Origin of the sequence: Rahnella sp. PAMC25617 (assembly GCF_050606005.1) — a bacterium.
Classification (GTDB): Bacteria; Pseudomonadota; Gammaproteobacteria; order Enterobacterales; family Enterobacteriaceae; genus Rahnella; species Rahnella variigena.
Genome location: NZ_JBOCUM010000009.1, coordinates 56,478 through 114,148, shown reverse-complemented (window position 1 = coordinate 114,148; position 57,671 = coordinate 56,478). Strand labels below are relative to the sequence as shown.

The 57,671-nt window shown below is 52.2% G+C and carries 52 protein-coding genes (1 of these 52 only partly in view); 36 read left to right on the top strand and 16 right to left on the bottom strand.

Annotation, left to right across the window (positions count from 1 at the left end; translation table 11 throughout):
- From ACM615_RS13120 to ACM615_RS13110, 3 genes are all read left to right on the top strand, one after another.
- Nucleotides 1–1,676 carry the 3' portion of a hypothetical protein gene (locus ACM615_RS13120; RefSeq protein WP_431012015.1) on the top strand. Its footprint begins 985 nt before the window's first position, so 1,676 of the gene's 2,661 nt are visible here — the last part of the coding sequence; the start codon falls outside the window, past its left edge; the stop codon is at nucleotides 1,674–1,676.
- A 487-nt stretch (nucleotides 1,677–2,163) separates the two neighbouring features.
- A complete protein-coding gene (locus tag ACM615_RS13115; RefSeq protein WP_431012014.1) occupies nucleotides 2,164–2,781 on the top strand; it encodes a response regulator in 618 nt (205 codons plus the stop codon).
- 51 nt (nucleotides 2,782–2,832) lie between these two features.
- The gene (locus ACM615_RS13110) at nucleotides 2,833–6,384 is read left to right on the top strand and encodes an ATP-binding protein (protein WP_431012013.1); all 3,552 of its coding nucleotides are present in this window, start codon (nucleotides 2,833–2,835) and stop codon (nucleotides 6,382–6,384) included.
- A gap of 16 nt (nucleotides 6,385–6,400) precedes the next feature.
- Here ACM615_RS13110 and ACM615_RS13105 read toward each other — a convergent pair whose 3' ends face one another.
- The 6 genes from ACM615_RS13105 to flgA all read right to left on the bottom strand — a co-directional run bounded on the left by ACM615_RS13105 (nucleotide 6,401) and on the right by flgA (nucleotide 14,769).
- Nucleotides 6,401–8,536 (bottom strand): virulence factor SrfC family protein, encoded by a 2,136-nt coding sequence (locus ACM615_RS13105; RefSeq protein ID WP_431012012.1) that lies wholly within the window; start codon nucleotides 8,534–8,536, stop codon nucleotides 6,401–6,403.
- Complete coding sequence (locus tag ACM615_RS13100; RefSeq protein ID WP_431012011.1) at nucleotides 8,533–11,505, bottom strand: virulence factor SrfB; 2,973 nt, start codon at nucleotides 11,503–11,505, stop codon at nucleotides 8,533–8,535. The genes ACM615_RS13105 and ACM615_RS13100 overlap by 4 nt, the downstream gene beginning before the upstream one ends.
- Nucleotides 11,506–11,508: 3 nt before the next feature.
- Complete coding sequence (locus ACM615_RS13095; RefSeq protein ID WP_431012010.1) at nucleotides 11,509–12,969, bottom strand: SrfA family protein; 1,461 nt, start codon at nucleotides 12,967–12,969, stop codon at nucleotides 11,509–11,511.
- Between the two features lie 240 nt (nucleotides 12,970–13,209).
- Nucleotides 13,210–13,659: a flagella synthesis protein FlgN gene (locus tag ACM615_RS13090; protein ID WP_431012009.1), complete on the bottom strand. Its 450-nt coding sequence runs from the start codon at nucleotides 13,657–13,659 to the stop codon at nucleotides 13,210–13,212.
- A gap of 17 nt (nucleotides 13,660–13,676) precedes the next feature.
- Complete coding sequence (flgM, locus tag ACM615_RS13085; RefSeq protein WP_113877427.1) at nucleotides 13,677–13,976, bottom strand: flagellar biosynthesis anti-sigma factor FlgM; 300 nt, start codon at nucleotides 13,974–13,976, stop codon at nucleotides 13,677–13,679.
- A 76-nt stretch (nucleotides 13,977–14,052) separates the two neighbouring features.
- On the bottom strand, nucleotides 14,053–14,769 hold the full coding sequence (flgA, locus tag ACM615_RS13080; protein WP_113877428.1) for a flagellar basal body P-ring formation chaperone FlgA: 717 nt from the start codon (nucleotides 14,767–14,769) through the stop codon (nucleotides 14,053–14,055).
- Nucleotides 14,770–15,041: 272 nt separating this feature from the next.
- On the opposite strand from flgA, the gene flgB reads away from it, so the two are divergent.
- The 20 genes from flgB (at nucleotide 15,042) to ACM615_RS12980 (ending at nucleotide 35,461) form a co-directional block, all read left to right on the top strand.
- Nucleotides 15,042–15,455, top strand: a complete 414-nt coding sequence (gene flgB / locus ACM615_RS13075) for a flagellar basal body rod protein FlgB (RefSeq protein WP_431012008.1) — start codon at nucleotides 15,042–15,044, stop codon at nucleotides 15,453–15,455.
- 8 nt (nucleotides 15,456–15,463) lie between these two features.
- On the top strand, nucleotides 15,464–15,868 hold the full coding sequence (gene flgC, locus ACM615_RS13070) for a flagellar basal body rod protein FlgC (RefSeq protein WP_112287700.1): 405 nt from the start codon (nucleotides 15,464–15,466) through the stop codon (nucleotides 15,866–15,868).
- 11 nt (nucleotides 15,869–15,879) lie between these two features.
- Nucleotides 15,880–16,554 (top strand): flagellar hook assembly protein FlgD, encoded by a 675-nt coding sequence (locus ACM615_RS13065; protein ID WP_113877430.1) that lies wholly within the window; start codon nucleotides 15,880–15,882, stop codon nucleotides 16,552–16,554.
- 44 nt (nucleotides 16,555–16,598) lie between these two features.
- The gene (gene flgE, locus ACM615_RS13060) at nucleotides 16,599–17,825 is read left to right on the top strand and encodes a flagellar hook protein FlgE (RefSeq protein ID WP_129639239.1); all 1,227 of its coding nucleotides are present in this window, start codon (nucleotides 16,599–16,601) and stop codon (nucleotides 17,823–17,825) included.
- Nucleotides 17,826–17,836: 11 nt separating this feature from the next.
- Nucleotides 17,837–18,592 (top strand): flagellar basal body rod protein FlgF, encoded by a 756-nt coding sequence (locus ACM615_RS13055; protein ID WP_120163766.1) that lies wholly within the window; start codon nucleotides 17,837–17,839, stop codon nucleotides 18,590–18,592.
- Between the two features lie 13 nt (nucleotides 18,593–18,605).
- The gene (gene flgG, locus ACM615_RS13050) at nucleotides 18,606–19,388 is read left to right on the top strand and encodes a flagellar basal-body rod protein FlgG (protein WP_129639238.1); all 783 of its coding nucleotides are present in this window, start codon (nucleotides 18,606–18,608) and stop codon (nucleotides 19,386–19,388) included.
- 177 nt (nucleotides 19,389–19,565) lie between these two features.
- Entirely contained in the window at nucleotides 19,566–20,306 is a 741-nt protein-coding gene (locus ACM615_RS13045) for a flagellar basal body L-ring protein FlgH (RefSeq protein WP_112287751.1), read from the top strand.
- A 76-nt stretch (nucleotides 20,307–20,382) separates the two neighbouring features.
- A complete protein-coding gene (locus ACM615_RS13040) occupies nucleotides 20,383–21,444 on the top strand; it encodes a flagellar basal body P-ring protein FlgI (RefSeq protein ID WP_238484712.1) in 1,062 nt (353 codons plus the stop codon).
- Nucleotides 21,444–22,391, top strand: a complete 948-nt coding sequence (gene flgJ, locus ACM615_RS13035) for a flagellar assembly peptidoglycan hydrolase FlgJ (RefSeq protein ID WP_113877434.1) — start codon at nucleotides 21,444–21,446, stop codon at nucleotides 22,389–22,391. The genes ACM615_RS13040 and flgJ overlap by 1 nt, the downstream gene beginning before the upstream one ends.
- 121 nt (nucleotides 22,392–22,512) lie before the next feature.
- A complete protein-coding gene (gene flgK / locus ACM615_RS13030) occupies nucleotides 22,513–24,150 on the top strand; it encodes a flagellar hook-associated protein FlgK (RefSeq protein WP_431012007.1) in 1,638 nt (545 codons plus the stop codon).
- A gap of 49 nt (nucleotides 24,151–24,199) precedes the next feature.
- Nucleotides 24,200–25,117 carry a flagellar hook-associated protein FlgL gene (gene flgL / locus ACM615_RS13025; protein ID WP_120163770.1) on the top strand — a complete coding sequence of 306 codons (918 nt, stop codon included), beginning with the start codon at nucleotides 24,200–24,202 and terminating at the stop codon, nucleotides 25,115–25,117.
- A 71-nt stretch (nucleotides 25,118–25,188) separates the two neighbouring features.
- Nucleotides 25,189–26,853: a methyl-accepting chemotaxis protein gene (locus ACM615_RS13020; protein ID WP_431012006.1), complete on the top strand. Its 1,665-nt coding sequence runs from the start codon at nucleotides 25,189–25,191 to the stop codon at nucleotides 26,851–26,853.
- Nucleotides 26,854–27,045: 192 nt separating this feature from the next.
- Nucleotides 27,046–27,768, top strand: coding sequence for an RNA polymerase sigma factor FliA (locus ACM615_RS13015; protein ID WP_113877438.1), 723 nt, complete (start codon nucleotides 27,046–27,048; stop codon nucleotides 27,766–27,768).
- Nucleotides 27,769–28,213: 445 nt separating this feature from the next.
- On the top strand, nucleotides 28,214–28,561 hold the full coding sequence (gene flhD, locus ACM615_RS13010; protein ID WP_369920668.1) for a flagellar transcriptional regulator FlhD: 348 nt from the start codon (nucleotides 28,214–28,216) through the stop codon (nucleotides 28,559–28,561).
- A 30-nt stretch (nucleotides 28,562–28,591) separates the two neighbouring features.
- Complete coding sequence (flhC, locus tag ACM615_RS13005; RefSeq protein ID WP_112287689.1) at nucleotides 28,592–29,155, top strand: flagellar transcriptional regulator FlhC; 564 nt, start codon at nucleotides 28,592–28,594, stop codon at nucleotides 29,153–29,155.
- 128 nt (nucleotides 29,156–29,283) lie between these two features.
- Complete coding sequence (gene motA / locus ACM615_RS13000) at nucleotides 29,284–30,168, top strand: flagellar motor stator protein MotA (RefSeq protein WP_112287688.1); 885 nt, start codon at nucleotides 29,284–29,286, stop codon at nucleotides 30,166–30,168.
- Nucleotides 30,165–31,139, top strand: a complete 975-nt coding sequence (motB, locus tag ACM615_RS12995) for a flagellar motor protein MotB (protein WP_113877441.1) — start codon at nucleotides 30,165–30,167, stop codon at nucleotides 31,137–31,139. Before motA ends, motB begins: the two co-directional genes overlap by 4 nt.
- 2 nt (nucleotides 31,140–31,141) lie before the next feature.
- Complete coding sequence (gene cheA / locus ACM615_RS12990; protein WP_113877442.1) at nucleotides 31,142–33,208, top strand: chemotaxis protein CheA; 2,067 nt, start codon at nucleotides 31,142–31,144, stop codon at nucleotides 33,206–33,208.
- A 9-nt stretch (nucleotides 33,209–33,217) separates the two neighbouring features.
- Complete coding sequence (cheW, locus tag ACM615_RS12985) at nucleotides 33,218–33,724, top strand: chemotaxis protein CheW (RefSeq protein WP_112287685.1); 507 nt, start codon at nucleotides 33,218–33,220, stop codon at nucleotides 33,722–33,724.
- Between the two features lie 411 nt (nucleotides 33,725–34,135).
- Entirely contained in the window at nucleotides 34,136–35,461 is a 1,326-nt protein-coding gene (locus tag ACM615_RS12980) for a methyl-accepting chemotaxis protein (RefSeq protein WP_431012005.1), read from the top strand.
- Between the two features lie 214 nt (nucleotides 35,462–35,675).
- Here ACM615_RS12980 and ACM615_RS12975 read toward each other — a convergent pair whose 3' ends face one another.
- Nucleotides 35,676–36,788, bottom strand: a complete 1,113-nt coding sequence (locus tag ACM615_RS12975) for a FliC/FljB family flagellin (RefSeq protein ID WP_159282329.1) — start codon at nucleotides 36,786–36,788, stop codon at nucleotides 35,676–35,678.
- Nucleotides 36,789–37,128: 340 nt separating this feature from the next.
- The gene (locus ACM615_RS12970; protein WP_159282328.1) at nucleotides 37,129–38,241 is read right to left on the bottom strand and encodes a FliC/FljB family flagellin; all 1,113 of its coding nucleotides are present in this window, start codon (nucleotides 38,239–38,241) and stop codon (nucleotides 37,129–37,131) included.
- A gap of 450 nt (nucleotides 38,242–38,691) precedes the next feature.
- Between ACM615_RS12970 and fliD the strand changes: the two genes are divergently transcribed.
- The 3 genes from fliD to ACM615_RS12955 all read left to right on the top strand — a co-directional run bounded on the left by fliD (nucleotide 38,692) and on the right by ACM615_RS12955 (nucleotide 40,963).
- Nucleotides 38,692–40,155, top strand: coding sequence for a flagellar filament capping protein FliD (fliD, locus tag ACM615_RS12965; RefSeq protein WP_129639232.1), 1,464 nt, complete (start codon nucleotides 38,692–38,694; stop codon nucleotides 40,153–40,155).
- A gap of 69 nt (nucleotides 40,156–40,224) precedes the next feature.
- Nucleotides 40,225–40,632, top strand: a complete 408-nt coding sequence (gene fliS, locus ACM615_RS12960) for a flagellar export chaperone FliS (protein WP_112287681.1) — start codon at nucleotides 40,225–40,227, stop codon at nucleotides 40,630–40,632.
- Entirely contained in the window at nucleotides 40,625–40,963 is a 339-nt protein-coding gene (locus tag ACM615_RS12955) for a flagellar protein FliT (RefSeq protein ID WP_232829827.1), read from the top strand. The genes fliS and ACM615_RS12955 overlap by 8 nt, the downstream gene beginning before the upstream one ends.
- A 139-nt stretch (nucleotides 40,964–41,102) precedes the next feature.
- On the opposite strand, the gene ACM615_RS12950 is transcribed toward ACM615_RS12955, so the two are convergent.
- From ACM615_RS12950 to fliE, 8 genes are all read right to left on the bottom strand, one after another.
- On the bottom strand, nucleotides 41,103–41,504 hold the full coding sequence (locus ACM615_RS12950) for a flagellar protein FlhE (RefSeq protein ID WP_113878040.1): 402 nt from the start codon (nucleotides 41,502–41,504) through the stop codon (nucleotides 41,103–41,105).
- Entirely contained in the window at nucleotides 41,501–43,609 is a 2,109-nt protein-coding gene (gene flhA, locus ACM615_RS12945) for a flagellar biosynthesis protein FlhA (RefSeq protein ID WP_113878041.1), read from the bottom strand. Before flhA ends, ACM615_RS12950 begins: the two co-directional genes overlap by 4 nt.
- On the bottom strand, nucleotides 43,609–44,754 hold the full coding sequence (flhB, locus tag ACM615_RS12940; RefSeq protein ID WP_112287678.1) for a flagellar biosynthesis protein FlhB: 1,146 nt from the start codon (nucleotides 44,752–44,754) through the stop codon (nucleotides 43,609–43,611). The genes flhA and flhB overlap by 1 nt, the downstream gene beginning before the upstream one ends.
- Before the next feature lie 75 nt (nucleotides 44,755–44,829).
- A complete protein-coding gene (gene cheZ, locus ACM615_RS12935; protein WP_112287677.1) occupies nucleotides 44,830–45,474 on the bottom strand; it encodes a protein phosphatase CheZ in 645 nt (214 codons plus the stop codon).
- A gap of 7 nt (nucleotides 45,475–45,481) precedes the next feature.
- A complete protein-coding gene (gene cheY, locus ACM615_RS12930) occupies nucleotides 45,482–45,871 on the bottom strand; it encodes a chemotaxis response regulator CheY (RefSeq protein WP_112287676.1) in 390 nt (129 codons plus the stop codon).
- 86 nt (nucleotides 45,872–45,957) lie between these two features.
- Nucleotides 45,958–47,004: a protein-glutamate methylesterase/protein-glutamine glutaminase gene (locus tag ACM615_RS12925; protein ID WP_120163528.1), complete on the bottom strand. Its 1,047-nt coding sequence runs from the start codon at nucleotides 47,002–47,004 to the stop codon at nucleotides 45,958–45,960.
- Nucleotides 47,004–47,819 carry a CheR family methyltransferase gene (locus tag ACM615_RS12920; protein ID WP_120163529.1) on the bottom strand — a complete coding sequence of 272 codons (816 nt, stop codon included), beginning with the start codon at nucleotides 47,817–47,819 and terminating at the stop codon, nucleotides 47,004–47,006. Before ACM615_RS12920 ends, ACM615_RS12925 begins: the two co-directional genes overlap by 1 nt.
- A gap of 227 nt (nucleotides 47,820–48,046) precedes the next feature.
- Nucleotides 48,047–48,382, bottom strand: coding sequence for a flagellar hook-basal body complex protein FliE (gene fliE / locus ACM615_RS12915; protein ID WP_129639230.1), 336 nt, complete (start codon nucleotides 48,380–48,382; stop codon nucleotides 48,047–48,049).
- A 278-nt stretch (nucleotides 48,383–48,660) separates the two neighbouring features.
- On the opposite strand from fliE, the gene fliF reads away from it, so the two are divergent.
- The 10 genes from fliF to fliO all read left to right on the top strand — a co-directional run bounded on the left by fliF (nucleotide 48,661) and on the right by fliO (nucleotide 57,590).
- Nucleotides 48,661–50,367: a flagellar basal-body MS-ring/collar protein FliF gene (fliF, locus tag ACM615_RS12910; protein ID WP_129639229.1), complete on the top strand. Its 1,707-nt coding sequence runs from the start codon at nucleotides 48,661–48,663 to the stop codon at nucleotides 50,365–50,367.
- Nucleotides 50,367–51,353, top strand: coding sequence for a flagellar motor switch protein FliG (gene fliG, locus ACM615_RS12905; RefSeq protein ID WP_112287671.1), 987 nt, complete (start codon nucleotides 50,367–50,369; stop codon nucleotides 51,351–51,353). The genes fliF and fliG overlap by 1 nt, the downstream gene beginning before the upstream one ends.
- Nucleotides 51,340–52,053 carry a flagellar assembly protein FliH gene (locus tag ACM615_RS12900; protein WP_279919453.1) on the top strand — a complete coding sequence of 238 codons (714 nt, stop codon included), beginning with the start codon at nucleotides 51,340–51,342 and terminating at the stop codon, nucleotides 52,051–52,053. Before fliG ends, ACM615_RS12900 begins: the two co-directional genes overlap by 14 nt.
- A complete protein-coding gene (fliI, locus tag ACM615_RS12895) occupies nucleotides 52,050–53,426 on the top strand; it encodes a flagellar protein export ATPase FliI (RefSeq protein ID WP_113878046.1) in 1,377 nt (458 codons plus the stop codon). Before ACM615_RS12900 ends, fliI begins: the two co-directional genes overlap by 4 nt.
- Nucleotides 53,427–53,441: 15 nt before the next feature.
- A complete protein-coding gene (fliJ, locus tag ACM615_RS12890) occupies nucleotides 53,442–53,891 on the top strand; it encodes a flagellar export protein FliJ (protein ID WP_431012004.1) in 450 nt (149 codons plus the stop codon).
- The gene (locus ACM615_RS12885; protein ID WP_431012003.1) at nucleotides 53,888–55,123 is read left to right on the top strand and encodes a flagellar hook-length control protein FliK; all 1,236 of its coding nucleotides are present in this window, start codon (nucleotides 53,888–53,890) and stop codon (nucleotides 55,121–55,123) included. The genes fliJ and ACM615_RS12885 overlap by 4 nt, the downstream gene beginning before the upstream one ends.
- Nucleotides 55,124–55,272: 149 nt before the next feature.
- The gene (fliL, locus tag ACM615_RS12880) at nucleotides 55,273–55,773 is read left to right on the top strand and encodes a flagellar basal body-associated protein FliL (RefSeq protein WP_129639226.1); all 501 of its coding nucleotides are present in this window, start codon (nucleotides 55,273–55,275) and stop codon (nucleotides 55,771–55,773) included.
- Between the two features lie 5 nt (nucleotides 55,774–55,778).
- Nucleotides 55,779–56,777: a flagellar motor switch protein FliM gene (gene fliM, locus ACM615_RS12875; RefSeq protein WP_112291433.1), complete on the top strand. Its 999-nt coding sequence runs from the start codon at nucleotides 55,779–55,781 to the stop codon at nucleotides 56,775–56,777.
- A 7-nt stretch (nucleotides 56,778–56,784) separates the two neighbouring features.
- Nucleotides 56,785–57,174, top strand: a complete 390-nt coding sequence (gene fliN / locus ACM615_RS12870) for a flagellar motor switch protein FliN (RefSeq protein ID WP_112291435.1) — start codon at nucleotides 56,785–56,787, stop codon at nucleotides 57,172–57,174.
- The gene (fliO, locus tag ACM615_RS12865) at nucleotides 57,174–57,590 is read left to right on the top strand and encodes a FliO/MopB family protein (RefSeq protein ID WP_431012002.1); all 417 of its coding nucleotides are present in this window, start codon (nucleotides 57,174–57,176) and stop codon (nucleotides 57,588–57,590) included. The genes fliN and fliO overlap by 1 nt, the downstream gene beginning before the upstream one ends.
- Nucleotides 57,591–57,671: the final 81 nt, after the last annotated feature.

The window sequence follows — 57,671 nt, the reverse complement described above, 5'->3', positions numbered from 1 at the left end:
GTGTGAAGGCAGATGCTGCGGTCAGTAAATCCCTGACCCTGCGACTGACGGACAATTCCGTTCCGCCACGTCAGTATCGCTTTGATGCGATTGCTGCGCAAAATGGCAACATTGAGCAGGCGGTTCTGGTTGCGCCGGGTGCTTATACCGTGGTTTCCGACACATTTATTCTCGATGGCGTCGTGCATTACGTGGATGTCAGCCCTCAGCCTTTACTGGTCAGCGCAAATGCACCGGCACAGCTGTATGTGGCGGTAGTGAAAGGGGCGAATCTGCGCGTGAAAGGTTTCCCTGAGTACCTCACCTTTGGTGCCTGCGCCAATATGGTACCGACTAACGTGGATGATTTTGCCGCGGCGCGCGTCTCTTCAATTTTCAAATATTCCGGTGATGACGGTATGGGCGATGCGGGCGATTATCTGTCGCCGTCTAAAGAACCGACGCTGCAAATTATTAAAATGGCGCGGGACGTCTCCGCCAAACTGAATGAACCCGTGCTGCCGCTGATGGTGTCTTATACCTGTAACTTATCACTGGGCGATGTCACGAATATTATTGCCGATCCGGTTCGCCATAAATTCAGTTTCGCCAACTTTATTCAGTCGCTGCAAATGTCGCAGTCCCAGAAGGATGCCGAACATCCGGTGCCAGCCGGATATATTGTCAATCCGGATTATCTCGGCGAATGCCAGAAATACGGTTTCCTGCCGACGTATGAAATTCCGGTGCGTCAGCCTCTGACCGAAGCACTGGCCCATCACAACGTCAATGTGCAGGTTCCTGCGGGCATTACTAATACCCTGAAAGGTTATATCCGTGCGGTGAACTGGCTGACGCGCGTGGTTGCGCCAGACGTTGTACTCGGCTGGCAGGTTAACCTGTGGGGCGTGGCGGGTTCGCAGTGGGTTTACAAAGATTTCGTCTATGACGATGTGTTTGATGCCGCTGACCTGCAACATAAAAAAATGACGGTTGATCCGTTCACTGCGGGCAGACTGACGGCGCAATATGCCTTACTGGTCGGCGTGTTTGATGACATCGAGTATATCCGTGCCGACGGTTCGCCTGATGTGGCGAAGGGCGCTGATTTTATGGCGGCAGACCGTTACGAAGCCGATGACTTCACTATCCGTTCGTATGCCAATGGTTATTGTTATTCTCCATACGAATGGGAACGCACTTTTGATTTCTGCGCTTCATTAAGCCGTCACCTGCGTCAACCGGTTCTGCCATGGCAGGTTCCGGCCAGCCATCTGCCGACGTCTGCTGATGATGTTAATGCCGATTTCAACACCCAGAACTGGGGCAGCGGCGGCAGCTACCTGATGGGGCATTCTGAAATCGGGACCTCGGTGGATGCGATCCATGAACGCCTGCTGGCGCTGAAATTCGATGCGGCTTATGCATCAATGATGGGTAACGACACCCGTGAACTGTTCTCACGTCATTCATGGGATCTGTCCACGCCGAAGTATCTGGATTTCCCGTCACGCGGTATTTTCCATGTCCACTTAGGTGGCGGTGCGACGACCGGTGTGATCAGCGGTGTGGGCGATGCCAGCAGCTGGATGCGCAACAAACTGAAAGCCTATCGTGATAATCCGGTGAAATTTGAGGAAAGCAGTGCGCTGAAATCAGGCAGCCAGTGGCGTTCCAAAACGCCGACGGTGAAGTAACCACGCAGTACTTTTAACGCGGGCGGGTCCGGTACAGCGGGCCCGCCACTTCCGGTACCGGTGACAGTTTTTTGCTGTTGAACCGGTTTTTTTTTACCACAAAGCCAGCGCCTGCGGGCCATCCGCTGTCACCGTTAATCCTTCGGAATATTGCACCGAGTGAAAATGTAACTAAGCCGTTAAGCTACATGAACAGAAATGTACACAGAATCCTCCCCGAAGCGTAAAATGACGCGGCTGCACGGGTTTTTTATCGGATTAAAGGTGTGCATTGGCAGCAGTAACTCTTCAGTGGTTCCCGTTTTCGGTTTCGGAATGAAGGGTTGAGATTTGATGAGTTTACAGGTACTTCCGCTGTTTTCTTTTTCCCCGGATCCGCCTCCTTCCTGACATGAAAAGCCCTGCTAAAATTCAATGAGTAATCTCTCTGATCCTTTGGGATTTTGCCGTGTTGATCATTTTCCAAACCCGTTGGCGAGGCTACCAAGTGCGTAAAGCAATTATTGTTGATGACCATCCTTTCATTCTGGCAACGGTCAGGATGCTGGTCATCAATGCCGGATTTGAGGTTGTCGCTGAGTGTGACAACGGTATTGAGGCCTTACAGCAATGCGAGTCACTGCAACCTGATTTGCTGGTGCTGGATTTAGGCATTCCCGGACTGGGCGGACTGGAGGTGATCCGCCATTTACGCGAGCGTAAAAATGCCTGCAAAATCGTCGTGCTGACCTCCCAAAACAGCGAGCAGTTCACCTTGCCCTGCATCCAGGCGGGAGCGTCCGGTTATGTGTCGAAGAACGATAACCTTTCGATGCTGACGGACGTCATCAATGCCGTGATGTCGGGGTATTCATTATTTCCGCAAGTCTCTGCCGCCACCGGCGAAACGACGGCAGCGGGGACTGAGAAACTGGCCCGTCTGTCGCACCGCGAAATGCTGGTGATGAGATACCTCATCAACGGCCTGAGCAACAAAGAAATTGCTGAAACATTGTCACTGAGCGAGAAGACCATCAGCACCTATAAAACCCGGTTATACACCAAGTTAAATGTCAGCAATTTACTCGAACTGGCTGACATCGCCAGCCATTATGAGAATACGTAAATGCGCCTTTTGGGCTGGTTAATCTTAAGCGTATTGCTCTGCACACAGGCAATGGCTGCCGCAGTTTATACCGCCACGCTCCACGGGCAATATAAAGGCCCTGCCCCGGTTGTTTCACTCAGCAGCGCACAGCAGAAGTGGTTGCAGCAGAAAGGGCAGCTCACGATGGGGATTACCGAACCGGGCTACCCGCCTTTCGATATCATCAATTTTGAAAATGATTATATTGGTATCACCGCCGACTATGCTTCACTGATCTCCACCGCGCTGCACATCCCGGTGACGGTGAAAGTTTTTGGCTCACGTCAGGAGGCGATGGCGGCGCTGGCGCGCAATGAACTCGACTTTCTCGGCACCTCGAATGGCTTCGATCAGATAGACAAAAACCTCGTGTTATCTGAGGCTTATGCTGAAGACAATCCGGTCTTCGCCAGACGTTCTGACATTTCTGTCCGGCACAGTGAAAATCTGAACGGCGTCTCAGTGGCGATGGTGTACAACTATTTGCCTTCTCAGTGGATACTTGAAGCCTATCCCGATATTAAGCTGAAAATGTATCCCTCCAACTTCAGTGCGATGGGGTCAGTCTCCTTCGGGCAAAACGATCTCTTTCTTGGCGATAACATCAGTGCTGAATTTCTTTCGGGGCGACGTGTGTTCAATAACATCACCATTGAACGCAGGGCCACCCTGCCAAAGACCCAGTTCGCTTTTGCGCTAAACCACGAGAATAAAACTCTTTTATCGCTATTGAATGCGGTCATTCAGGCCGTCACTGCCGAACAGCGGCAGAAGATCTTTAATCACTGGGGGGTTAAGCCGCAGATGATTGATAAAGACAATACGGTTCTTTTCGATGATAAAGAGCTGGCGTGGCGCGATAAACATCGGGTTTTACGGGTCGCCCTTGAAGATACCAATGAGCCTTACTCATTTTTTGCCGCAGGCGGCGAACCCTATGGAATCAATGCGGATGTACTGAAAGAAGTGGCGAAAATCAGCGGGTTCCGGCTGGTCTGGCATAAGGTCGGGAACGGTGCTCAGGCAAGAGAATTACTGGAGCACGGTGATGTCGATCTTGCGGTGACGGTCACCGATAACCTGCAACCGCCGCCGCCGGGCATCCGTTATTCCCCCACTTTTTATCGTGACAGCTACGTTGTTTCCAGCCGCTTAGACAGCAATATCAATATTGACGACATCGGGGATAAACCTTTACGGGTCGCGGTAGTAGACAAAGATCCCATCCTGAACGTGATTAAAAATGAGTATCCGCAAATGATGCCGGTGATCAGTGAAGACGCCATAGCCGCTTTTCGTATGCTCAGGGCGAAAAAGGTCGACATCGTGGTGGTTTCACTGGCGGAGTCGGTGTTCATGATTGATAACTTCTACAAAAACCGGTTCAAAATCGACTCCGTGTTTACCAATCAGTCACTGCGCCTGAGCATTGCCATGGCTGATAACCGGCCAGAATTGCTGGCAATTATCACTAAGGCACTGTCCTCTATCCCGCCGGCAAGAATGAGCGAACTGGGTAATCACTGGCGCGGGCAGACGGTCATCGAGCGAAACTTCTGGAACAAAGAACGCCAGCAACTTCTGTACGGACTCCTGCTCCTGGTTGTTTTCCTCATCATCCTGCTGGGTTGGGTTTACTGGCTGCGTAATCTGATAAAGCAGCGGGATAAGGCCGAATCAAAGCTTAACGATCAGCTGAGGTTCATGCGGGACCTGATTGATGGAACGCCATTGCCTATCTATGTGCGTGACTGCAACGGTAAATTGCTCTTGTGCAATACCAGTTACTATCAGCAACTGAATATTCCAGAGAATACCGTGCTGGGTAAAACGGTCTTTGATATGCAGAATTTGCAGGATATGAACGGAGGATGGGCCGAGGAACTCGAAGAAACGTATCTGCAGGTGATTGAAACGGGAGAAAGCATTATCAGTGACCGGATCCTGCGGCTCGCCCAAAATGACTATCGTATTATTCACCACTGGATCATGCCCTACCGGACCGGAAAGGGTGAGATTATTGGCGTCATCGGCGGCTGGTATGACATCAGCGAACGTCAGAAACGTATGGAGCGTTTGCAGACTGATAAAGATCAGGCCGTGCAGGCCAGCGAAGCAAAATCAACCTTCCTGACCACCATGAGCCACGAAATCCGCACGCCGATGAACGTCATTATCGGGATGCTGGAACTGGCGGTGAAAAAAGCCGATGCAGGCATTGTTGATAAATACTCTCTGAATATTGCGTCGGGTGAAGCGCAGGGTTTACTGGCGCTGATCGGGGATGTTCTCGATATTGAACGTGCCGAAAGCGGCTACCTTTCGCTGAACCTGCAACCGGAAAATATCGGTCAGCTCATCTCCTCCCTGTGCCGGTTATTCGAAGCGCTGGCGCGACGTAAGGGACTGGAATTCAGTACAGACATCGCGGGAACGCTGGATTATGGCGTACTGATAGATCCTCTGAGATTTAAACAGATCATCTCCAACCTGCTCAGCAATGCGCTGAAATTCACCGAACAGGGCAAAATCACCGTCCGTGCGGCAGCCCATGTGGAAAGCGCAGAGCGCCTGCAACTGACGATAACGATTACCGACACCGGTATCGGCGTTTCAAAAGAAGACTGCACGAAACTGTTCTCCCGCTTCTCACGTGCATCCAATAATAAACTGTCGTCTCAGCAAAGCTCGGGGCTGGGTTTGCTGATTTGCAAAACGTTGAGCGAAATGATGGGCGGTACGCTGACGCTGGAAAGCCAGCCAGGGCAGGGCACTTCTGCGGTTGTGATATTGCCATTACAGCGCAGTTCGCTGCCACAATCAGAAAGCCTGCCAGCGACCGCCACAGAAATTCAGGCATTGCGGCGGGTGCTGATTGTCGATGATTACGCGGCCAACCGGGAAGTGCTGACGTTCCAGCTGAACTCACTAGGGCATCACGTGACGGCAGCCGCTGACGGCAGCGAAGGGCTGGCGGCGTGGCGGCGCGCAGATTTCGACTTCGTGATCACCGATTGCAGTATGCCGGTGATGGATGGCTATGAACTGACCCGCCAGATCCGCCGGGAAGAAAGCACACAGAATAGATTGCCGGTAAAAATAATCGGGTTAACGGCAAACGCCGTCAATGACGAACGGCAGAAATGCCTCGATGCCGGTATGGATAAGTGTCTGTTTAAACCCGTGACACTGGCGATGCTGGCCGCGCTTTTTGAGACTCAAATTGAACCGGAAGACGTACCGTCTGATGATGAAAATGAGGTGGATTTAAGCGGGCTGGTCGCGCTGACAAATAACGATCCCGGTAAACTTCATCCTCTTTTACAGACGTTTATTTCCGGTATTCATCAGGACACACAGCAACTTCAGACCGCGTCGGCCTCCGGCGATAGTCAGGCGCTGGCGGCCATTGCTCACCGCATCCGCGGTGGTGCTGAGATGATCAACGCGCAGGCCGTCATTGATGCCTGCGATACGTTGGAAATTGTGAGTGAGAATGAGGAAAACGGCGACGATGCCGTCAGTGAGTTGCTCGCCGCCCTTGAAACCTTGTCTGCCAGACTGAAAAGGCACATGAGTTAAAACGGCGGCTGCGGATTTATGCCGTCAGCAACCGGCGCAGTGAACTTCTGTGTTTTTCATCCAGCCCGTCAGCCATTTCCCACTGCGTGTTTTCTGCTGCGCGGGTCAGCAGGGCGACCAGCCAGTCGAAAATGTAGCGGGCATTACCCTGTATCACGTCATCGCCGAGGCTATCCGGACGCATTCCGGCACTGGCCTGCGGGGCAGGCGCAAAAATCGGTGCGCCCTTGTTAATGCGGCTCTGCGGACGCTGCCCGGCATCCGCCAGGTCGTAACCCAGCCAGCTGACAAAATCATTGACGACATTCCCCGCCTGAGTGACAGCCAGTGCGGCATCGCCATGTTGCTGTGCCAGCGTCGTTTCCAGTGTATCAGCCAGTCCGAGGCGATAAGCCGTGGTGATCAGCGTGTCGCATAGCATCTGAAGCTGAGCGGCGTCCAGCCCGGCGGCACCGGCAGTGGCCTGATTATGGCCAAGCTGAGTCACATGATTCACCCACAGGGCGAAAACGTCTGCCGCAAAGCTGTCCTGCTGATGCACTGTATCGGGAGCGGTATCAGCGTCGTCAAACAAATCGACACTCATCATCAGCGCAGAAGGCTGCCCGGTATTTTTCTGCTGCTGTTGCTGCCAGCACTGATAAAGCGCGTCGCGTGGCAACATCAGCCGGTCAATCAGATCACCTTGTTTTGCCGCCTGAGATTGCAGGGCGCGGATCATCATTTCAGTACGCTGACCCGGTTGTTCATTTTCTGGTGAGATAAAGCGGCGGAACTGCGCGGCAATCCGCTGATGCAGATCCCCCTGCAAGGCGCGAAGCCGGTCCTCTCTTGATACGCCGTTGACTGCCGCCGACAGCCATTCGATCAGACAAGCGATATCGCGCTGATCGAGTGCCTGTAATGTGCCCCAGCGTTTTCCCGATTGCGTGATGTAACGCTGCACGGCGGCGTCGGTGTGATTGCCACGGGTAAAGCGCAGGTCAAAAGGCGTGATCGCCCAGACCAGACGCGGAAGCGTGCTCTGTGTCTGTGGCTGAGTCTCCTCCACCCAACTTTCCAGCATACGTGCCACCGGGCGCAGACTCTGGCTTTCGGCGACGGCGTTGCAGATAAGCACCGTATCGGGTTGCAGGCATTCCTGATAGCGGGGGAGCTGCCCGGCGGGGATGTCCAGAATATCGACGCCGGTCAGTGAAGAGGGCTGGCTCAGCGTGAAAGTGATTTCGGCACACAGGCTGACCAAATCCTGCTGCGGAATGCTCAGCCGTGTCAGCGTGTTTTCATCACGCAGCGGACAGACAATCACGTCGTTATTCAGCTCTGCGGTATTTTCCGCTGCGGGAACCAGGAAACCGGGGTTTGGCAACAGCATGTTATCGACGACCAGACTGAGCGGGGCCAGAACCTGTGTCACTCCGCCCAGATTCTGCAACCTGCGCGCCTGCTGCTGCCACTGCGAACTCAGTGCCGGGTGTTCTCCCCACAGGGTGGAAAGCAATATTGCCCGGTCGGCCAGATCCAGCCAGGGAACCAGTTCAGCCATCTGCCAGACCAGCGCATCATCCAGATGATACGTGCTTCGAACCGACTGATGATAACAGCGGACGACCGATGAAAATTGTCCGCAGGTCATGCCCGGAATTTCACGCGGCTGGCGGCGCAGTTTCAGCTCATTCAGTCTGGCAGTGATGGCGCTGCGGGACAGAATGCGCGGCTGGCGGGAAGCCTGATACTGACGTATCAGCCGCTTTGCCAGTTCGCTTTCGCAAAACAGCGTCAGCAGCAGCGGAAAGTTTTCCACTCCGGATGTCACGCCATCGGTGAAACGAACGGCCATCGAAGGCGGGAGATTATCGGGATTAATATGGCGCAGATAATCGAGCGTGTTTTCACCCAGCTGCACATAAACCTCGTCACTCCCTCCGGCGGCAATCATTTTTAGCATGTGGTGTTTACCGGCAACGGAGCTGCCGTAAAACCCCAGCGTCAGCGGTGCATCGTTCAGAGAAACGATTTGTTGCTGGCGCTGCTGCAATTGCATTAACCGCGCCAGCAGGCCGTCCGCTTCCCGATCCAGACGCGGGGAATGCGCGCGGGTGTCGTTTACCCATTCAGTGAGTTGATTAAGCATGGCGTCTGACTGGCTCATTTTAGGTATACGTTCCCGCTGTCGATCCAATAGTGATTGTCGCCGTTATAACTGCTGGCGAGCGTGTTCAGTTTCAGGCTTACCGCCCCTTCCGGCAGCGGACTGCCGTCCTGCATTGTGGCGTGCGCCAGAGAGAAGCCACCGTTTTGCTGATCGTATTGCAGCTGCACCTGCAAAATGCCGTCTCCCGCAATACGTTTTGCCAGCGCCGGCGTGTTGATTTTCAGCTGATACAGCGGTGTCGCCGGCCAGCGTGTATCAGCCAGCTGGCGGAACCCCAGACAAATATCGCCACGCACCGGGAAAGTCAGGTTGTCATCCAGCCGGGCTGTCGGGCAGTCAAGATCCACCTGCGCATACCAGACGTTTTCTGCATTCAGGGTCTGATTACCCTCTAACACGCCCAGATAGCGGATGGTGGAATAAGCCTGTATATCGGCGGTTTTAAAGTTGAAACCCGGCAGGCGTAAATCCATCGCCAGACTGCAAAGCATCGCACCCAGCGCCGCGGTGGATTTGGGATTCACCACCCGTCCCTGCTGGCCGAAAGGGAAACGTTCGTGGATCTGATAACTGTCCAGCCAGACAATACGGTTGACCGGCACCGGCTGCTGATAACGCAGTAACGCCTGAACACCCGGAAAACAGGAAGGGCGACCGGTAACCAGCAGGACATCACAGCAGTAATGGTTAATCACTTCGCACAACGACTGAAGCGGCGCCGTCAGGCTGAAGCGCCCGGTGAGCAGGGCTTCTTTGAGCGATGCCAGTTCCACCAGCAGCGGGATGTCCAGCACATCGAAAGGCTGCGCATCTGCGGGCAGCAGCGGCTGGATGGTCTGATGGATATAGTTGATGACGTTCTGCGTCGGCTGCCGGGGGATCAGCTCACCGAACCGGCCTTCAAACAGCGCGCCGTTATCATGCGGATCGCTGTTTTCCCAGCTGGCGAGAATGGCGTGACCGAGAGGAATAAACAGCTGCAATGTCACCTGCTGGCGCAGCGTGGCGCGACTTCCGTCGAGGGCGGCATCGCCGAACAGCTTATTCATGACGCGCGCGGCATCAGTCACTCCGGCTTTTTGCAGGGTATTTTCCAGTGCCGGAAGAATACAGTGGCGGATCACGTCCAGCAGAATGTCGTCCCCGGCAATTTTGAACCCTTCACGGAACAGCAGATTTGGCGTGATTTTGACATTGCTTCCCGCGCCGTCGTCGAGCTGATACTGGGTGATCGCCATATCCGTGGTGCCGCCGCCGATATCCACAGACGCCACGCGCAGGGTGCGTCCCTGCGGTTCATCACTGGCAAGCTGCCGGTCAGGGCGCGCAAGGCTTTGGAAAAACACCTCCGCCTGACCAGCATAATTATTGATGACTTCGTTATACAACCAGACCAGCTGGCCGCAGGTGGCTTCGTCCCATTCCATTTGTACTTTTGGTAAAGGAACCACGGTGGCGCGGCTGCCGGAACCGGGCAGCAAATCGTCATCTTTGGGCTGCCAGCCGAGGGATTTCCAGACCAGTTTTACCGCTTCCTGCACCCGCTGGCGGAAAATCTCCCGCTCCTGTTTGGGCATGGCGGAAGGCAGCGTCAGGACGATATCGCGCAGCTGGCGCGGGGCGTGAGTCAGCCCCATGCTCTGACGGTGGCCGACGCTGTTGATTTGCGCCAGTGCCTGAGCCAGCAGCTCACACAGCATGATCGTCATCAGCGAACTGCGGCTGTAGTTGGGCGAAAACACCGGCAGACGTTCATCCGGTGGCAGGCTGTACAAGGGCTGCCCGTCATCATTCATCAGATTCATCAGCGGTAACGCGATGGCACGAGGCTCACGCGGCGTTTTACCCGTCAGCTGACTGAAGCGCCACGCCTGATCCGAGGGGGCATCATCCCACAGATAACGGCGCGGGCTGGAAATCCCGCTGGCACCTTCGGTTCCCAGACGGCGCGTTGCCAGCAGGCGCGCTTCATCGCCCACGCGGGCAAAAGACGGCCAGACGAACGCCTCATCGCGGCCACTTTCCATTGAAAAATGGTGTTTGCCAAATTTAGCTTCGTTGAATTCCAGACGGCTGGTAAACAGCGGTTCGCTGATGAGCTGCGGCTCCGTCAGTGAGCGGATTTGCAGCTCGGCGCTTTGCTGTAATCCGGCATTTTTCGGGCCATGATCTTCAAGGATCACGCCGCAGGTATGCGTGTTACCCACATCAAGGATCAAGTCCACCGGAACCGGCGCATTGCTCAGGGTTTCCGTGACGATCTGAACTTCCGGGATCTCAAGCTGAGTACCGAGCATTTCAAGAATATTGAGGAAGTGTGCCTGATACTCGAAGGCTTTCATGGCGTTACTGATATCGCCCGCGCTGCGCTTTTCCTGATTGGTGGCATAGTGAACAAACACTTCACGCAACCAGCCATCGACCCAGGTTTCATCCAGAAACTCACTGATTTCATGATTGTGCCACGCCAGTGCAAAGCGGCTGCCGTCGCGTACATCACGGGTGGTGAGAGCCAGCTTTGCGGTGGCGCTGTCATCGGCGTGAACTTTGGTGTCGAACGCAATACACAAACGCAGGGTGTTACCGGCTTCATCCGGCGCGGGCAGGCGTTTAATCTGCACGCGCGCCCAGTTCGCAGGGCTGTTAGTGAATACGCGCGGCGGACTAAAACGCATAAAAGGCAGCGGCAGCCAGACGTTGTCCATCACCTCCAAAGAATGTTCCAGAGAAACCGTCATCTCCGGGCGGACAAGTTCCGGCTCGCCGCCGTTTTCAGCGGGCAGGGTGAATCGCTCAGACAGCGTATCGTAGCTGAGACGCAGCAGCGGGCCATTGACGCTGTGGCGCACAAAGCGACCCGCGTGCGGGCTTGCGCCCACCGGATTCAGACCGAAATCCAGAAACTGCACGCTGCTGTTCTGGATGAGCGTAACGGCCGGTTTGAAGTCGATAAGAGTTGCCAGCATGAATTATTTACCCACTCTCAAAAGCGTCATCGGAACGACGGTGTTGTCTTCATAGCGGCCGGTACATTGGGCCGCGCCGCTGAGCGGTTGTCTGCAGGTGATTTCCGGCACCTGATAACGGGTGTCATCGCTGCATTTCGCTTTGGTGCGGCTCTTAATCAGCAAATTGCCTGACTGCATCAGCCCGAGATAAACGTCGGCTTTACAGACGATATTGTTGTTGCGGGTAATGCTGATGGTGCCTTCACTATTTTTGATCTGATAACGCAGACCCGGCGGGGTGCTGGTCAGCGGATTATTGACGTTGATGCTCGCCTTCCAGCGACCATTCATAAAGGCTGTGGATCCCGCTTTAACCTCATCAGCGGGCAGCACCAGTGCATTTTTATCGATGACCGGTTCCTCTACTTTTTCCACGACAGGCTCTTTCACTGACTCTTCTTTCACCGCTGGCGCAGGCGGCGCAACCACGACGGCAGGCTGAACCGGAAGGTGAGCAGACAGCAGGATTTTTGGCGTTTCGGCCATCGGTTCTGGCGCTGTTTCGGCGATAGTTGCAGGCACGTTGTTTTCCGTGGATCCGGCGCGGTAAGGCGTCACCACCAGCGACGGCATCATGGCGGCGATGTACGGCCAGGCGACTGGCAGGCCGATAAACAGGATGCCCACAAAGGCAATTTTCAGCATCAGTCTGCGCCACAGCGGTCTGGTTTTTTGGGGCAGTGCGGCGGGCTCAGCCTGCACGGTGGCAGCAGGCTCTGACGGCGGTGCAGAAGGCGATGAGAGCGTGACGACGACCGGCTGCGGATCAGCAAATTTTTCTTCTTCAGGCTCAGGCTCAGGCAGCGGATCGGAAGCCTCAATAACCAGCGGCTTATTGATCACAGAGGTACTGATTTCAGGCTTTTCAGCGTCCTGTTTTTCAGCCACCGGCGCAACAACCGGTTCGTGTTCCGTGGCGATTTCTGCCACCACAGGTGGCGCGATTTCACGCAGGCAATCGAGGGGATCATCCTGTTGCGGGTGGTTGAGACGGGTAAATCCCCAGAAAGTGATCACCGGTTTATCATTGACCAGATAGACATGCTGACTGGCGGGAAACTGCACCACCCGGGCCAGCAGTGAGCCAAATAACCGGACGGCGGTTTTTTCAGCCAGCAGGCAGCTTTTGCTCAGCGCACTGGCGCTGGTCAGGCAATTTTCCAGATACCGCAGGGCCTGTTCGCGTTGCTTATCGCTGGCGTAAGCCCACTGAGTGACGGTGCCTTCGTGCGGCGCGTACCAGTCCACTTTGTCTTCGGCTTCATTGTGCTGGGGGATCGCCAGGCAATCGAGGAGGATCTGTTGTTTACGCAGACGTAATGTTTCGCGAATTTGTATCGCGCTTTCAAATATTGTCTGGCCGTTTTCACCGAGCGCATTGTAATCGTCCAGATATCCACTGCGCAGTATTAGATTTGCCACTTCACACCCTGTTTAAAATTCCGCATATTTTTACGCTGGCTATTTTAACGGCTTTCGGGATGAAATAATGATAAACAGATTGGCCGAAGAACGAACAGAAGTGACGCTTATTAAGGAGATGGAAAATACAAAAAAAAGCTTCCCGCGACAGGAAGCTAAAATAGACAACAGAGTGGTTTTTTTAGATTTTTTATTTAGGGGACATAAGTTGTTAGTTTGTTAATGCTATTAATAATCCCGTTACACGCTGATATTATAAACCTTTCCTGATACAGGCGTCGCAGACTGACCTTCCTGACCATAAAGTGAGGTTGGCGTGCCAGCGTCATTCACCAGTTTTTTAATGCTTTCAGTTTTCTGAATATGCATTTCAAGCAAGTCATAAATCTTTTTATTGAGCTCGTTAGAGGTAGTGACTTTCCTGGTGATACTTTTCCACAGCAATGCAAATCTTGCGTTCTGATGATAAGGCGCAGAAAGATGTAACGGCTTTTCAATTTGCTTACGCAGGTCATCATAATGACTGATCGTCGCCAGCAACTGACTTTTGCTGTCAGATACAATTTGCAGGGAAACAGGATTAATCTGCGTCCGCCTTAATTGGTTTGCTTCTTCGACAAGAATAGCCTCCAGTTCACCCAGAGAATCTTGAATTTTTAGCAGAACCGAACGTAAGTTTTCCATTTTCATTAATGACTTATCAGAACTTATGAGAGTTGAAAGATGTCTTCGACCAGCGCATTGGCAATCTGGTCAGTATCAAGTTGTAATTCACCGGCATCCATGGCTGCGCGAATTTTTGCAAGACGGTCGTAGTCAACATCCTGTGAGCTGTCTGTCTGAATAGCCTGCGTCACTTTACTCAGCTTAATTTGCGTACCTGAGGTTTCGCTGGCTGCAACCGGTGCCGCGCTGATATCCGCGGCTTTCGGACGCATTTTTAAATCCTGCTGTTGCACATTCACAGCGGGTACTGAAAGAGGTTGAATTGTCCGGTCGATGCTCATGGTGTTCCTCTACATTCGTTGTTCTGGTGACCTCACGGTATATCTAAAATATCGGTGGCTGCCAAAATAACTAAAGCTATTCTTTTAAATTAATATGCACTTTTCCGTCCGGGGTCACCGTACCGGTCACAATTTGCCCTGAACGTGTGCTCAGTCTCACCGGCTGGCCTGCTGCGGCACTGTCCAGCGCCTTGGCTTTTATGCGGATCTGAAACCCTTCACCGGTGGCTAACACGTCCACTTCCTGGCCGGAAACCACAGACCAGCCTTTGCGGAGCTGATTTTCCACCACCGGCTGGCCTTTATTGATAGTGCGCGTGGCGGTCTGGCCGACAATGCTCTCCCGGTCGAAAATCAGCCCGGCGGGGAGTCTGTCCAGCGATCCGCTGCGCGGCTCAATATCATTCGCATCAATCACGCTGCCGGGTTTAATCCCGTGACGAGCCGTCCACCAGGTTCCCTGCGCCTGCACTGAAATCTGAATAAATTTACGTTTGTTTCCGCACTGCGCAATGATGCTTTTATTCCCGGTCAGACGCCGGTTGTTGCCTGCTACGGATAATTCCGGCGTAGCGCAAAGGGATGACAGTTGTTCAGCGGGCGTCAGAATCTTTATGGTGCGGGTAATGGCGCTGTCCGACGGTCTTTCATTATGGCTATTCACGAGCGCAGTAATGTGTGTTTTAAGCGTCTCAACAGACGGCGTAGCGGCAATGGCATCAAAAGCGGGTAAATAAAATATAAGGCTTAATAATGAAATTGCCGCAGTATAAAGAGGGCGGGGAAAAAACATGATGTGTACTGACCTTATATTATATAACGCAGGGCGGATCCCTTTTCCAACAACTTTTGACGGCTCAAAGTATAAGCCAGAAATTGCGTTTATTAACGTGTTAAATGCGCGAATTTGTGATGCCAATTTAATGGATTGCTTTGTGAAAATAAGCACGAAAAATCCATCCCGCTAAATGCGCTTATTTTTGTCATATCATCACAGTATAAAATTGAATCATTCGCCAATAGAATGTATGAGTTAATTTTCATAAGGCAGAGGGTTGTTTCTTCATGCTTGATAAACTCGATAATGCGCTACGTTTCCAGCAGGAAGCGCTGGGCTTACTGACTCAACGTCAGAATATATTGGCTTCAAACATTGCTAATGCCGATACGCCGGGATATTTAGCCCGGGATATTGATTTCTCTGAACAGTTAAAAAGTGCGGTGGAAAGAAATACGCCAGTACAGGGTCCTCTGACCTTGTCATTAACGTCAGGATCGCATATTCCCGCTGTGGCACCGGCAATAGATAACGGACAGCTGCTTTATCGTATTCCCGATCAGCCAAGTGCTGATGGAAATACTGTTGATATGGATCGTGAGCGTATCAGTTTTGCTGATAACAACATGAAATATCAGACCAGCCTGACCGTTTTGGGTGGGCAAATTAAAGGCATGATGAGTGTCATTGGCCAGGGTTAATTATTGTCATGTCTACGATGAGTATTTTTGATATTTCAGGTTCCGCCATGGCGGCCCAGTCTAAACGTCTGAACGTCAGCGCCAGCAATATGGCCAACGCCGACAGCGTTGTCGGGCCGGATGGTCAGCCTTACCGCGCCCGTCAGGTGGTATTTCAGGTGAACAGTGCGCCGGGTCAGGAAATTGGCGGCGTTCGCGTCAGCGATGTGGTGGAAAGTAATGAGCCGGATCGTCTGGTGTATGAGCCGTCAAATCCGCTGGCAGATGCTAAGGGTTATGTCCGTATGCCCAATGTGAATGTGGTGAACGAAATGGTGAACACGATTTCAGCCTCCCGCAGTTATCAGGCCAACGTTGAAGTGATGAACACGGCCAAATCGATGATGTTGAAAACATTAACGCTGGGTCAATAAGGGACAACGCCATGGCTGTTTCACCGGTAATGAATAATGGTTCATCTTCCCCGACGTCGACAGGCACGGGCAGCAGCGCGGCTGACCTGTCGCAGAGTTTCATGGAACTTCTGGTCGCGCAGATGCAGAACCAGGATCCCACTAATCCGATGGATAACAACCAGCTGACCTCTCAGCTGGCGCAATTTAACACCGCCGCGGGCGTCGAGAAGCTTAACAGCACCCTGGGTGACGTGGGTCTGATCGTCAACAGCATGCAGCAGATGAACGCCGCGCAATGGGTCGGACGCACCGTGTATATCGAAGGCGATTCCACCGTTTCCAACAAAGAAGGCGGGAATAAAGATTTCGGCTTCAGCCTCGATTCGGATGCCGACAAGGTGACCGTCACCCTGACGGATGAGCAGGGCAACGCCTATACCGCGGATGTGAAAGGGGCAAAAGCCGGTCCCAATAAATATTCACTGGACGATCTGGAGAACTTTAAGCCCTCCGATCCGACCGTTGATGAGACCAGCATCTTTAAGGTGACTTTCACCGCCTCCAACGAAAACGGCAGTGTGCCAAAAGTCACGTCACTGAAAAAAGGCACCGTTGAAAGCGTGTCCTTCACCAATGGCGGCGCTCAGCTCCAGCTGGGGCTGGACGGAACCGCGCCGATTGGCAAAGTGTATTTGATTGAGTGATCAGGTCTTCATATTTCATTTATTAGTGTTCAGGAAGAATAACAATGAGTTTTTCACAAGGTCTCAGCGGGTTAACCGCAGCTTCTCAGGCCCTCGATGTGGTCGGTAATAACATTGCGAACTCCCAGACTGTGGGCTTCAAATCCGGCTCCATTGCGTTTGCTGATGTCTTTGCCGGTTCTCAAATCGGGATGGGTGTACAGGTTTCCTCAGTAAACCAGAACTTCAGCGATGGCGTACTCGGGATGGGTAACAGTGATCTGGATATGGGTATCCAGGGCAACGGTTTCTTCCGTCTGGCCAGTGAATCCGGCAGCATTTTCTACAGCCGTAACGGACAGTTCAAACAGGACGAAAACGGTTATATCGTCAACAACCAGGGCATGTTCCTGACCGGTTATCAGGCCACCGGAAACCCGCCAGCCATTCAGCCGGGTGCGGCTGTCGGCCCGATTCAGATCCCAAATGGTCAGATGCCCGCGCGCGCTTCTGACGCCGGTACCCTGAAAGGCAACCTGGATTCGGGCAGCAAGGTCATCGATCAGACCGCGAACCCGTTCGATCCTGCGGATAATAAAAGCTACAACTCTGTGACTCAGCTGGACGCCTACGACAGCCTCGGTAACAAGCACACCATTAACGTGTATTACGTCAAAACCGGTGACAACGAATGGAAAGCCTATTCCAGTGATACCACCTCGCCAAATCTGAATGATCAGGGTGAGCCGGTCTATCAGGAACTCGGTTTATCTTTCGATACCGCAGGTCAGCTGACCACCAATCCGGCGAAATTAAGCATTCAGGGTGCTGGTTATAACGGCGGCGCACCGCTGAATTTCGATCTGGATATGGACGGAATGACCCAGCAGGCGTCGGATACGGACATGGGCAGCCCGACCACCACCGGTTACGCGCCGGGTATGATGAACGGCTATATGGTTGGTGATAACGGTCAGGTGATTGCAAGCTACAGCAACGGTCAGTCACAGCTGATCGGTCAGGTGGTGCTGTCAAACTTCACCAACCCGGGCGGTCTGACGTCCAAAGGTGACAACACCTGGGCAGAAACGCCGGAATCTGGTCAGCCTTCTACCGGCGTGGCCGGCACCGGGAATCTGGGGAACCTGCTGGGCAACAAGCTTGAGTCTTCCAACGTGGATCTGAGCAAAGAGATGGTCAACATGATCGTCTATCAGCGCAACTATCAGTCCAACTCGCAGACCATCAAAACCCAGTCTGAACTCCTTCAGATCCTGGCTAATCTGGGCTAAAGGCTGCTGCTATGGATCGCGCAATATATACCGCCATGGGCGCGGCAAATGCCGCCCTCAACCGTCAGGCCGTCACGTCAAATAACCTGGCGAATGCCACCACGACCGGATTTCGGGCACAGCTCGCGGCTTTCCGCGCCGTGCCGGTCAATGGTCCGTCCGTCGCCACCCGTACGCTGGTGACGGAATCCACGCCTTACCACGACGATTCGATGGGCGCCATCAACCAGACCGGACGCAATCTCGACGTTGCCCTGCCACAAAATGGCTGGCTGGCGGTCGCCTTGCCGGACGGTACTGAGGCTTACACCCGCGCGGGCAATATTGCCGTCGACAGCGAAGGTCTGCTGAGCATCAGAGGAATGCCGGTTCTCGGCGACGGTGGCCAGATTAACGTGCCACCGCAGTCTGAACTGACCATTGCGCCGGACGGGACGATCACCGCACTCGGTGCCGGTGATGAACCGACCGCACTGGCGCAGGTGGGCAGACTGAAGATGGTGAATTCACCCCTTCAGGATCTGACGCACGGCGATGACGGGTTGTTCCATATCTCTCCACAATCGCCAAACGCCGGGCTGGCTCAGCTTCCTGCGGATCCTGATTTACAGCTGATCCCGGGCGCGCTGGAAAGCAGCAACGTCAATCCCGCTAAATCGATGGTGGACATGATTGCGACCGCACGCGGCTTTGATATGAACATGAAAGTCATCAGTGCAGTGGATGACAACGAAAAGAAAGCTAACCAGCTACTGAGCATGGGCTAAGAGGAAATTCAGCATGATCCGTTCTTTATGGATTGCCAAAACAGGTCTTGAAGCACAACAGACCAACATGGATGTCATCTCCAATAACCTGGCAAACGTGAGCACCAACGGTTTCAAACGCCAGCGTGCGGTGTTTGAAGATTTGCTTTATCAGACCCTGCGCCAGCCCGGTGCTCAGTCTTCCGAGCAGACCACCATTCCTTCCGGTTTGCAGCTGGGTACCGGTGTTCGTCCCGTGGCAACCGAGCGTATTCACAGCCAGGGTAGCCTGACGCAAACCAATAACAGTAAGGATCTGGCGATCGAAGGTCACGGGTTCTTCCAGGTGTTGCTGCCCGATGGCACCACCGGTTACAGCCGCGACGGGTCATTCCAGTTTGATCAGAACGGTCAGCTGGTCACCGCCAGCGGGTATCAGGTTCAGCCTGCGATCACCATTCCGCAAGATGCTGACACCCTGACCGTCGGCAACGACGGCATCGTGAGCGTCACCGTACCGGGACAGACGGCGCCGCAACAGGTCGGGCAGCTGACGTTAAGCACGTTCATCAATGATTCCGGTCTGGAAAGTATCGGTGAAAACCTTTACCGCGAAACCCAGGCTTCCGGCGCGCCGAACGAAACAACGCCCGGTCTGAACGGGGGCGGCACCCTGAAACAGGGCTATGTCGAAACCTCAAACGTTAACGTGGCGGAAGAGCTGGTCAACATGATCCAGACTCAGCGAGCCTACGAAATTAACAGTAAAGCCGTTTCAACGTCCGACCAGATGTTGCAACGCCTCACACAACTTTAATTCTGTTTAAACTTTAATTCTGTTTAAACCTGAATCCTGTTTAAACCTGACTCCTGTTTAAGCCCGAATCGTTTTTAAACCTTAATCGTATTTAGAAGCCTCAAAGCACCCATACGCCCGGCCTCTGTCCTGCAGACGGGGGCCGCTTTATGGCTGCTTAAGCCTGTAGTGGATGAAATGAAAAACCAGCTTTCTTCTCTGTATCCCGTCCTGTTGCCGAACCGCACACGTGCCGCCAGCCAGCTGATCGCGGCCGGTGCGCTGACGTTGCTTCTGACGGGATGCGCTTATCTTCCTCACAAACCTTTAGTCGATGGCGTCACGACAGCCAGTCCGGCGGCGGCAGCCACCACTACCGCTAACGGGTCTGTATTTCAAACCGGGCAGGCGATGAGCTACGGCTATCAGCCGATGTTTGAAGACCGCAGACCCCGCAACGTGGGCGACACGCTGACCATTGTGCTGCAGGAAAATGTCAGCGCGAGCAAAAGTTCTTCGGCCAATGCCAACCGTGGCGGATCCACCGACCTTTCTGTTGATGCGGTGCCCGGTATGCTGGCCGGTTTACTGGGCGGTGACCGCGCAGCGACCTCGATCAGTGGCAAAAATGATTTCTCCGGCAAAGGCGGCGCTGCGGCGAAAAACACCTTCAGCGGCACGATCACCGTCACCGTTCAGCAACTGCTGGAAAACGGCAACCTGAAAGTCGTGGGCGAGAAGCAAATCGCCATCAATCAGGGAACGGAGTTCATCCGTTTCTCCGGTGTGGTTAACCCGCGGACCATCAGCAGCAGTAACACGGTTATCTCCACTCAGGTGGCGGACGCCCGCATCGAATACGTCGGTAACGGCTACATCAACGAAGCGCAACAGATGGGCTGGTTACAGCGTCTGTTCCTGAATTTATCTCCTTATTAATGGTTAACAGACGACAGTTATGAAAACTTCATTTCTCTCGCTGTGCCTGACGCTGTTCTGTGGCCTGATTTTCATCATGCCGCAGAATGTACAGGCAGAGCGTATTCGCGATTTAACGTCGATTCAGGGTATTCGCAGCAATTCCCTGATGGGTTACGGGCTGGTGGTCGGCCTTGACGGCACCGGCGACCAGACCATGCAAACGCCTTTCACTACCCAAAGCCTGAGCAATATGTTGTCCCAGCTGGGGATCACCGTGCCCGCAGGCACCAACATGCAGCTGAAAAATGTGGCGGCGGTCATGGTGACCACTGATTTGCCTCCTTTCGCACGTCCGGGCGAGAAAATCGACGTGGTGGTGTCTTCGCTGGGTAACGCGAAAAGCCTGCGTGGCGGCACATTATTAATGACGCCACTCAAGGGTGTGGATAACCAAATTTATGCGCTGGCGCAGGGGAATTTACTGGTCTCCGGTGCGGGGGCGCAAAGCGGCGGCAGCCGTGTGCAGACCAATCAGCTTAACGGCGCGCGCATCAGCGGCGGCGCCACGGTAGAACGTGAAGTGCCGGCCAGTTTTGCTCAGGAAAATACGCTGCGCCTGCAACTTAACGATGATGATTTCACCGTCGCCCAGCAGATCAGTGATGAGATTAACCGCCGCTTCGGGGGTTCAACCGCCGTAGCGGAAGACTCGCGCACCGTGAAGTTGTTTGCCCCGTCCGGCAGTGCCGCCAAAGTGCGCTTCCTGGCCGATGTGCAGAACATCCCGATCCGTATCGGCATTATGGATGCCAAAGTGATCGTCAACTCCCGCACCGGTTCGGTGGTGATGAACCGCCATGTGACGCTGGACGCTTGTGCGGTGGCGCAGGGTGATCTGACCGTCGAAGTCTCGCGCAGCAATCAGGTCAGTCAGCCGGATACACCTTTCGGCGGCGGTCAGACGGTGGTGACACCGAATACGCAGATCTCCGTACGTGAGCAAAATGGTTCGCTGCAACGGGTGAATACCAGTGCTGATCTCAATAATGTAGTCCGTGCGCTGAACAGCCTGGGCGCGACGCCGAATGATCTGATGTCGATTTTGCAGTCGATGAAAAGTGCCGGTTGTCTGCGCGCCAAACTGGAGACCAACTGATGAGCAGCTCACCGCTGACTTCCGGTGCGGCGTTTGATGTCCGCGGCCTTGATGCCCTGAAGCGCGAAGTTAAAAGTAATTCGCAGGAAGGGATCAAAGCGGCGGCTAAGCAGATGGAAGGCATGTTTATCCAGATGATGCTTAAAAGTATGCGCGACGCCTCTTTTAAGGATGGCCTGCTGAACAGCCAGCAGTCGGATATGTTCACCTCCATGTATGACCAGCAGATCTCTCAGGACATTGCCTCGCAAAGCAAAATGGGGTTTGCCGACCTGATGGTCAGACAAATGGGGGGAGAAGTGACGCCGGTGACGAATACACCCGGTGTTGCTCCGGCACCTTATGTGCTCAACGGCGGCGGGTATGCGTCCCGCGTCCCGCTGAGCCGGTCTGAGCAGATGACATCTGAAAGCCTGAGCGCGGCGCAATATTCCCGGGGAACAGAGAAAAACAGCCACTTTATTTCCCGGATGCTTGAACCGGCAATAGCGGCGGCAAAGAAAAGTGGTATTCCGCATCAGCTGATTATTGCCCAGGCGGCGCTGGAGTCAGGCTGGGGAAATAAAGAAATTACCACAACAAATGGTAAACCAAGTCATAACTTATTCGGAATAAAAGCCACGCCGGACTGGAAAGGTGAATCGACAGAAATAACCACCACCGAGTTTGTCAACGGCACGGCGCAAAAGGTCAAAGCCGCGTTTCGCGTATATCCGTCTTATTCTGAAGCGCTGGCCGATTACACGTCTCTTCTGACGAATAATCCACGTTATCAAAATGTTGCGCGTTCCGGCTCACCGGAAAGGGCGGCGCACGCCCTGCAGTCAGGCGGATATGCCACCGATCCGGCGTATGCGAAAAAATTGATCAACATCATTAATCAGGTGAAAGGAAATATCAGTCAGGGCGTGAATGCCTATAAAACCGATCTTTCTTCAATTTTTTAGCTTTCGGCGTTTTAGTTTATTTTCGAAGTACCGATAGATTAAACAGGTGCGAATTTTCCTAGAGAATAATTCTGGACAAAGGCGCTAACAACTTTAGCCAAGAACACAATGTTGGTGATTTATGAATCTTTTTAATCTGGCTCAGAGCGGGCTCAGCTCAGCACAGGCAGCGATGAATGTCGTGGGCAACAATATGAACAATGCCTTAACGTCAGGCTACAGCCGACAGAGTATTATTCTGGGCGAAGCGGGCGGCAGAACCACCGGTTCCGGCTACTTCGGTTACGGGGTTCAGGTGAATGGCGTTCAGCGCGCTTATAACGGATTTGTGAATAACCAGCTGCGCGGCGCGTACACAGAATCATCAAGCCAGGTCGGGCGTTATCAGCAGCTGACCCAGATTGATAATATGCTGGGTGATAACACCAGCAACATCTCCACCTCGCTGAACAGCATCTTTAAATCGCTTGAGGAAATGAGCGCCGATCCGGTCAGTCAGGCTGCGCGTCAGGGAGCTTTATCCCAGTTCAAGGCGATTTCTTACCAGTTCAATACCAAGAGCAATACCCTCAACGGGCTGGAAAAAAGCACCAACACCCAAATTTCTCAGAGTGTTTCTGACATCAACGCCGATGCCAAACAGCTCGCAAAACTCAATGACGAAATCGCCAAGATCCACGGACGCACCGGCGATCTTCCGGCTGATCTGCTCGATCAGCGCGATGCATTGTTAGAACGCCTGAGCACGCAGGTGGGCATCAAGGTCAACGAAAACACCACCACGGGTCGTGTGGACGTGACGCTGTCCAACGGTATGCCGCTGGTGAACGGCAACCGCTCTTATGCGCTTGAAGCGTCGGTTTCCGCTGAAGATCCTTCCAAAACGGTTGTGGCTTACGTCGATGCCTCAGGCAACAAAATGCTGCTTGATGAAGACAAAATGAGCGGCGGCAAGCTGGGCGGATTATTTAAATTCCGCAATGAAGATCTGGTCGAAGCCCGTAACCAGCTGAACCAGCTGGCTTTGCAAATGGCTAACCGCTTCAACGAGGTCAATGCCGCAGGGTTCGATCTCGACGGCAATCCGGGCGGTAACATCTTCAATATTGCTGACCCGACCGCACTGGCAAACCGTGGAAATACCGGCGACAGCTCGCTGGACGTGTCCTTCTCCGATATCAGCAAAGTGAAGTCAGAGGATTACACCTTAACCTTCAAAGGCCCGAACGATACTGACTGGGAAGTGACCACGGCAGATGGCAGAACCATCAACCCGACTGTCGGCACTAACGGCGAACTGGAGTTTGAAGGGGTATCCATCAAACCGCAGGGAACGCCTCAGCCGGGTGACAGTTTCGTGATGAACCCGACAGCGGGCGCGGCCGGAAAGCTCAGCGTGGCTATTACCAAAGGCGACCAGATCGCAGCATCGAGTAAAAGCGGCGAAGAGAGCAATAACGAAAACATCAAGGATATGCTGGCGATCAAGACCGAAACGTTGATTGGCAATGGCACGCTCACCGAAGCCTATTCCAGTCTGGTCAGCTCCGTCGGTTCTTCCATGACCGCGCTTAAGGCAGATAACGAAACAACGTCCAAAGCCACCGCCGCTATCGAATTGGAAAAGCAGTCGGTTTCCGGCGTGGATCTGATGGAAGAGTCGGTCAAGATCCAGATGTACACCCAGTATTATCAGGCCAATGCACAAGTGTTGCAGGCCGCGAACACACTTTTTGACACTCTGTTGAGTCTCCGCTAACCCGTGAATGTGTCACGGGCAGCGTGGCACGCTATTAAGGATGATTGTGATGCGCCTTAGCACTCAGTATATGTTTCAAAACAATATCAACAGCCTCTCCAGTTCGATGAATACCGCTAACGGTATCAGTATGCGTTTATCCGCAGGTCAGCGGTTGCTGAACCCTTCTGATGACCCGTCAGGTGCGGCGCAGGCCATCATGTACCAGAACTCTCTGGCGAATATGAAGCAGTTTGATTCGGCCCGTGGTTTTGCGAAAGACGCTCTGAACTTTGAAGATAATACCCTCAACTCGCTGGGTAATATTCTGACCAAGAACCTGAGTGAAAAAATCGTAGCGGCAGGCAAAGGTACGATGTCTGATGCTGACCGTCAGGCGGTGGCGACGGAACTGCAGGGGATCCGCGACAACATGCTGGATCTGGGCAATGCCAAAAACAGCAATGGCCGCTACGTTTTCGCCGGTTATAACACCGGAACCGCGCCGTTCGAAAAAGACGGCACCTACATTGGCGGCAATACGGCCATGACGCAGATTGTGGCTGACAGCACGGAAATGCAGGTCGGACACACCGGCAGTGACGTGTTCATGAGCGGAACGCCGGACGACCTGCTTGCCCAGCTCGACAGCGCCATTGCTGCACTCAATACCCCGATTACCGATGACGCGGGACGCGAAGCCCTGCAAAAGACGCTGGATGGCGTGAACGTGTCCATCAAAAAAGGCATCGATAATTTAGGGCGGATTCAGGCAGAAGTCGGGACCAATCTTCAGCAAATTGACGCCCTGAACGCCACGTCAATGGTTCAGCAAATCAACGTGGAAAGCAGCCTGCAAGAGACTGTCGGGTCTGATTATTCCACGTTTATCACGCTGGTGAGTCAGTCAAAAATGGCCGAATTTAGCCTGAATGCCTCAATGATGGTTTTCCAGACCATGCAGAAGATGAATATTTTTAACATGTAAATCCGTGCATGACTGAGAACGGCAGCATCCGCGCGATCACTGCGTTATTACGATGTCGTATGAGGGGCAGTATGTTTAAAGGATTAAAGATCTCGACAGGCATTACCGGCATTATCGCGACGCTGGCGTTATTTATCGTGGTGATTGCCGGACTGAGTCTGATGAATGCGATGTCAGCGAAAAGCAACTTCGCCCGCATGGCCACCTCTGTGGACAACACCACTGAGATGCAACATGCCGTCTTTAATCTCAACGGCGGCCTGGCGCATGTGAACGCCCTGATGCTGGAAACCAGTCTGCATCGTCAGGTAAATCCTGAGGCAGTCACTACCGTTCAGGGGATTTTCGCGCAGGCGGAAACCAATATTAAAGCTTTTATGGCGACGCCGTTTAATTCGGAAGAGGAAAAACAGGCTGCCGGTGATCTGAGCAAACAATTTGAAAAAGTGCTCAGCCTGTCGCGGGACAAACTCCGTTACATCGCTGACCCGGCTCAGCTACCTGACGCGCTGGATCAGGAATGGAATGAGCGCATGTCGCTGCGGGATAAAATCGACACTTATGCCGCGATTTCAGCCCGGCAGAATCAGGGATATATCGATCAGGCGGATCGCGATTATCACAACATGATCATCATGGCTGTCATTGTCCTGCTGATATCAGTTGCCGTGACGGTGACCAACCGTATCTGGGTGCGCCACGCGCTGGTGCTGCGGATGGAACAAACTTCCCGTTCGATCAGGATGATTTCCAGCGGTGATCTGCGTCAGAAAATTGAAACCGGTAATCCGAATGAACTGGGGCTGATGCTGGCAGAACTGGAAAGTATGCGTCTTTCCCTGACGGAAACCGTGTCCGGCGTGCAGCAGGGCGTTAAACAGATTTACCTGAATGCTCAGGAAATTGCGCAGGGTAATAACAATCTCTCTGCCCGCACTGAGGAACAGGCGTCGGCGTTGCAGGAAACGGCGGCCAGCATGGAAGAGCTGAAAACCACCGTGCGTCATAATGCCGACAATGCACATACCGCGCGTCAGCTGGCCGAAGGCGCGAGCAGTAACGCGCACAAAGGTGGCAATGTGGTGTCTGACCTTGATGGGATCATGCAGGAGATCACCAAAAGCTCCCGGCAGATTGCTGACATCAACCATGTCATCGACAGCATTGCCAGCCAGACCAATATACTGGCGCTGAATGCCGCGGTTGAGGCGGCCAGAGCCGGAGAGCAGGGGCGTGGTTTTGCCGTTGTGGCCAGTGAAGTGCGCAATCTGGCAAAACGCAGTGCGGATGCGGCAAAAGAGATCAGCCAGCTGATCACTACCTGTGTCAATAATATGAGCACCGGTTCTCAGCAGGTGGAGCAGGCCGGAAGGGTAATGAAGGAGATTGTTAATTCCGTCACCCAGGTCACCGATATTATGGGTGAAATAGCGTCAGCCTCTGATGAGCAAAGTGCCGGGATTAATCAGATTGCCCAGGCCGTCAATGAAATGGATCATGTCACGCAGCAGAACGCGTCGATGGTAGAAGAAGCCGCGCTGGCATCCAGTAATCTGGAAGCACAAACTGAATCTCTGGAAAAAATCGTCGGGAAATTTTCTCTCAATGAGAAGGACGTTACCGCTGACGGAGAACAAAAAATAAAGACAGCCTCTTATACGGCCAGTACCACCGGTAACAAAGTGATACCCAAAATTATCCCGGCGTTACAGGGAGAAGAATGGGAGACGTTTTAAATCAATCTCAGCGATTATAATTTTAATTAATTTACAAATATCGGTAGTGATAATTCAGAGCGTGATGATTTCGGGCGGATGATCGAAATTTAACAGCCGGATTGCGCAATATAATTCGGTCTTATCAGGCTATATGATTTCAGATTATTCCTTAATAATTGTTATCCCTTTTATACGCCGGATATCGTAATTGTGAATGGTATTTACACCCATGATGGAGTGGTGCAAAAGGACGAGTTGTGGTTGAAATACCGTTATTTAGTTCGTCACGAAGCACTACGGTTACAGGCCAGATTACCCGCATGCGTAGAGCTGGATGACCTCATTCAGGCTGGTGCAATTGGGATGCTGACGGCCATTGACCAGTTCGACCCCAAGAAAGGGATCGGCATGAGTACCTATGTCACTCAACGTGTGCGCTGGGCGATGATAGATGAATTACGCGATCGCGACTGGGTTCCCCGGCGGGTCCGCACTAATGCCAGAGAAATTTCTGCCGCCATTCGGGAGATTGAGCAGCAGACCGGCGGTATCGCTTCAGAGGCGGAAGTGGCTGCCTTTATGGGGATTTCGCTGGAAGAATACCAGCAGATGTTAGTGGATACTAACAGCAGCCAGTTCTATTCCCTGGAAGAGTTACAGGAAGAATCCGTCAGTGATGTTGAGCAGCCGGGCGCACAGCATGAGATGCTCAATCCATTACATGAATTAATGAAAGGCAAGCTGGCGAAACAAGTGAGCCAGCTGATTAAAGAACTTCCGGAACGTGAGCAGGTGTTGTTGAATTTGTATTATCAGCAGGAACTGAACATGAAGGAAGTGGGCATTATTTTGGGTGTCACGGAAACAAGGGTTAGCCAGTTACACAGCCAGGCGATCAAACGAATTCGCGCCAGAATGGATGCGCTTAAATAAAGTGTGTAGGAATTTTCCTACTCGGTTTAAATATTATGTAGGACGTTTGTAAATTTTTATAGTATAGCGATTAAATAGGGGTTTATATCAAGGATAAAGTAATTCTTAGTGAGGTTTTCGCTCTGAAGCGTTGAGCTTTTAGGTCATTACCGTTATTATTCAAATAATGATTTCCAGCGCCATTTTTACTTTGAAATATGAGGTAAGATGGGGAGTCCCTATTTGTCAGCGACAACACTTATGTTGCCGGTTGAATGCGGAGTCTGACCGGGGAAATGTCATTATTTGTCATCATGACAAAGCCGTCGTAATGACAAAAATAATCAATAGTTTACTACTTCTTTTGTGGTAGTTATTGCTGAACCTATAGCTTCAATTATTTATTTTCAACGAATTAATTAACGTCCTTTCACCGACAATCCGTAAAGGATCGAGTAACGAAAAAATGAATATAGACAACGTTGACGAACAGCTTCAAAGAATTCATGACATTAACCTTTCTTACCTGCTGCTGGCTCAGCAATTGATCAGAGAAGATAAGTTTGCTGCAGGATTTCGCCTCGGGCTGACTGAAGCAACGATAGATGCACTGAAAGAACTTTCTCTGCCGCAACTGATAAAACTGGCCTCCACCAACCAGTTAATTTGTCGCCTGCGCGTAGATAACGAAATTGTGATCGATAACCTGACGAAAGATTCACGTATCGAAGCCTTACAGCAAATTCATACAGGGATCATTTTATCCACCAATCTGCTTAACTCACTCTCGGAGAACAGCCCTACACCAGGTTAACGGATTAATGGATTAATGGAGAATGTGGTTATGAGCGAAAAAAGTATTTTACAAGAAATCAAAGAAGTCCAGATTGCCATGCAGCTGATTTCCTTTGGTGCCCGTATGCAGATGCTGGAGAGTGAAACCAGTTTAAGTCGCAGAAGATTATTACGTCTTTACAAAGAGTTAAGAGGATGTCCGCCCCCGAAAGGCATGTTACCGTTTTCCGAAGACTGGTTTATGGCGTGGGAGCAAAATATTCATTCATCTATGTTCTATAACATCCATCTTTATATACAGAAAACCGAACCTTGTCGCCCGATTGAAGCCACGGTGAAAGCCTATCGCTTATATCTGGAACAATGTCCGACGCCTCCGGGTGAAAAGCCTGTACTGGGTTTAACACGCGCATGGACGTTATTACGGTTTATCGATTGTGGAATTATAGAGCATACAGAATGTTGTATTTGCGGTGGCGGTTTCGTTGTCACGAGTGAACACTCGAAGAATCCTTTTACCTGTAGCTTATGCAGTCCGCCTTCGCGCGCCATTAAAAAGTGCAAAGTGGCCGATTCCTCAACGGATCACGCGGCCAGTTCTGCGGCAAATTAAAATAAGCCGTTAAAAATGTTGTTGAAACCTGGTGTCGCCACGATGTGATACGGCCTCCCCGTATGTCAATTTTATGGCTACTGAACACATGGGTAAGATCTGGATATTGAATTATTTAAGGAGCACATGTGCTAGTCATTATTGGATACGTGGTTGTTATTCTCACTGTTTTTGGCGGGTTCGTGATAACCGGCGGACAGCTCGGCGCACTCTATCAGCCGGCTGAACTGTTAATTATCGGGGGGGCAGGTGTGGGGGCATTTATTGTCGGGAATAACGGCAAATCCATTAAAGCCACGCTGAAAGCCTTTCCTCATTTATTACAAAGTTCACGTTACACCAAAGCGCTTTATATGGACCTGATGGCCATGATGTTTCTGCTGCTGACCAAAGCCAGACAGAACGGCATGATGAACCTGGAAAGCGATATTGAAGATCCACAGAACAGCCCCATTTTTTCCGCTTATCCCCGTTTGCTGGCTGATGCCTCACTGATGAACTTCGTTGTCGATTATCTGCGCCTGATGATAAGCGGCAGCATGAATTCGTATGAAATCGAAGCGCTGATGGATGAGGAAATCGAAACCTGTGAACACGAACATGAAGTCCCGGCTAACAGCCTGAACGTGATTGGTGATGCATTCCCGGCTTTTGGGATCGTCGCCGCGGTGATGGGCGTGGTGAATGCGCTGGCAGCCGCTGACCGTCCGGCGGCCGAGCTGGGTGAGCTTATCGCTCACGCGATGGTGGGGACATTCCTCGGTATTTTACTGGCGTATGGATTTGTCTTGCCGCTGGCCTCTGTGCTGCGTCAAAAGAGCGCCGAGCAAATCAAAATGCTGCAATGCATCAAGGTGACATTGCTCTCCAGCATGAATGGTTACGCGCCGCAGATTGCGGTGGAATTTGGGCGTAAAACGCTGTTCTCCAGTGAGCGTCCAACCTTTATTGAGCTTGAAGAACATGTGCGCGAAGCGAAGTCCTCGGCCAGCTCGGAAAGCACGCCATCATGAACAAAAGTCCCGGTCCGGTAATCATTGTCCGTAAGCGCAAAAAGCATAAACACGGCCATCACGGTGGCTCGTGGAAAATTGCGTACGCAGACTTTATGACGGCCATGATGGCCTTCTTTTTGGTCATGTGGCTGCTGTCATCCTCAACTCCTTTGCAACGTGAACAAATCGCGGATTACTTCAAGATGCCGCTGAAAATGGCGATGGGCAAAGGGGATAAAGCCAGTCTGAGCAGCAGCGTGATACCCGGCGGCGGGGATGATTTCATGAAGCAGGACGGCGAGGTATTCAAACAAACGCTCACCCGGCTCGACAGGCAAAAGAATGCGCAAAATTTACGACGCGCCCATGAAAAACTGGAAAGCCTGATCCACAACGATCCTCGTCTGAGCGATTTCCAGTCTAACCTGCGCCTTTCCCTGACCGATGACGGATTGCTTATCCAGATCATCGACACGCAGGAACGGCCTATGTTCAAAGTCGGCAGTAAAACGCCTGAGCCTTATATGCGCGGCATTCTTCAGGCGCTGGTGCCGGTGCTCAATGAACTGCCCAACCGTATCAGCCTGACCGGGCATACGGATTCACTGCCTTATGCCAACGGCGAAGCCGGTTATGGCAACTGGGAGCTTTCCTCCGATCGTGCCAATGCCTCTCGCCGTGCCTTAGTCTCCGGTGGCCTGGCCGATAATAAATTCCTGCGCGTCATTGGTACTGCCGACAGGATGAGCCTGGAAAATCTGCGTCCCGATGATCCGGTAAACCGCCGTATCAGTATTCTGGTTCTCAGCATGAATAAAGAAAAATCGATTCTGGAAGAGGATACGGTTTTGCAGCAGGTCACCGACAACCAGGGCAGTGAGAAAATTAAAGCTGAACTGAAAAAAATGTCAGGCGGCGTTGAGACTGAGCCTGCCGGTTCGGTTGTCGTCAATCCTTTACAGCAATCTTCTCAGGGACAAGGTCATTAAAAATGGATATCAGCGATTTTTACCAAACCTTCTTTGATGAGGCAGATGAGCTCCTGGCCGATATGGAAAGGCACCTTCTGGAGCTGGATTTCATGTCGCCCGACAAGGAAATGCTGAATGCCATCTTTCGTGCCGCTCACTCGATAAAAGGAGGAGCAGGAACCTTTGGATTTACGGTTCTGCAGGAAACGACGCACATCATGGAAAACTTACTGGATGACGCCAGACGGGGAGAGCTGACGCTCACTGACGCCATCATAAATCTGTTTCTGGAGAGCAAAGATATTATGCAAGATCAGCTTGATGCGTATAAATCCTCGCAAGAGCCTGACCAGGAAAGTTTCCGCTATATCTGTGAAGCGCTCCGCCAAATTGCACTGGAAGATAAACAGTCCGCCACGTCAGCAGCGTCTGCCGCAGAAGCACCTGCTGAACAAACAGCTGAACAACCGGCAGCGCAGCCGGTTCCGGTCAGTGCTGAAACCCGCGGTGAGATGCTGAACGTCAGACTGAGCGGGATTTCAGCGTCAGATAAAACCGTGCTTCTGGAAGAACTGGCTAATCTGGGCGACGTGCTGAGTCATCAGCAGGGGGAAGACTCGCTCGAGGTTGCGTTGCAGACCGGCGTCTGTGCCGACGATATTCTCGCGGTACTCTGTTTTGTGCTGGAACCCGGACAAATTACGATTACCGCAGGCAACGCAAAACCGGCAACCTCCGTGGCGCCTGTGCAAGACGTTCCCGCGCAGGAAATGCCTCAGAAAGACACGCAGCCGGAAGAAAAACCGCTGGCAGAAAAAGCAGTCGCCGCGCCGCCGGCTCCCGCGACAAAGCCTAAAGCCACACCACGCGCACAGCCTGCCGAGTCCAACAGTCTGCGTGTGGCAGTAGAAAAGGTAGATCAAATCATTAATCAGGTCGGCGAGCTGATCATCACGCAGGCCATGTTGTCACAGCTTTCCGGTGTGCTGGATCCGACCCTTCACGACACCCTCATCAGCAGCATCGGGCAAATGGAACGCAATGCGCGTGATTTGCAGGAATCGGTGATGTCGATCCGCATGATGCCGATGGAATATGTGTTCAGCCGCTTCCCGCGTCTGGTTCATGATCTGGGCAGCAAACTGAACAAAGACATCGAACTGACGCTGCGCGGCGGATCGGCAGAGCTGGATAAAAGCCTGATCGAACGCATTATTGATCCGCTGACGCATCTGGTGCGCAACAGTCTGGATCACGGCATTGAACCTGCGCAGGTGCGGCTGGAGAAAGGCAAACCGGCAAAAGGTAATCTGATCCTGTCCGCTGAACACCACGGCGGCAGTATTGTGATTGAAGTGATCGATGATGGCGCGGGGCTGAACCGCGAGAAGATCCTCGCACGCGCGCACTCGCAGGGGCTGGCGGTCAGTGAAAACTGGAGCGACAAAGAAATCTGGATGCTTATTTTTGCGGCCGGGTTCTCTACCGCAGAAAAAGTCACCGATGTTTCAGGTCGTGGCGTCGGGATGGACGTGGTGCGCCGGAATATTCTGGCAATGGGCGGTCATGTCGAAATCCATTCTGAGCAGGATAAAGGCACCACTATCCGCATCATTCTGCCGCTGACGCTGGCGATCCTCGACGGCATGTCTGTCCGGGTGGGTGAGGAAATCTATGTCCTGCCGCTCGGCACGGTGATGGAATCCCTGAAACCGTCTGAAAGCGCGCTTTACAATATGGCCGGTGATGAACAGATGCTGTTAGTGCGCGGCGAATATCTGCCGCTGATTGAGCTGCATCAGGTCTTTAATATTGAAAGTGAAATCCGCCAGGCCAGCGACGGTATTGCGGTCATTCTGGAAAGTGCGGGTTGCCGCTATGCCTTGCTGGTTGATCAGCTTATTGGTCAGCATCAGGTAGTGGTGAAAAACCTTGAGCTTAATTACCGTAAAGTGCCGGGTATTTCCGCCGCCACTATATTAGGCGATGGCAGCGTCGCATTGATCCTCGACGTGGTTGCTCTTTTAACGCTGAGTAAAAATAAAAAGATCGCCGCCAAAAAAAATCAACTTGTCCCTACTGCGTAAGGTAATTTCATGCATTTTTCCGGAACAGAAAAACAATTTAGCGAAAAGAATGTGGATCAGGAATATCTGGTCTTCACATTAGGTAATGAAGAATACGGGATCGAGATCCTCAAAGTTCAGGAGATCCGCGGTTGCGATCGTGCGACACGTATTGCCAACTCACCTGATTTTATTGTCGGGATCACTAATCTTCGCGGCGTTATTGTGCCGATCATTGATCTGCGGGTGAAATTCCAGCTTGAGTCTGCGGAAATTAACGATAATACCGTCACCATTGTGTTGAATCTGTGTAACCGCGTGGTGGGCATTGTCGTTGATGGCGTGTCTGACGTGCTTTCCCTGAAAGCGGATCAGATCAAACCCGCACCGGACTTCACCGTCACGCTGTCCACAGAGTATCTGCTGGGCCTCGGGTCGCTCGATGACCGTATGCTGATCCTGGTCGATATCGAAAAACTGCTGAACAGTGACGAAATGGAAATTGTCGAAAAAATGGCGGACGCCACCTACGAATAATGCCCGGTTCTGAATGACAGGTTCTTAATCACAAACTAATAACCGTCTGCCAGTAGCTGCTGCGAACCCAAAAATCATTATTTATATCAAGAGAGCCTTTCTTAAAAAGTCAGGCTTTCTGTGTTTATTATGCCAGCAAGCATAACCGCTTATTACATTCATGTTATGAAACTTAACAGGAACTTTATTTTGTTATCATTAATCAGTATTAGAAAAATGGTCCAGGGCCATCTCTATGTTATTGCCTTTTCATTTATCCTTCTTGCGGGATTAAGTTTAAAAATATCGGATATTTCTCGCAGTAATTTTCAGGATATTACCAACTTAAACAGCCGGGTGAAGTTATTAGATCAGGCCATGTATAAGTTAATGCTGATGCGCGGTAATGTTCTTTTTCTTAAGGCCGCGTCTTTGTCGAATGAACAGGTATCAGATGAGTGGGCTACCGCCATTAATGCCCATAACAGTAATATCCGTCGCAGCATTGATCAGTGGGTAAAAGAGAAAAAGGCTGACGCCTACACGCAGGAGTTATCTGACAAGGCAGGCGCGCTGTTTATGCAGATCACCGATACCTACATGACGTTCTTCAAAGATATTCATGGCAGTGCCGCGGTGATTGATAAGACCGATGATTTGATCACCGAGCTTGAAACCGTCACCGGCAGTTATTACACCGTAGCCGATAAGCTCACTACGCAGTACAAAGAGAGAGCCGATTTTTTACATGACCTGTTATGGATAACAATCGCCATTGTCGTGGTGTTGTTTGTGATTTTGTATGTCTCACTTTCGCGCTATATCACCCGCATGGTGATCAGCCGTTTGTCCGAAGCTTCCGCGATCTTTTCGGCAATCAGTCAGGGAGAACTGGCGAGTCAGGTGCCGGATTATGGCCGTAACGAAATGGGTAAACTGTTCAGCAGCATTGAAGAAATGCGCGCTTCGCTGGTGAATATCATTTCCGGCGTGAAGGGGGTGGCAGTCAATCTGCGCCATAATGCCGTTGAAATTGCCCATGGCAACCAGGATTTGTCTTCGCGAACCGAAGAACAGGCCAGCGCCCTGCAACAGACTGCGGCCAGTATGGAAGAGATCAAAACCACGGTCGAAAACAATACGGCACATGCCCGTGAGGCCAATCATCTTGCTAACGAAGCAAAACAGATGGCCGACAGCGGTTCACAAATCATGGTCGATGTGGTCCGCTCAATGGGCACGATTGCCAGCCATGCCACGCAGATTTCGAACATTATCAAGGTGATCGACGGCATTGCCAGCCAGACCAACATTCTTGCCCTGAACGCGGCGGTGGAAGCCGCACGTGCCGGTGAGCAGGGGCGTGGATTTGCTGTCGTGGCAACCGAAGTGCGTAATCTGGCCCAGCGCAGCGCCGATGCCGCCAAAGAAATCCGCGGGCTGATTGAACATTCAGTTCAGGATACCGAAGCGGGCAGTAAACGCGTCGATACGGCCAAAGATACGATTGGCGATATTGTTGAAATTGTCAGTAAAGTCAGCAACATCATGCAGGATATCACTCAGGCTTCTGAAGAACAGAACATGGGGATTCAGCAGGTGGCAGTGGCCATTAACCAGATGGATGTGGTGACCCAGCAAAATGCGGCGTTAGTTGAAGAATCAGCGGCGATAACGGTGATGATGGATGAACGCACCGGTGAGCTGGAAAGTATGGTGTCGGTTTTCCATACTGAAACAGAACGTCACGAAGCCTGAACACGGAACGTTAATTAAAGAACGTCTGTAAACAGTGAGAAATATTATTAAAGGGCGGCAGAGTATTCTGTCGCCCTTTTTTATTGCTGATGTTTTTTATTAAGCTTATTTACTGTTGTAATCTTACCGGCAATAAAAAATCCCCCCGGTCCGTGAAGACCGGGGGGATTTGATACTGACTACACTATGACTGACTAGCGTATTACAAACTGACTTAGCGCAGCAGAGACAGTACGTTCTGCGGAACCTGGTTAGCCTGTGCCAGTACGGTCACGCCTGCAGACTGCAGGATGTTCGCACGGCTCATGTTAGAGACTTCAGACGCGAAGTCAGCATCGAGGATACGTGAACGGGATTCAGACAGGTTGTTCACGGTGCTGTTCAGGTTGCTGATAACAGAATCGAAACGGTTCTGTACCGCACCCAGACCGGAGCGCAGTTCATCAACCTGTGCCAGTGCATCGTCAATCGCTTTCAGCTGACCAACGCCTGCCATTTGATCGGCAGTCGCATCAGCACCTTTCGCGAAGGTCACCGTATCAGCCGCGCCGCCGGACCCTGCGCTGAAGGTTGGAGTCATGGTAACCGCCACATCTGCGCCAGACGCGTCTTTACCTACTGCGATGTAAACAGTGTTGCCGCTGCCGTCTTTGGTGGAGTAGATATCGCCGGAGCCGCCTGCACTGAATGCTGCATCTTTCATTGCATCCAGCTGAGTCTGATCCAGAACCACATTGGCTGCAGTACCGGAAGCATCACCGCTGAGTTTAGAACCGACACTCAGTTTGGTCGCGACTTTAGTAGCATCGAAACCGTCCATCCCTAAGGTGGTGGAGTTCATTTTGCTCAGGTTGATTTCGATGGTCTGACCGTCATTAGAACCGACCTGAATGTTCAGGGTCTGATCTGAGCTCAGGACTTTCACGCCGTTGAACTCAGTCTGTTCAGAGATACGGTTGATTTCAGCCAGACGCGCGTTGATTTCGTCCTGGATGGACTTGCGGTCAGATTCTGAGTTGGTGCCGTTCTGAGACTGCACAGCCAGACGACGGATGTTCTGCAGGTTGTCGTTGACTTCGTTCAGTGCGCCTTCGGTAGTCTGCGCAATGGAGATACCGTCGTTGGCGTTACGGGAAGCCTGCGTCAGACCGTTGATGTTAGAAGTGAAACGGTTGCTGATCGCCTGACCTGCGGCATCGTCTTTCGCGCTGTTAATACGCACGCCGGAAGATAAACGCTGAATAGCGGTACCCAGTGAAGACTGTGATTTATTCAGGTTGTTCTGTGCTACCAGGCTCAGGGAGTTGGTATTAATAACTTGTGCCATTGAGATTTCCTCGGGTATTTATAATGTAACACTGCAACTGTATTTAAATTGAGTGATGCGTCATTCCGTTCGCATATAATAAATATCGGTGGAAGGAAAAATGACTAAACAGGTTTTTGTGTTATTTTTATTTCGGTAGCGTATTTGATGAAATGCGTGCAATTGTGGCGTCAGTTCAGCGGATGGCGGTGGTTTTTCTTATTACAGAAAACTCTCTTATTACAAAAGCTCTCTTATTACAAAAGCTCTTTATTACAAAATTTCTTTTATTAAAAAAATACCCCCGCCGGTGAGGGCAGGGGTATTAAGGATAACGTCTGGTAGCGTATTACGAGCTCACTTAGCGCAGCAGAGACAGAACGTTCTGCGGAACCTGGTTAGCCTGTGCCAGTACGGTCACGCCTGCGGACTGCAGGATGTTCGCACGGCTCATGTTAGACACTTCAGACGCGAAGTCAGCATCGAGAATACGTGAACGGGATTCAGACAGGTTGTTCACGGTGCTGTTCAGGTTGCTGATAACAGAATCGAAACGGTTCTGTACCGCACCCAGACCGGAGCGCAGTTCATCAACCTGTGCCAGTGCATCGTCAATCGCTTTCAGCTGACCAACGCCTGCCATTTGATCGGCAGTCGCGGTGGTGCCTGCAGAGAAGGTCACCGTATCAGCCGCGCCGCCGGACCCTGCGCTGAAGGTTGCGTCCATGGTGATAGCCACATCCGCGCCGGTAGAGTCTTTACCCACAGCGACGTAAACAGTGTTGCCGCTGCCGTCTTTGGTGGAGTAGATTTCGCCGGTGCCGCCTGAGCCAAAGGCTTCAGTTTTCATGTTATCCATATCAGTCTGGCTCAGAACCGCATTGGCTGCAGTACCGGAAGCATCACCGCTGACTTTAGAACCGACGCTCAGTTTGGTGGCGACTTTAGTGGCGTCGAAACCATCCATGCCTAAGGTGGTGGAGTTCATTTTGCTCAGGTTGATTTCGATGGTCTGACCGTCGTTAGAACCGACCTGAATGTTCAGGGTCTGGTCTGAGCTCAGGACTTTCACGCCGTTGAACTCAGTCTGTTCAGAGATACGGTTGATTTCAGCCAGACGCGCGTCGATTTCGTCCTGGATGGACTTGCGGTCAGATTCTGAGTTGGTGCCGTTCTGAGACTGCACAGCCAGACGACGGATGTTCTGCAGGTTGTCGTTGACTTCGTTCAGTGCGCCTTCAGTGGTCTGCGCAATGGAGATACCGTCGTTGGCGTTACGGGAAGCCTGCGTCAGACCGTTGATGTTAGAGGTGAAACGGTTGCTGATCGCCTGACCCGCAGCATCGTCTTTCGCGCTGTTAATACGCACGCCGGAAGATAAACGCTGAATAGCGGTACCCAGTGAAGACTGAGATTTATTCAGGTTGTTCTGTGCTACCAGGCTCAGGGAGTTGGTATTAATAACTTGTGCCATTGAGATTTCCTCGAGTATTTATAATGTAACACTGCAACTGTATTTAAATTGAGTGATGCGTTATTTCGTTCGCATACTTAAATCATCGGAGTGCCGGAAAATCTCTAAAGTCTTTTTTTAAATTAATTTGCTGGGCGGTCAGAAATTATACTTTTGTTAAAATTGAAGGTGAGAATGTTAATAACGTTTTTAGCAGAGGGATTTTTTTATTTACATCATAATCACCATAAAAGAACGCACTTTTGTCGCTAATTGTGAAGTTTGCGGATCGGAATAAGTGAAATAACCGCTGATTTCTGAAATCTATTGGGTGAAAAGAAGCAGGGAATGTTTTTATCGGGCGTTATGGTTGATGGGTAAATGACAAAGAATTAAACTTTATATTGTCTGAACCGATATCTAATAGTGAAGTTACTTTGAAATAAAATACATTCTATACAGGAGAATATAATGGCTTCCTTCTCATCATTGGGTATCGGATCCGGTCTTGACACAGCAACCATGCTTGAGCAGATCAAGGCAGGGGAACAGACGCGTCTGAAGCCTTATACCTTGCTGCAAACGAGCTATAAATCGAAGATTTCCGCGTGGGGTCAGATTTCCAGTTCTATGTCAGCGCTGCAAACCAGCGTAAAAAGTCTGTCTAACGATGCCTTTAACACCTTAACGGTCAGCTCCAATAAAGCGTTTAGCGCGACAGCCACTACCGGCGCCAATGCCGACAGCCATGAAGTCACGGTTGAACAGCTGGCGATGGCGCACAAAATCAAAACCGAAGGCGTGGACAGTGCCGACGATGCGCAAGGCGAGGCGAATAACGGTATCCGCACGGTCACCATTACGACCGGCTCCGGTGATTCAGCGAAAACCACCACGGTTGAGCTGAAGGATGATGAAACCTCACTGAACCAGATTGCCAAGGCCATCAATAAACAAGACGGTGGTGTCAGCGCCAGCGTGCAGCGCACCAACGACGGTTATCAGCTGGTACTGAGTTCAAAAAGCACCGGCAGCGACGGTAAAATCAGCGTTAAGGTCGAGGGCGATGACAAACTCGGCGATATGCTGAATACCTCGGCCGGCGGCCGGCCAGTTAATGGCCCCGATAACGGCGACGGCATGTATTTAGTGACCGAAGCGCAAGATGCAAAGCTCAAAGTTGATGGCAGCTCATATACCCGTTCTTCCAACAACATCAGCGATATTATCAGCGGCGTCACCCTGCAGCTCAAAGCAGTGTCGGAAGATAATAAATCAGAACAGCTGACGATGACCCGTGATACCGGGGCCATCAAAACCAGCGTGAAAGACTTCGTTGAGAAGTACAACGCGTTGCTGAAAATGACCACCGCAGCCAGCAAATATGTCCAGAATGATACGTCAGGTCTGAAAGACGATCAGGTCGCCACGCAAAATGGTGAAAGCGGCGCACTGATGGGGGATTCCACCCTGCGCGGCATGGTCAGTGAGCTGCGTACTGCGGTGAACGGCACCTACGGTTCTTCGGATGCCGACATCACCTCACTGGCGGATATCGGCATCAAAATTGATGCGGCCACCGGCCAGATGACGCTGGATGAAAGCAAAATTGATGCCGCCATTGCTGATAATCCAGACGGTATTGCCGATATGTTCATGGGACGCGGCACTAACGAAGGGATGGCCGTCAAACTCGGCACCATCATCACCAAATATGTGGGTGATCCGGACACCAAAACTGACGGTTTGATTAAAACGTCCACTGACAGCCTGGATGAACAGGTCAAAATCATGCAGACCCAGCTGGATAAAACCCAGAAACTGATCGACGCACAGGTCGAACGTTACCGGGTTCAGTTCTCGGCGCTGGACAGCACCATGTCACAGCTGAACAGCCTGCAAAATCAGATGAACGGCCTTTTATCGTCACTCTGATGGTTTAATTTTAACGAATAATGACCTTGCAGGAGGCTTGCCCTCCTGCCGGGAGAAAGCGGAACCACCATGTATTCAAAATCGGGAAGTAAGGCTTACGCGCAGGTTGATCTGGAAAGTCAGCTGGCTGGCGCATCGCCACATGAGCTGATTACCATGTTGTATGAAGGCGCGAATAACGCCGTACTGCGCGCCAAAATCTATTTTGAGATGGGAAATATTGCCAGGCGGGGAGAAATGATCTCCCGGGCTATCAATATTATTGATAACGGATTGCGAACGTCTCTGGATCATGAAAAGGGACAACACATCGCGGAAGATTTGGAGAGGTTATATGACTATATGTCACGAACCTTGCTGGATGCTAACCGGCAAAACTCTCCGGACGGACTCACGAGTGTGAGTGAAATACTGACAAACCTTGCCACGACATGGAAGGAAATTGAACCTAAAAAAAGGCTGGAAAATTATGGGTAACACGGTATGCGAAGAGTATGAAGAGATTTATCAGTTGAACTTACATCTGCTGGAAATGGTAAAGCAGGGCAAGTGGGAAGAGTTTATCCAGCTTGCCGAAGTGTATATTACTAAACTGAATGATGTGATCAGTAATCAGCCGGAAGATATATTGCCAGATGAGAAGACGTCACTGAGCTTTATTCTGAAAAGCCTGATCGAAAGTGAAGACGAAATTGAAAAAACGCTGAAAAGCAGACTGGATGTACTAAAAAAGGAGATGTCATCTTTACATCGCGGGAAGAAGTACAGCGAGGCGTATTCATCTCAATTTACCTCCGCGTTCCATTAATCCCCGGAGAGGCTATTTTGGTTAACCAAATATAGCCTTAGCATAGCATTGAGCACCCCTCTCACCTTGCTTGCTACTCTTCGGCAAAATTGAATACTGATTATTCTTAACAGGTAATTCAATTAGCCACAGTGACTTGTTAATAATAATTAATCGTAAGCTGATTCTTCACCACATTCAGGGGCGGCAATAGCTGTCCCTGACTTTCCACCGTATAGACAAAATAAAAGGGTCCGCGCGCCGTCAGCGATGAACCCACACTTTTCTGCCCCGATAATGAATCCAGCCTGATGCACTTTTCCTGACTGCATAATTTAATCTGCAAACCCGGAGGCGGCGCAGAGAGCAGGCTGATACGCCACGAAATCCGGCTAAGGGTCGCCGCTGGCGGGAGGGTCGTGTTTAGCGGGCGACTGGTTAACGTCTGATTGCCCACGCTGACTTTCCCGCCGGCAGAATCTCCGCTCCATGAACCACTGGCAGCCGCAGCCGCCAGCGGGAATAACAGCGTAAGCCCGGTGGTCAGGGCACGAATTTTCATTCTTTGCCCCCGATGATGTAAGACATTCGGACGTTACGGTTATTGCTGATTTCCTGATTCGACAACACGGTCAGCTGCGGATAGACGCGGCGCAGGAAGCGGGACAACATGAAGCGAAGAGGCTGATTCACCAGCAATACCAGCGGCGCTCCGCTGGCTTCCTGCTGGGCAATGGCTTTTTCCGTCTGCAGCATAATATTTTCTGCAATGCCCGGTTCGATGGCGCTGCCACTTTGTGTCGCCTGGGTCAGCAACCGTTCGAGATTCAGATCCAGTCCGATCACCTGCATTTCGCCATTGCCGGGGAACCATTTCTGAGTAATGGCGCGACCTAACCTGATGCGAACGTGCGCCGTCAGATCGTCAGGATCGGCAATCGTGCCAGCGAATTCCGCCAGCGTATCAATAATCGTCCGCACGTCGCGAATGGAGATCCGCTCCGACAGCAGATTTTGCAGCACTTTGTGGAACGTGGTCAGCGAAATCACGCCGGGGATCAGATCCTCAACCAGTTTCGGCATGTCTTTCGTCAGGCGATCCAGCAGTTGCTGCGTTTCCTGGCGGCCAAACAGCTCATCCGTGTGCAGGGAAATCAGGTGATTAAGGTGTGTGGCGATCACCGAACTCGGATCAACCACGGTGTAACCCAGCGCCTGAGCCCGTTCGCGCATGACTTCGTCGATCCACACCGCAGGTAAACCAAAGGCCGGATCCTGACAAGGTACACCCGGCAATTCACCTTCAGCACAACCCGGATCGATCGCCATCCAGCGTTCAGGCTGAGTTTCCCCGCGTCCGATTTCAACGCCTTTCAGCAGGATCCGGTAATCCGTCGGGGCCAGATCTAAGTTGTCGCGGATGTGAACCGGCGGTGGCAGGAATCCCATTTCCTGAGCAAATTTCTTACGGATCCCGCGAATACGGGTCAGCAGCTGACCTTTCTGTTCACTGTCTACCATCGGGATCAGGCGGTATCCGACCTCCAGCCCCAGAACATCTTCATGCTGCACGTCTGCCCAGGAGGCTTCGGTGACCTGCGCCGCGTCAGCTTCGGCTTTCGCCGCCGCCTGAGCGTCTTTGCTCATCGGGCGTTTGCGGGCTGACGGATTGTCGGTCTGACGTCCGCGCATCCACCAGGCCAGGGCCAGTAAGCCGCCGGTAAACAGCAGGAAGACAAAGTTAGGCATCCCCGGCACCAGCCCCAGCAAGCCGATCACACCGGCGGCCAGCACCATGACGCGTGGATTATTAAACAGCTGACCCACCATCTGCTCGCCGACGTCCTGATCGGTCGCCACGCGGGTCACGATCACACCGGCGGCGGTAGAGATCACCAGTCCGGGGATCTGCGCCACCAGACCATCACCGATGGTCAGCAGGGTGTAAGTTGCACCGGCTTCGGCGAAAGACATATCGTGCTGCATCGTGCCGATCATCAGTCCGCCAATCACGTTAATGGCCATGATCAGCAACCCAGCGATGGCATCACCGCGCACGAATTTACTGGCACCGTCCATGGAACCGTAGAAGTCGGCTTCCTGCGTCACATCGCTGCGGCGCTTTTTGGCTTCTTCCTCGCCGATGATCCCGGCATTCAGATCCGCATCGATCGCCATCTGTTTGCCCGGCATCCCGTCGAGGACAAAACGTGCGCCAACTTCGGCGATACGCCCGGCACCTTTGGTGATAACCATGAAGTTGATGATCACCAGAATGACGAACACGATGATACCGATGGCAAAATTACCGCCCACCAGAAAGTGTCCGAATGCGTCGATCACCTGACCGGCCGCCCCTTCACCGGTATGCCCATACATCAGGATGATACGGGTCGACGCAATGTTCAGCGCCAGCCGCAACAGCGTGGAAAACAACAGCACCGTCGGAAACGCGGAGAATTCCAGGGTGTTCTGCGTAAACATCGCCACCAGCAAAATCATCAGCGACAGCACGATATTGAAGGTAAACAGCAAATCCAGAATGAAAGCCGGCAGCGGCAAAATCATCATGGCCAGAATGGTCATGATTAATACCGGACCTGCCAGTATTTGCCATTGCGTCTGTTTAAAATCCGGTAAACGTAATTTGGTGGCTAAATTGGCCATCACTCATGACTCTCTTGTGCAAAATCCAGTGCAGCAGGCACCGGAAGGTTCTCAGGTTTTTTAGGAAGGGCGCCGGTGCCTTTTTTCCAGCGTCTCAGGCCGTATACCCAGGCCAGGACCTCTGCGACGGCACCGTATAATTCGGTCGGGATTTGTTCGCCAATTTCGCAATGCCGGTAAAGCGCACGCGCCAGCGGCGGGGCTTCCAGCATCGGAATATTGTGCTTAGCCGCTTCTTCACGGATGCGTAATGCAATATCGCCCGCGCCCTTGGCGAGCATCATTGGCGCGCCTGTTCCGTCCTCTTTGTAGCTGAGGGCAATGGAATAGTGGGTCGGGTTATTCACAATCACGTCAGCCTGAGGAATGTCTTCCATCATTCGCTGACGGGCAGCGGCGCGTTGCAGCTGTTTGATACGCCCTTTAACGTGCGGATCGCCTTCCTGCTGTTTAAATTCATCACGTATTTCCTGACGGCTCATGCGTAACTTTTTCAGATTACTCATGATCTGATGGAATACGTCATAACCCACCAGCGGGATCAGGGCCAGGATCACCACCAGCAGACAGCCGGACACCAGCGATCGCATATCCTTCAGCCCGATCGCGACCGGTTCATAAATCAGCTGGATCATGTGGGATTTTGCGCTCATCAGGTAAACCCCGGCTGCACATCCCACCAGGGTGACTTTCAGAAGGCTTTTCAGTAATTCCGACACCACCTGTGTGGAAAACATGCGTTTGAGTCCTGATAAAGGATTCAAACGCTTGAGATCCATTTTTAATGATTTTCCGCTGATATTCAGACCGCCCAGTAACAGCGGCGAGGCCAGCCCGGTGAAAAACAGCCCGACTAAAATGGGCAGCACGGAAAATACCGCCATGCTGAATAACTCACCGGCGCGCAGAAGCATCAGTCTGGAATCGAGCATCACCAGACGGTCAAAGGTCAGCCCGTTGTGCAACAGCAAGCTGAGCTTTCCGGCCAGATGCGAGCCACCGAGCATGATCAGCATCCAGCCCACCAGCAGCATCAGTAAAGATGTCAGCTCTTTCGACCGCGGAACCTGCCCCTCTTCGCGGGCTTTCGATATCCTGGTGGGTGTGGGTTCCTCTGTTTTTTCTACATCACTTTCTTCAGACATAAGAGCAGCCCGTGAAGTGACCGCGCAGGGCGGAATGCAGAGAAGAAGAGAGGAGGAAACAGAACCGCATGATGTTTAGAATCCCAGCGAATCGAGCAGGTCATCGACCTGATCTTGCGAGGCGACAATGCCTGCCACGGACTGATTGATCTGCGGCCCGTTTTTGAGGCTGTCTTCCGGCTCGCTGGTGGACGCTGGCATCATGCCCGGCATGTTTTCTACCAGAACCTGAATCAGCTCCTGCTCCACGTTTTCGATAAGCTTCATCATGTTCTGGATCACCTGACCGGTCAGATCCTGAAAGTCCTGAGCCATCATGATTTGCATGAGCTGTTCATTGGTCTGGCGGGCAATCACCGGCGTTTCATCGAGAAAGGCGCGTGTGTCTGCGACCAGTTCCCGCGCCATTGACAGCTCAACCGGATTTTCAAACCAGGTATCCCAGCGTTGTTTCAGGCCGGAGGATTGTTCGCTCAGGGAATCCTGAAGCGGGCGCGCAATTTCCACGCAGGTTAATGCGCGGTCGGCTGCCTGCGAGGTTTTCCCCACGACATAATTCAGACGTTCCCGGGTATCGGGGATCGCTTCCGCCACATCCATAATGGCGCGATCCAGACCCAGATTGGCCACACTGTCGCGCAGGAGACGGGTGAGCTGACCAATGCGGGAAAAAATGTCTTTGAAGTTTTTTGCTGACGCCTGGTTTGTTGTTGTATTCATCCTCTGATTACCATCCCAGTTTTTCGAAGATTTTATTGAGTTTCTCTTCCAGCGTTGCCGCGGTGAAAGGCTTCACCACATACCCGTTCGCGCCAGCCTGTGCCGCCGCAATGATATTTTCCTTTTTCGCTTCAGCGGTCACCATCAGCACCGGAATCGCTTTCAGTGCATCGTCTTTACGCATTTCCGAAAGCAGTTGCAGGCCGTCCAGGTTTGGCATATTCCAGTCACTGATGACGAAGTCGAAGGTCGAGGCGCGCAGTTTAGTCAGCGCATCCTGACCGTCTTCGGCCTCTTCAACATTCTTGAATCCCAAATCCTGAAGCAGGTTGCGGACAATGCGGCGCATGGTGGCGAAATCATCGATAACCAAAAAGCGCAAATTTTTATCTGCCATTTACTCGTCCTTAAAGGGTGAAAATTGTGAAAATACAAAACGGTAGAAAAACAAAAGACACCCGATAGCAGGTGCCATAACAGGTGTTAAATTCGCCGGGCCTGACCCACCACCCCGTTGAGGATGTGCTGCGTCATGTCATGTAAATCAGTCACCTCACACGCCGCGCCCAGCCCGATTGCCTCGCGCGGCATACCAAAGACCACGCAGGTTTTCTCGCTTTGTGCCAGGGTATGCGCGCCGGAGTTGCGCATCTCCAGTAATCCGTGAGCACCGTCACTGCCCATGCCGGTCAGGATTGCGCCCACTGCATTTTTGCCGGCAGATTTGGCGACTGACCGGAAAAGCACATCGACGGAAGGGCGGTGGCGGTTAACCGCCGGAGCCTGATTCAGTCTGATGTGGTAATTCGCGCCGCTGCGGATCAGTTCCATGTGCCGGTCGCCGGGCGCAATATAGGCATGACCCGGCAGAACGCGGTCGCCGTCCTCACCTTCTTTCACCGAAATCTGGCACAAGTTGTCGAGGCGTTCTGCAAAAGAACGCGTGAAGCCGGGCGGCATATGCTGAGCAATCACGATGCCCGGACTGGTCATCGGCATCGGAAGTAACACCTGACGCAGGGCTTCGGTACCGCCGGTGGAGGAACCAATCGCAATGATTTTTTCACTGCCGACCAGCGGACTGGAAATCACCGCAGTGACGTTGGGATGACGGTCCCGGCGGCAGACCAGCACCCGGGAAGCCATGCGGATTTTTTCTGCAATAATTTCCGCATACTGCATCATGCCGTCTTTCAGCCCCATCTCAGGCTTGGTGACAAAATCCAGAGCCCCCAGTTCCAGAGCACTCAGTGTTATTTCCGATCCCCGGCTGGTCAGCGAGGACACCATGATCACCGGCATAGGGCGCAGACGCATCAGGCGTTCCAGAAAGTCCAGACCGTCCATCCGTGGCATTTCCACGTCCAGCGTCAGAACGTCCGGATTAAATCGCTTGATCAAATCCCGGGCAATGATGGGATCCGGTGCTGTGGCCACCATTTCCATATCAGACTGATGATTCACAATGTCACTCATAATGGTGCGAATGAGTGCCGAATCATCAACACAAAGTACTCGTATCTTTTTCATTATTTCTCCCGTGCCAGGGAATACACTGACTGACCACGCAGGCGGAAAGGACCATTCTTACTGTTAAAATGTTCAGAATGGCCGGCGAACAAAATGCCTCCCGGTTTGAGCATGGTGGCGAAGCGTTTCATCAGTTGCTCCTGCGTTTTCTGATCAAAATAGATCATCACGTTACGGCAGAAGATGGCGTCAAACGGCGCCGGAACATCCCAGTTCGGGCTCAGCAAATTAAGGTGCTGGTAGCGGATACTGGCCAGTAATTCTTTTCTGACTTTCACCAGATTTTCCTGATCGCCGGTGCCGCGCAGGAAATAATTTCGCTTCTGTTCAGCGGTTAAACTGTCGAGATCGGACAGGCGATACACCGCATTCGTGGCTTTCTGTAATACTTCTGTGTCGATATCCGTTGCCCAGACTCGCGGTCCTGCCACAGGACGCCCCAACGTTTCATCCAGCGTCATGGCGATGGAACAAGGCTCTTCACCGGTCGATGCTGCGGTACACCACACGGTGTAATTTGGCCGGTTGCGCGCATGTTCTGCCAGAATAGGGAAGTGATAAGACTCCCTGAAAAATGACGTCAGGTTGGTGGTCAGCGCATTAATAAATAGCTGCCATTCCGGGCTGTTCTGATTGGATTCCAGGCGACTCACATAATCAGCAAAACGGGTTAATTTCAGTTCACGTAGCCTGCGGGACAAACGGTTATAGACCATGTCTCGCTTCTGGCTATTTAATACAATCCCTGCGCGTTGATAGATAAGCTCTGCAATCTTTTGCAAATCTTTATCGGAGAGTTCTTCCTGAAGTCGCATATTTCAATTGTTCAACTGTTACTGATGGAATTTAATTCCCAAAGGGATAATAACTGACATATCTGCCTGCATATTCCCCAATTGATAAGGAAGGTGATGATCTCCTGTAGGTTGGTACGGCAGATATTGACAGCGAAGAAATAAAAAATGACCAGCCGGCCATATTGAACATATTTCTTAAAAGAGGTTTTTTTCCGATACTGTTATGTCATCAGATAACACGTCTTTTAAACAGACATACTCATGACTTCCTGATAAGCACTGACCATTTTATTTCGCACCTGGATACCCAGATTAAGTGCCACAGACGATTTCTGCATAGAAACCATGACATCGTTCAGCCCGATGTCGGTCGCACCGGTCATGTAGTCCTGCGCCTGTGTCTTGGCGGTGTTCTGCACCTGGCTGATATTGTTAATACTGTCGAATAAAATGTCTGAAAATTGTAATTTTTTCTCAACATTTTTATTATCAGAAATGAACGGTGTTTTTTGTGTGGCCGACGTTTGCTGTGCCTGGAAGCTAATTTGATCCAGAACGCCTTTCATCGATTGAATAGACATCAGAAATTCCTTTATATCGGCTTAATAAGCTCGCCGTTATTCTCTCTGTGGGTTTTTAATAACTGCAGCCTAACATAAGGTCATGTAAATAAAATAATGCGAATAGCTGACAGAAGTTTCAGCTTATTGATGTTTAAAAAAAACGCAATTAGAAGATAATACGCGACTGGAAATCTGTCTGTGTATTTACTGCTTCGCTTTCTCTTATCCGTATCCGGAGTGCTGATTCGCAACAATACGCCTGCATTGCGTCATTTATTTTTTTACAGGACTACGGCATGAATGCCACAACAAACGGTATTAAAAACAAAAGTACAGCTAATCTGATGGCAGCATTAGAACGTTTACGTTCGAGTCCTAAAATTATATTGCTCATCAGCGCGTCTGCGGCTATTTCAATCATTATTGCCCTGATCTTCTGGGCGAAATCGCCAGATTATCGCGTCCTGTACAGCAATATCAGCGATCAGGACGGCGGCGCTATCGTGGCGCAATTAACGCAAATGAATGTGCCTTACCGCTTTCAGGAACGCGGCGGGGCGATCATGGTACCTGAGGATAAAGTTCACGAAGCACGGCTGACTCTCGCCCAGCTCGGTTTGCCGAAGGGCGGCGCCGTAGGTTTCGAATTGCTCGATCAGGAAAAATTTGGCATCAGCCAGTTCAGTGAGCAGGTTAACTTCCAGCGCGCGCTGGAGGGCGAACTTGCCCGCACCATCGAAACGCTCGGTACAGTTCAGAATGCCCGCGTGCATCTGGCTATGCCAAAACCTTCTATGTTTGTCCGCGAACAGAAGCCACCTTCTGCGGCGGTCACCGTGACGCTGAGCAACGGACGCACGCTGGATTCCGGGCAGGTGAATGCGATCACGTATCTGATTTCCAGCGCAGTGCCGGGGCTGAATGCTGATAACGTCACCATCGTCGATCAGAGCGGACGCCTGCTGACCCAAAGTGGCGGTCAGGCGATGCAGACGACGCAGCTCAAATACACCAGCGAAGTGGAAGCGGATTACCAGCAGCGTATCCAGACGATCCTCGCCACGATTGTCGGGCGCAATAACGTTAAGGCGCAGGTGACTGCACAGATTGATTTCACTCAGCACGAACAAACCGCCGAGCAATACCAGCCCAATTCATCGCCGGACAAAATGGCGATCCGCAGCCGCCAGACCAGTGATGCCGAACAGGGCAGCAAAAATGGCGTCGGTGGTGTGCCGGGGGCGCTGAGCAATCAGCCACCTGTGCCGGCGACCGCGCCCATTACCCAGCCGCCGGTAGCGAATCAACCTGCGCAGGGGGCCAATGCGGCAAACAACAACGCCACTCAGGCGGCAGGCACGGCTGAAACGACAGTGGCTACGCCGATGCCGTTTAACAACCGCAAAGACAACACCACTAACTATGAGCTCGACCGTACGCTGACGCACATCAAGCGCAGTACCGGCAGCATCGAACGGCTTTCTGTTGCCGTGGTCGTCAACTATCTGCCGGGTAAAGACGGCACGCCGGTGGCGTTAACGCCGGAGCAACTGGAGCAGGTGAATGCGCTGGTGAAAGAGACGATGGGTTATTCCGCCGCACGTGGCGACACCATCAACATTGTGAACTCGCCATTTACCCCGGTGGAAGAAGAACCGGCACCGCCGTTCTGGAAACAGGAAGGCTTCATCAACCTGCTGATGTCTGCCGCCCGTTATCTGCTGATTGCCCTCGTGGCCTGGTTCCTGTGGCGTAAAGCCGTGCAGCCTGCCTGGCTGCGTAATCAGGAACTGGTGTTGCAACGGCTGGAGCTTGAGAAACAGGCACGTCAGGAAGAACTGGATGCCAGCGCACGCCGTGCAGAAAGCGGCGCGAGAGCCAAGGCCGAGCAGCGCGTTGAAACGGAACTTAATACCCAGAGCCTGCGCGAACTGGCACAGCAGGAGCCACGGGTTATTGCACTGGTCATTCGCCAGTGGATGAATAAGGAGATGAAGTCCTGATGAATGCCTCAGATAAAAGTGCGATCGTCATGCTGACGCTCGGTGACGGGCTGGCGGCCGAGGTGTTCAAACACCTCAACACCCATGAAGTCAAACTGATCAGTAGTTCAATGGTCAATATGGGCGGCTTCACTCATGAGCAACTGGCCGAAGTTCTGAAGGAATTCCAGCGGGATTCCAGTGAATACGCGGCACTGAGCGTGAATACCAATGAGTATCTGCGCAGTGTGCTGGTGAAGGCGCTGGGCGAAGAGCGTGCCTCAAGCCTGCTCGAGGACTTGCTGGATAGCCAGCAGGGCACCAACGGTATCGAGACGCTCAACTTTATGGAGCCGCAGACCGTCTTCGACCTGATCCGCGACGAACACCCGCAGATTATTGCCACCATTCTGGTTCACCTCAAACGCGGTCAGGCTGCGGATGTGCTGAGTAAATTCGATGACCGCGAACGTAACGACATCATGTTGCGTATTGCCACCTTCGGCGGCGTTCAGCCTGCGGCCTTGCAGGAACTGACCGAAGTGCTCAACGGTCTGTTGCACGGTCAGAATCTCAAGCGCAGCAAAATGGGCGGTGTGCGTCCTGCGGCAGAAATTCTCAACCTGATGAAATCTCAGCAGGAAGAGGCGGCTATCGAAGCCGTTCGCGAGTTCGATCAGGAACTGGCGCAGAAGATTATCGACGAGATGTTCCTGTTCGAAAATTTGGTGGAAATCGAAGACCGCAGCATTCAGCGCATCCTGCAGGAAATCGAAAACGAATCACTTATCGTTGCCCTCAAAGGTGCCGAAGGGCCGCTGCGTGAGAAGTTCTTCCGCAATATGTCCCGTCGCCAGGCTGACATCATGAAAGAGGATCTGGGTTCACGCGGTCCGATCCGTATGTCTCAGGTGGAAGCCGAGCAGAAGAGCATTTTGCTGATTGTCCGCCGTCTGGCAGAAACCGGCGAAGTGGTGATTGGAGGAAGCGAAGATGCCTACGTCTGATCGCGAAACGCAGCCTGACTGGCAGGTCTGGAAGCCGCAGAACCTGCTGGACGATTTCAGCCAGCCTGAACATGACATTATTGATACGCCGGGAACCTATCAGTCTGATGAATTATTGCAGGCCGAGTTATCCCGCATCCGCCAGCAGGCCGAACAAAAAGGCTTTGCTCAAGGGCAGGCTCGTGGTGTGGAAGAAGGTAAAAAACAGGGGCACGAGGCGGGATTTGCTCAGGGGCACAAAGAAGGTTTTGAACAGGGTCTGGCTGAGGCCGGCGCGCAGCAGCGTGTAACCGGCGAGCATTTTGCCCGGCTGCTGGAAGAGTTCAAAATTGCCCTCAGCAACCTCGACAGCGTGATCCCGTCGCGTCTGGTGCAGTTGTCGCTGACGGCGGCACGCTCCATTCTGGGCAAAAATATCACCTGCGATAACGACGTCTTGCTGGAGAAAATTCAGCAGCTGTTACAGCAGGAAACGCTGTTCAAGGGCACCGCGATTCTGTGGGTCAATCCTGATGATCTGGCGCTGGTTCAGGATAACGTCGGTAAATCACTGGCGTCGATGGGCTGGGATATCCGTGGCGACGCGCAAATCTTGCCGGGCGGATGCCGGATCACGTCGGAAGAAGGCGAGTTCGATGCGACCATGAATACCCGCTGGCAGGAACTGTGCGAGCTGAGTCGTGAGGATTATCTGGCATGACGATGCGTCTCGCAAAATGGCTGGAGGCTATCGACAGAAAAGAGAAGCTGATGACCTCGCTGCCGCCTTTTCGCCAGTACGGCAAATTAACCCGCGCCACCGGACTGGTGATGGAAGCCGTCGGGCTGAAACTGCCCATCGGCACATTGTGCATCGTGGAACGTCATTCCCGCGAAGGCGTGGATAAAGTCGAAAGCGAAGTGGTCGGCTTTAACGGCCAGATTTTGTATCTGATGCCGCTGGAAAATGTCGATGGCATTTTACCGGGCGCACGGGTTTATGCGCTTGAAAGCGGGGAAGGAGCCAGCAAAGGCAAGCAATTGCCGCTGGGGAGAGAACTGCTGGGGCGCGTGCTGGATGCCAGCGCCCGTCCGCTCGATGGCCTGCCGCCGCCGGTCACGGCACAACACGGCCCGCTGTTTACGCCACCGGTGAATCCGCTGTTACGTGACCCGATTAAAAATGTGCTGGACGTCGGCGTCCGTGCGATTAACGGCCTGCTGACCGTCGGTCGTGGTCAGCGTATGGGGCTGTTTGCCGGTTCCGGCGTCGGGAAAAGTGTGCTGCTGGGCATGATGGCCCGCTACACCAAAGCCGATGTGATTGTCGTCGGCCTGATTGGTGAACGTGGCCGCGAAGTGAAAGACTTCATCGAAAATATTCTCGGCGAAGAAGGGCGCAAGCGTTCTGTTGTGATTGCCGCCCCGGCGGACGTTTCACCGATCCTGCGTATGCAGGGCGCGGTGTATGCCACGCGTATCGCTGAAGATTTTCGCGACAACGGGCTGGATGTCCTGCTGATCATGGATTCCCTGACTCGCTATGCGATGGCGCAGCGTGAGATCGCGCTGGCCATCGGCGAACCTCCGGCGACCAAAGGGTATCCGCCTTCTGTGTTTGCGAAATTACCGGCACTGGTTGAACGTGCGGGGAATGGCGTGAAAGAAGGGGGGTCGATCACCGCGTTTTACACCGTTCTGACGGAAGGCGACGATCAGCAGGATCCGATCGCCGACTCCGCCCGTGCGATCCTCGACGGACACATTGTGCTGTCGCGTCGTCTGGCTGAATCCGGCCATTATCCGGCCATTGATATTGAAGCCTCCATCAGCCGTGCGATGACCGAGCTTATCGAGCCGGTACATTACAAAAAAGTCCAAAACTTCAAGCAGTTGCTTTCCTCGTATCAGCGTAACCGTGACCTGGTCAGCGTCGGGGCGTACGCGGCGGGCAGCGATCCGCTGCTGGATAAAGCCATTCGCCTGTATCCGCAGATGGAAGCCTATTTACAGCAGGCGATCTACGAGAGCAGCGGTTATCAGGAAGCGGGCGACAAGCTTGATGCCATTTTTTCAGACCAACCCAAAGCCTGAGGTGACTAATTAATTATGGCTATCACCAATCCGATGGATTTTCTGCGTGAACTTGCAGAGCAAACACTGACAGATACCACCGCTGAGCTGGGCAAAGTTCAGCAGGCTTATACGCTGGCGGCGACACAACTCGGTCAGCTGGAAAGTTTCGAGCTGGAATATCAGCAACAGCTTCGGGCGACGGTGTCCGGTAAAGGGATCCCGGTGGCTGATTTGCTCAACCGCCAGTCTTTCATTGATTCGCTGGGAAATGTCGTCAAGCAACAGGCGAATCAGGTGCAGAAATGCCAGAACACGGTCAATGAAACACTGCTGAACTGGCGAAACGATAAGCAGCGTCTCAATGCGTTTGAAACGCTGAAAAGCCGGGCAGACGACGTACGGATGCTGAAAGAGAACCGACAGGAGCAAAAGCTCATGGATGAATTTGCGCAGCGTGCCTGCATGGGAAGAGAACTTTTATGATTGTCCAGGCCAGCTCTGTCGTCAGCGGTGTAACCCCAACTAAAATGCCGGAAAAAGGCACCACGCCTGAAACCGGTGAGGTGAATTTCGCGACCTCTCTCGAAAAAGCCTATCCGACCAAACCGGCCTTGCCCGCGAAGGACACGAAGGCGACGCAACCTGATACGGCAGAGCCCGATAATGCCCGTGCAGAAGCTGAACCGCTGCCGGTGCCTGTTCCCGTGCCCGTACTGCCCGCTGAGTTACCGCCGGTGGATCTGATCACGGATATGCCGCAACCGGCACCCGAAGTGCAGACGCCTGAGACGCCTTTTGTTGATCCGCAACTTTTGGCTTTGCAGCAAATCGTTACGCAGAATGCTGCCGTGCCTGTGCAACCGGCACCCACGGCTGACGCACCGGTGATGCCAGCTCAGGTAGATCCGGTAGCTGAAGTTCAGGCTGCGCTTAGCCAGGAACGTCCGGGCAGTGCGTTTATGATGCCGGAAAGCATGAAGCCGAAAGCCGTCTCACAGGCTGCACTGGCCGCACAGGCTTCGCTGGAAGGCAAGCAGGGAACCGATAAGACCAGCGCCGATCAGCATAAGGATTTTCTGTCTGTGATGACGAAAACCGACGCTGCGCCAAAAGAACCTGCCGCCGCACCGGCCAGATTTGAACTGAATCCGGCACTGCCGGTGAGACAGGAAAGCTCCGTATTGCTGACACCGGAAACCGGCCTGCGACCGCACGTTACGCCAGTCAGCGAGCTGACGGCTGCTCCGGCAACGGGCGTCACGACGTCTCCGGCGGTGATTAATCAGGCGCTGGGCACACCGGCGTGGCAACAGGCCGTAGGGCAGCAGCTGGCTTATTTTTCCCGTAACGGCATTCACAATGCGGAGTTACGCCTTCATCCGGAAGAGTTAGGGGCGCTGCAAATCAGCCTCCGGTTGAATAACGATCAGGCGCAGCTGCATTTTGTCACCGAGAACCATCAGGTGCGTGCCGCGCTGGAAGCGGCGATGCCGCATTTGCGTACATCACTGGCGGAGTCGGGGATCCATCTGGGACAAAGCAGTGTCGGCGCTGACTCTTCTTCGTCGTGGAGTGCCTCCGCGCAGTCCGACGGATCATCCGGCCGGGGCTCCACAGAAGATGACGGACAGGAGAATGCGCATCTGGCCGATGAGAAGCCGGAAATAAGTAACAAAACTCTCCATTATTCCAACGGTATTAATACATTTGTTTGACATAAAAATTTATAGAGCGAATTGGCAACACTAATTTCATTTCTTTCGTGAATTGTTCTGGTGTCCGACTGTAATAGAATGCACGGCTTATCAGAGCATCTATTACGGCCTGTTCGCCGGCTTATTTTTACAACAGGGTTTTCCAGATAATGTCCAAGAAGAACCAGAAGGCCAGCGGGGGTGGGAAAAAAAGTTCCCTGGCTATGTTATTAATGATGCTTATTGCTGTGGGAGCATGTGCTTTTGCTGGCTATACATTTTACGAAATGAAGAATATGAAAGCCGGAGCAACGGGTGATGCTCCGGCGAAGGTAAAAAATGCGGCGCCAGCGGTGCCGGTATATGTGCAGATGGACACCTTCACCGTCAGTCTGAAACCGGAAGCGAATGATTCAGACCGCGTGCTTTATATTGGTCTCACGCTGAGGGTAAAAGACGCGGAATCGAAGTCCCTGCTGGAAGAATATATGCCGGAAGTCCGGAGTCGTTTATTAATTCTTTTAGCACATCAGACGGCGACAGATATCTCTTCTGATGAAGGTAAGACCGGATTAACAGAGAAAATAAAAGAGACCGTCAGCAAACCTCTCGCACCGAATCACAGTGCGGTAGTGACTGATGTATTATTTAACGCATTCATCTTACGGTAATTTCTATGTCTGACAGTATATTATCTCAGGCTGAAATTGACCGCCTTTTAAATGGCGGCAGCAACGCAGAAAGCGAGACCACTGCTAACAATGCAGTGCAGGATGACGGGATCAAACCCTATGATCCGAATACTCAGCGTCGCGTCGTTCGTGAACGGTTGCATTCACTTGAGATCATTAACGAACGTTTTGCACGACAGTTTCGTATGGGACTGTTTAATCTTCTGCGTCGAAGCCCGGATATCACTGCCGGAAGCATTAAAATTCAACCGTATCATGAGTTTGCCCGTAATCTTCCGGTGCCGACCAACCTTAATCTGGTGCATATGAACCCGTTGCGCGGGACGGCGTTATTTGTCTTCTCGCCCAATCTGGTGTTCATGGCGGTGGATAATTTATTTGGCGGAGACGGACGTTTTCCTACCAAAGCGGACGGCCGTGAATTCACGCCGACCGAACAGCGCGTGATAAACCGGATGCTGACGATGGCGCTGGAGGCGTACGATTTCGCCTGGAGTTCCATCTTTAAACTGAAAACGGAATATGTCCGTGCAGAAATACAGGTGAAATTCACCAATATTACGTCGTCACCTAACGATATTGTGGTGACCACACCTTTTTATGTCGAAATTGGCCCGCACCGGGGCGAGTTTGATATTTGTATCCCGTTTAGCATTATCGAGCCTTTGCGCGAATTACTGACGAATCCGCCAATGGAAAATTCCAAACAGGAAGACCGGCAATGGCGGAGTACGCTTGCTTCTCAGGTCAGAGATACTGAACTTGAGCTGGTGGCGAATTTCTCCGACATTTCCACCCGCCTTTCGCAAGTTATGAATATGCAGAAAGGGGATATTATTCCCATTGATAAAAAAGAGAGCATTGAAGCTCGTGTTGATGGCGTTCCTGTATTCTCGGGAAAATATGGTTGTGTCAATAACCAATATGCTCTGAAAGTAGAGCAAATGATGAATCCCGCTTTATTATCTTTAAAAAAGGAGTAATTCCCCAATGACTGACACTACAACTTCGGGCGGTTCTGATAAAGAATCCATCGATGATCTTTGGGGTGATGCGATGAGTGAACAACAAGCCGCGGATAACTCCTCCACAAAAGAGGCACAGGTGACAAACTTTTCAGAGGATCTCAATCTGATCCTCGATATTCCGGTCAAAATGACGGTGGAATTAGGCCGGACAAAAATGACGATCAAGGAATTATTACGTCTGAGCCAGGGATCGGTTGTTTCTCTGGAAGGTCTGGCGGGTGAACCCCTGGATATTCTGATTAATGGTTATCTGATTGCTCAGGGTGAAGTGGTGGTGGTTTCCGATAAATTCGGCGTACGCATTACCGATATTATTACACCTTCAGAGCGGATGTATCGCCTGAGCAGGTAATGATGATGCAGACTACCCCGCAGCCCCACACTCAGACCCTTCCTTCGACTGTCGATACGGCCATGCCCGGTTCAATCCTGGTGAACGTCGGCGGTGCGCTGGTGCTGATACTGATGATCATTGCCGTATTCGCCTGGCTTGCACGTCGCACAGGGTTTGCCCGCAATCACCCTAAAAGCAACCAGATACTTTCTGTGGTGGCCAGTCATTCTCTGGGGCAGCGCGAGCGTGTAGTCGTCATTGATATGAATGATAAAAGAGTTTTGCTTGGCGTCACGCCGGGCCAGATCAGTTGTCTCGCCACCTTTGATAAGCCCCCTGATGAAGGTGCAACACAGATTGTATCAGCGTCTGTCGATTTCCAGTCCACGCTGATGAATCTGCTGAAAAAACGTAAGACGGAGCCAGCGGAATGAGTTTATTTTCACGTCATAATTCCCGCCGGTGGCTGCCTTCGGGACTGTTTCTTTTAATGATTGTCGGGCTGATGTTACCTG

Excerpts from the sequence above, each read along its gene's own strand:
- ACM615_RS13110 (WP_431012013.1), top strand. The coding sequence starts at position 2,833 with ATGGCTGCCGCAGTTTATACCGCCACGCTCCACGGGCAATATAAAGGC.
- ACM615_RS13105 (WP_431012012.1), bottom strand. The coding sequence starts at position 8,536 with ATGAGCCAGTCAGACGCCATGCTTAATCAACTCACTGAATGGGTAAAC.
- ACM615_RS13100 (WP_431012011.1), bottom strand. The coding sequence starts at position 11,505 with ATGCTGGCAACTCTTATCGACTTCAAACCGGCCGTTACGCTCATCCAG.
- ACM615_RS13090 (WP_431012009.1), bottom strand. The coding sequence starts at position 13,659 with ATGAAAATGGAAAACTTACGTTCGGTTCTGCTAAAAATTCAAGATTCT.
- flgM (WP_113877427.1), bottom strand. The coding sequence starts at position 13,976 with ATGAGCATCGACCGGACAATTCAACCTCTTTCAGTACCCGCTGTGAAT.
- flgA (WP_113877428.1), bottom strand. The coding sequence starts at position 14,769 with ATGTTTTTTCCCCGCCCTCTTTATACTGCGGCAATTTCATTATTAAGC.
- flgB (WP_431012008.1), top strand. The coding sequence starts at position 15,042 with ATGCTTGATAAACTCGATAATGCGCTACGTTTCCAGCAGGAAGCGCTG.
- flgC (WP_112287700.1), top strand. The coding sequence starts at position 15,464 with ATGTCTACGATGAGTATTTTTGATATTTCAGGTTCCGCCATGGCGGCC.
- ACM615_RS13065 (WP_113877430.1), top strand. The coding sequence starts at position 15,880 with ATGGCTGTTTCACCGGTAATGAATAATGGTTCATCTTCCCCGACGTCG.
- flgE (WP_129639239.1), top strand. The coding sequence starts at position 16,599 with ATGAGTTTTTCACAAGGTCTCAGCGGGTTAACCGCAGCTTCTCAGGCC.
- ACM615_RS13055 (WP_120163766.1), top strand. The coding sequence starts at position 17,837 with ATGGATCGCGCAATATATACCGCCATGGGCGCGGCAAATGCCGCCCTC.
- flgG (WP_129639238.1), top strand. The coding sequence starts at position 18,606 with ATGATCCGTTCTTTATGGATTGCCAAAACAGGTCTTGAAGCACAACAG.
- ACM615_RS13045 (WP_112287751.1), top strand. The coding sequence starts at position 19,566 with ATGAAAAACCAGCTTTCTTCTCTGTATCCCGTCCTGTTGCCGAACCGC.
- ACM615_RS13040 (WP_238484712.1), top strand. The coding sequence starts at position 20,383 with ATGCCGCAGAATGTACAGGCAGAGCGTATTCGCGATTTAACGTCGATT.
- flgJ (WP_113877434.1), top strand. The coding sequence starts at position 21,444 with ATGAGCAGCTCACCGCTGACTTCCGGTGCGGCGTTTGATGTCCGCGGC.
- flgK (WP_431012007.1), top strand. The coding sequence starts at position 22,513 with ATGAATCTTTTTAATCTGGCTCAGAGCGGGCTCAGCTCAGCACAGGCA.
- flgL (WP_120163770.1), top strand. The coding sequence starts at position 24,200 with ATGCGCCTTAGCACTCAGTATATGTTTCAAAACAATATCAACAGCCTC.
- ACM615_RS13020 (WP_431012006.1), top strand. The coding sequence starts at position 25,189 with ATGTTTAAAGGATTAAAGATCTCGACAGGCATTACCGGCATTATCGCG.
- flhD (WP_369920668.1), top strand. The coding sequence starts at position 28,214 with ATGAATATAGACAACGTTGACGAACAGCTTCAAAGAATTCATGACATT.
- flhC (WP_112287689.1), top strand. The coding sequence starts at position 28,592 with ATGAGCGAAAAAAGTATTTTACAAGAAATCAAAGAAGTCCAGATTGCC.
- motB (WP_113877441.1), top strand. The coding sequence starts at position 30,165 with ATGAACAAAAGTCCCGGTCCGGTAATCATTGTCCGTAAGCGCAAAAAG.
- cheA (WP_113877442.1), top strand. The coding sequence starts at position 31,142 with ATGGATATCAGCGATTTTTACCAAACCTTCTTTGATGAGGCAGATGAG.
- cheW (WP_112287685.1), top strand. The coding sequence starts at position 33,218 with ATGCATTTTTCCGGAACAGAAAAACAATTTAGCGAAAAGAATGTGGAT.
- ACM615_RS12975 (WP_159282329.1), bottom strand. The coding sequence starts at position 36,788 with ATGGCACAAGTTATTAATACCAACTCCCTGAGCCTGGTAGCACAGAAC.
- ACM615_RS12970 (WP_159282328.1), bottom strand. The coding sequence starts at position 38,241 with ATGGCACAAGTTATTAATACCAACTCCCTGAGCCTGGTAGCACAGAAC.
- fliD (WP_129639232.1), top strand. The coding sequence starts at position 38,692 with ATGGCTTCCTTCTCATCATTGGGTATCGGATCCGGTCTTGACACAGCA.
- fliS (WP_112287681.1), top strand. The coding sequence starts at position 40,225 with ATGTATTCAAAATCGGGAAGTAAGGCTTACGCGCAGGTTGATCTGGAA.
- ACM615_RS12955 (WP_232829827.1), top strand. The coding sequence starts at position 40,625 with ATGGGTAACACGGTATGCGAAGAGTATGAAGAGATTTATCAGTTGAAC.
- ACM615_RS12950 (WP_113878040.1), bottom strand. The coding sequence starts at position 41,504 with ATGAAAATTCGTGCCCTGACCACCGGGCTTACGCTGTTATTCCCGCTG.
- flhA (WP_113878041.1), bottom strand. The coding sequence starts at position 43,609 with ATGGCCAATTTAGCCACCAAATTACGTTTACCGGATTTTAAACAGACG.
- flhB (WP_112287678.1), bottom strand. The coding sequence starts at position 44,754 with ATGTCTGAAGAAAGTGATGTAGAAAAAACAGAGGAACCCACACCCACC.
- cheZ (WP_112287677.1), bottom strand. The coding sequence starts at position 45,474 with ATGAATACAACAACAAACCAGGCGTCAGCAAAAAACTTCAAAGACATT.
- cheY (WP_112287676.1), bottom strand. The coding sequence starts at position 45,871 with ATGGCAGATAAAAATTTGCGCTTTTTGGTTATCGATGATTTCGCCACC.
- ACM615_RS12925 (WP_120163528.1), bottom strand. The coding sequence starts at position 47,004 with ATGAAAAAGATACGAGTACTTTGTGTTGATGATTCGGCACTCATTCGC.
- ACM615_RS12920 (WP_120163529.1), bottom strand. The coding sequence starts at position 47,819 with ATGCGACTTCAGGAAGAACTCTCCGATAAAGATTTGCAAAAGATTGCA.
- fliE (WP_129639230.1), bottom strand. The coding sequence starts at position 48,382 with ATGTCTATTCAATCGATGAAAGGCGTTCTGGATCAAATTAGCTTCCAG.
- fliF (WP_129639229.1), top strand. The coding sequence starts at position 48,661 with ATGAATGCCACAACAAACGGTATTAAAAACAAAAGTACAGCTAATCTG.
- fliG (WP_112287671.1), top strand. The coding sequence starts at position 50,367 with ATGAATGCCTCAGATAAAAGTGCGATCGTCATGCTGACGCTCGGTGAC.
- ACM615_RS12900 (WP_279919453.1), top strand. The coding sequence starts at position 51,340 with ATGCCTACGTCTGATCGCGAAACGCAGCCTGACTGGCAGGTCTGGAAG.
- fliI (WP_113878046.1), top strand. The coding sequence starts at position 52,050 with ATGACGATGCGTCTCGCAAAATGGCTGGAGGCTATCGACAGAAAAGAG.
- fliJ (WP_431012004.1), top strand. The coding sequence starts at position 53,442 with ATGGCTATCACCAATCCGATGGATTTTCTGCGTGAACTTGCAGAGCAA.
- ACM615_RS12885 (WP_431012003.1), top strand. The coding sequence starts at position 53,888 with ATGATTGTCCAGGCCAGCTCTGTCGTCAGCGGTGTAACCCCAACTAAA.
- fliL (WP_129639226.1), top strand. The coding sequence starts at position 55,273 with ATGTCCAAGAAGAACCAGAAGGCCAGCGGGGGTGGGAAAAAAAGTTCC.
- fliM (WP_112291433.1), top strand. The coding sequence starts at position 55,779 with ATGTCTGACAGTATATTATCTCAGGCTGAAATTGACCGCCTTTTAAAT.
- fliN (WP_112291435.1), top strand. The coding sequence starts at position 56,785 with ATGACTGACACTACAACTTCGGGCGGTTCTGATAAAGAATCCATCGAT.
- fliO (WP_431012002.1), top strand. The coding sequence starts at position 57,174 with ATGATGATGCAGACTACCCCGCAGCCCCACACTCAGACCCTTCCTTCG.